The 56,132-nt window shown below is 71.1% G+C and carries 49 protein-coding genes and 3 pseudogenes (1 of these 52 cut by a window edge); 32 read left to right on the top strand and 20 right to left on the bottom strand.

What is annotated here, in order from left to right; all coding sequences use genetic code 11:
* On the top strand, positions 1 to 1,013 hold the 3' portion of the coding sequence (locus ACFP2T_RS26825; protein ID WP_377426112.1) for a Gfo/Idh/MocA family protein. It extends 109 nt beyond the left edge of the window; the window shows 1,013 of its 1,122 coding nt (coding positions 110-1,122); its start codon lies beyond the left edge, outside the window; its stop codon occupies positions 1,011 to 1,013.
* Positions 1,014 to 1,127: 114 nt separating this feature from the next.
* Here ACFP2T_RS26825 and ACFP2T_RS26820 read toward each other — a convergent pair.
* Positions 1,128 to 1,856: pseudogene (locus tag ACFP2T_RS26820) on the bottom strand (glycosyltransferase family 2 protein); the annotation flags it as partial.
* Positions 1,853 to 2,617, bottom strand: coding sequence for a DUF6071 family protein (locus tag ACFP2T_RS26815; protein WP_377426109.1), 765 nt, complete (start codon positions 2,615 to 2,617; stop codon positions 1,853 to 1,855). The gene ACFP2T_RS26815 and the pseudogene ACFP2T_RS26820, both read right to left, overlap by 4 nt.
* Before the next feature lie 240 nt (positions 2,618 to 2,857).
* Between ACFP2T_RS26815 and ACFP2T_RS26810 the strand changes: the two genes are divergently transcribed.
* Positions 2,858 to 3,964 carry a winged helix DNA-binding domain-containing protein gene (locus ACFP2T_RS26810; RefSeq protein WP_377426106.1) on the top strand — a complete coding sequence of 369 codons (1,107 nt, stop codon included), beginning with the start codon at positions 2,858 to 2,860 and terminating at the stop codon, positions 3,962 to 3,964.
* A gap of 44 nt (positions 3,965 to 4,008) precedes the next feature.
* On the opposite strand, the gene ACFP2T_RS26805 is transcribed toward ACFP2T_RS26810, so the two are convergent.
* Positions 4,009 to 5,217 carry an MFS transporter gene (locus ACFP2T_RS26805; RefSeq protein WP_377426104.1) on the bottom strand — a complete coding sequence of 403 codons (1,209 nt, stop codon included), beginning with the start codon at positions 5,215 to 5,217 and terminating at the stop codon, positions 4,009 to 4,011.
* Between the two features lie 102 nt (positions 5,218 to 5,319).
* Positions 5,320 to 6,117: a TetR/AcrR family transcriptional regulator gene (locus ACFP2T_RS26800; RefSeq protein ID WP_377426103.1), complete on the bottom strand. Its 798-nt coding sequence runs from the start codon at positions 6,115 to 6,117 to the stop codon at positions 5,320 to 5,322.
* 90 nt (positions 6,118 to 6,207) lie between these two features.
* Between ACFP2T_RS26800 and ACFP2T_RS26795 the strand changes: the two genes are divergently transcribed.
* From ACFP2T_RS26795 to ACFP2T_RS26785, 3 genes are all read left to right on the top strand, one after another.
* Positions 6,208 to 7,275 carry an ATP-binding cassette domain-containing protein gene (locus ACFP2T_RS26795; protein ID WP_377426101.1) on the top strand — a complete coding sequence of 356 codons (1,068 nt, stop codon included), beginning with the start codon at positions 6,208 to 6,210 and terminating at the stop codon, positions 7,273 to 7,275.
* Positions 7,276 to 7,316: 41 nt separating this feature from the next.
* Positions 7,317 to 8,099, top strand: a complete 783-nt coding sequence (locus ACFP2T_RS26790; protein WP_377426253.1) for an ABC transporter permease — start codon at positions 7,317 to 7,319, stop codon at positions 8,097 to 8,099.
* 119 nt (positions 8,100 to 8,218) lie between these two features.
* Complete coding sequence (locus ACFP2T_RS26785; RefSeq protein ID WP_377426100.1) at positions 8,219 to 9,061, top strand: alpha/beta hydrolase; 843 nt, start codon at positions 8,219 to 8,221, stop codon at positions 9,059 to 9,061.
* A gap of 75 nt (positions 9,062 to 9,136) precedes the next feature.
* On the opposite strand, the gene ACFP2T_RS26780 is transcribed toward ACFP2T_RS26785, so the two are convergent.
* A complete protein-coding gene (locus tag ACFP2T_RS26780; protein WP_377426098.1) occupies positions 9,137 to 9,415 on the bottom strand; it encodes a YciI family protein in 279 nt (92 codons plus the stop codon).
* A gap of 64 nt (positions 9,416 to 9,479) precedes the next feature.
* Between ACFP2T_RS26780 and ACFP2T_RS26775 the strand changes: the two genes are divergently transcribed.
* Positions 9,480 to 10,163: a Crp/Fnr family transcriptional regulator gene (locus ACFP2T_RS26775; protein ID WP_377426095.1), complete on the top strand. Its 684-nt coding sequence runs from the start codon at positions 9,480 to 9,482 to the stop codon at positions 10,161 to 10,163.
* Here the strand turns inward: ACFP2T_RS26775 and ACFP2T_RS26770 are convergent.
* From ACFP2T_RS26770 to ACFP2T_RS26755, 4 genes and pseudogenes are all read right to left on the bottom strand, one after another.
* Positions 10,156 to 11,079, bottom strand: a complete 924-nt coding sequence (locus ACFP2T_RS26770; RefSeq protein WP_377426093.1) for an NADP-dependent oxidoreductase — start codon at positions 11,077 to 11,079, stop codon at positions 10,156 to 10,158. The genes ACFP2T_RS26775 and ACFP2T_RS26770 overlap by 8 nt on opposite strands.
* 97 nt (positions 11,080 to 11,176) lie before the next feature.
* Positions 11,177 to 11,899 (bottom strand): methyltransferase domain-containing protein, encoded by a 723-nt coding sequence (locus tag ACFP2T_RS26765; RefSeq protein WP_377426090.1) that lies wholly within the window; start codon positions 11,897 to 11,899, stop codon positions 11,177 to 11,179.
* 161 nt (positions 11,900 to 12,060) lie between these two features.
* Positions 12,061 to 12,309, bottom strand: a pseudogene (locus ACFP2T_RS26760) (hypothetical protein); the annotation flags it as partial.
* Between the two features lie 63 nt (positions 12,310 to 12,372).
* On the bottom strand, positions 12,373 to 14,010 hold the full coding sequence (locus ACFP2T_RS26755) for an ABC-F family ATP-binding cassette domain-containing protein (protein ID WP_377426088.1): 1,638 nt from the start codon (positions 14,008 to 14,010) through the stop codon (positions 12,373 to 12,375).
* Positions 14,011 to 14,073: 63 nt separating this feature from the next.
* Here ACFP2T_RS26755 and ACFP2T_RS26750 point away from each other — a divergent pair, with 63 nt between their 5' ends.
* The 7 genes and pseudogenes from ACFP2T_RS26750 to ACFP2T_RS26720 all read left to right on the top strand — a co-directional run bounded on the left by ACFP2T_RS26750 (position 14,074) and on the right by ACFP2T_RS26720 (position 18,089).
* Positions 14,074 to 14,832, top strand: coding sequence for an ROK family protein (locus ACFP2T_RS26750; protein ID WP_196206892.1), 759 nt, complete (start codon positions 14,074 to 14,076; stop codon positions 14,830 to 14,832).
* Positions 14,833 to 15,005: 173 nt separating this feature from the next.
* Positions 15,006 to 15,374, top strand: coding sequence for a tetratricopeptide repeat protein (locus tag ACFP2T_RS26745; protein ID WP_196206891.1), 369 nt, complete (start codon positions 15,006 to 15,008; stop codon positions 15,372 to 15,374).
* Positions 15,375 to 15,438: 64 nt separating this feature from the next.
* Positions 15,439 to 15,693, top strand: a complete 255-nt coding sequence (locus tag ACFP2T_RS26740; protein ID WP_192765534.1) for a Smr/MutS family protein — start codon at positions 15,439 to 15,441, stop codon at positions 15,691 to 15,693.
* A gap of 107 nt (positions 15,694 to 15,800) precedes the next feature.
* Positions 15,801 to 16,782, top strand: a pseudogene (locus ACFP2T_RS26735) (helix-turn-helix domain-containing protein).
* A 156-nt stretch (positions 16,783 to 16,938) separates the two neighbouring features.
* Entirely contained in the window at positions 16,939 to 17,076 is a 138-nt protein-coding gene (locus ACFP2T_RS26730) for a hypothetical protein (RefSeq protein WP_377426085.1), read from the top strand.
* Positions 17,073 to 17,441 carry a hypothetical protein gene (locus ACFP2T_RS26725; RefSeq protein WP_377426082.1) on the top strand — a complete coding sequence of 123 codons (369 nt, stop codon included), beginning with the start codon at positions 17,073 to 17,075 and terminating at the stop codon, positions 17,439 to 17,441. The genes ACFP2T_RS26730 and ACFP2T_RS26725 overlap by 4 nt, the downstream gene beginning before the upstream one ends.
* A 297-nt stretch (positions 17,442 to 17,738) precedes the next feature.
* Positions 17,739 to 18,089 (top strand): hypothetical protein, encoded by a 351-nt coding sequence (locus ACFP2T_RS26720; RefSeq protein WP_377426081.1) that lies wholly within the window; start codon positions 17,739 to 17,741, stop codon positions 18,087 to 18,089.
* Positions 18,090 to 18,166: 77 nt separating this feature from the next.
* Here ACFP2T_RS26720 and ACFP2T_RS26715 read toward each other — a convergent pair whose 3' ends face one another.
* From ACFP2T_RS26715 to ACFP2T_RS26700, 4 genes are all read right to left on the bottom strand, one after another.
* Positions 18,167 to 18,820, bottom strand: a complete 654-nt coding sequence (locus ACFP2T_RS26715) for an HNH endonuclease family protein (RefSeq protein ID WP_377426079.1) — start codon at positions 18,818 to 18,820, stop codon at positions 18,167 to 18,169.
* A gap of 127 nt (positions 18,821 to 18,947) precedes the next feature.
* Positions 18,948 to 19,319 (bottom strand): VOC family protein, encoded by a 372-nt coding sequence (locus ACFP2T_RS26710; RefSeq protein ID WP_377426076.1) that lies wholly within the window; start codon positions 19,317 to 19,319, stop codon positions 18,948 to 18,950.
* Positions 19,320 to 19,458: 139 nt separating this feature from the next.
* Positions 19,459 to 20,196: a hypothetical protein gene (locus ACFP2T_RS26705; RefSeq protein WP_377426074.1), complete on the bottom strand. Its 738-nt coding sequence runs from the start codon at positions 20,194 to 20,196 to the stop codon at positions 19,459 to 19,461.
* A gap of 49 nt (positions 20,197 to 20,245) precedes the next feature.
* The gene (locus tag ACFP2T_RS26700; protein ID WP_377426071.1) at positions 20,246 to 20,629 is read right to left on the bottom strand and encodes a hypothetical protein; all 384 of its coding nucleotides are present in this window, start codon (positions 20,627 to 20,629) and stop codon (positions 20,246 to 20,248) included.
* 408 nt (positions 20,630 to 21,037) lie between these two features.
* On the opposite strand from ACFP2T_RS26700, the gene ACFP2T_RS26695 reads away from it, so the two are divergent.
* Positions 21,038 to 21,994, top strand: a complete 957-nt coding sequence (locus tag ACFP2T_RS26695; RefSeq protein WP_377426068.1) for an FAD-dependent oxidoreductase — start codon at positions 21,038 to 21,040, stop codon at positions 21,992 to 21,994.
* A gap of 285 nt (positions 21,995 to 22,279) precedes the next feature.
* The gene (locus ACFP2T_RS26690) at positions 22,280 to 23,077 is read left to right on the top strand and encodes an SCO2525 family SAM-dependent methyltransferase (RefSeq protein WP_377426066.1); all 798 of its coding nucleotides are present in this window, start codon (positions 22,280 to 22,282) and stop codon (positions 23,075 to 23,077) included.
* A 30-nt stretch (positions 23,078 to 23,107) separates the two neighbouring features.
* On the opposite strand, the gene ACFP2T_RS26685 is transcribed toward ACFP2T_RS26690, so the two are convergent.
* Complete coding sequence (locus tag ACFP2T_RS26685) at positions 23,108 to 24,268, bottom strand: DUF6879 family protein (protein WP_377426064.1); 1,161 nt, start codon at positions 24,266 to 24,268, stop codon at positions 23,108 to 23,110.
* A 495-nt stretch (positions 24,269 to 24,763) separates the two neighbouring features.
* Here ACFP2T_RS26685 and ACFP2T_RS26680 point away from each other — a divergent pair, with 495 nt between their 5' ends.
* Entirely contained in the window at positions 24,764 to 27,049 is a 2,286-nt protein-coding gene (locus tag ACFP2T_RS26680; RefSeq protein WP_377426062.1) for a glycoside hydrolase family 9 protein, read from the top strand.
* 65 nt (positions 27,050 to 27,114) lie between these two features.
* Here the strand turns inward: ACFP2T_RS26680 and ACFP2T_RS26675 are convergent, their stop codons facing one another.
* From ACFP2T_RS26675 to ACFP2T_RS26665, 3 genes are all read right to left on the bottom strand, one after another.
* Positions 27,115 to 29,364 carry a bifunctional polysaccharide deacetylase/glycosyltransferase family 2 protein gene (locus tag ACFP2T_RS26675; RefSeq protein ID WP_377426060.1) on the bottom strand — a complete coding sequence of 750 codons (2,250 nt, stop codon included), beginning with the start codon at positions 29,362 to 29,364 and terminating at the stop codon, positions 27,115 to 27,117.
* 3 nt (positions 29,365 to 29,367) lie between these two features.
* A complete protein-coding gene (locus ACFP2T_RS26670; RefSeq protein WP_377426057.1) occupies positions 29,368 to 29,988 on the bottom strand; it encodes a hypothetical protein in 621 nt (206 codons plus the stop codon).
* Positions 29,989 to 30,127: 139 nt separating this feature from the next.
* Complete coding sequence (locus tag ACFP2T_RS26665; protein ID WP_377426250.1) at positions 30,128 to 32,485, bottom strand: M28 family peptidase; 2,358 nt, start codon at positions 32,483 to 32,485, stop codon at positions 30,128 to 30,130.
* A gap of 192 nt (positions 32,486 to 32,677) precedes the next feature.
* Between ACFP2T_RS26665 and ACFP2T_RS26660 the strand changes: the two genes are divergently transcribed.
* The 13 genes from ACFP2T_RS26660 to ACFP2T_RS26600 all read left to right on the top strand — a co-directional run bounded on the left by ACFP2T_RS26660 (position 32,678) and on the right by ACFP2T_RS26600 (position 47,162).
* Positions 32,678 to 33,040 (top strand): hypothetical protein, encoded by a 363-nt coding sequence (locus ACFP2T_RS26660; protein ID WP_377426055.1) that lies wholly within the window; start codon positions 32,678 to 32,680, stop codon positions 33,038 to 33,040.
* 175 nt (positions 33,041 to 33,215) lie between these two features.
* Positions 33,216 to 34,469, top strand: coding sequence for a PP2C family protein-serine/threonine phosphatase (locus tag ACFP2T_RS26655; RefSeq protein ID WP_377426052.1), 1,254 nt, complete (start codon positions 33,216 to 33,218; stop codon positions 34,467 to 34,469).
* A complete protein-coding gene (locus ACFP2T_RS26650) occupies positions 34,466 to 36,163 on the top strand; it encodes a sensor histidine kinase (RefSeq protein ID WP_377426050.1) in 1,698 nt (565 codons plus the stop codon). Before ACFP2T_RS26655 ends, ACFP2T_RS26650 begins: the two co-directional genes overlap by 4 nt.
* Positions 36,164 to 36,191: 28 nt before the next feature.
* Complete coding sequence (locus ACFP2T_RS26645; RefSeq protein ID WP_377426047.1) at positions 36,192 to 36,644, top strand: response regulator; 453 nt, start codon at positions 36,192 to 36,194, stop codon at positions 36,642 to 36,644.
* A gap of 31 nt (positions 36,645 to 36,675) precedes the next feature.
* Positions 36,676 to 37,452: an inositol monophosphatase family protein gene (locus ACFP2T_RS26640; RefSeq protein ID WP_377426247.1), complete on the top strand. Its 777-nt coding sequence runs from the start codon at positions 36,676 to 36,678 to the stop codon at positions 37,450 to 37,452.
* A 235-nt stretch (positions 37,453 to 37,687) separates the two neighbouring features.
* Entirely contained in the window at positions 37,688 to 38,731 is a 1,044-nt protein-coding gene (locus tag ACFP2T_RS26635) for a coiled-coil domain-containing protein (RefSeq protein WP_377426045.1), read from the top strand.
* A gap of 36 nt (positions 38,732 to 38,767) precedes the next feature.
* The gene (locus tag ACFP2T_RS26630) at positions 38,768 to 40,333 is read left to right on the top strand and encodes a fused MFS/spermidine synthase (protein ID WP_377426043.1); all 1,566 of its coding nucleotides are present in this window, start codon (positions 38,768 to 38,770) and stop codon (positions 40,331 to 40,333) included.
* Between the two features lie 50 nt (positions 40,334 to 40,383).
* Positions 40,384 to 42,084: a protein kinase domain-containing protein gene (locus ACFP2T_RS26625; protein ID WP_377426040.1), complete on the top strand. Its 1,701-nt coding sequence runs from the start codon at positions 40,384 to 40,386 to the stop codon at positions 42,082 to 42,084.
* Positions 42,085 to 42,297: 213 nt separating this feature from the next.
* Positions 42,298 to 43,503, top strand: coding sequence for a substrate-binding domain-containing protein (locus tag ACFP2T_RS26620; RefSeq protein WP_377426038.1), 1,206 nt, complete (start codon positions 42,298 to 42,300; stop codon positions 43,501 to 43,503).
* 3 nt (positions 43,504 to 43,506) lie between these two features.
* Positions 43,507 to 44,250, top strand: a complete 744-nt coding sequence (locus tag ACFP2T_RS26615; protein ID WP_377426035.1) for an ABC transporter ATP-binding protein — start codon at positions 43,507 to 43,509, stop codon at positions 44,248 to 44,250.
* Positions 44,247 to 45,014, top strand: a complete 768-nt coding sequence (locus ACFP2T_RS26610) for an ABC transporter ATP-binding protein (protein ID WP_377426032.1) — start codon at positions 44,247 to 44,249, stop codon at positions 45,012 to 45,014. Before ACFP2T_RS26615 ends, ACFP2T_RS26610 begins: the two co-directional genes overlap by 4 nt.
* Complete coding sequence (locus tag ACFP2T_RS26605) at positions 45,011 to 45,901, top strand: branched-chain amino acid ABC transporter permease (protein WP_377426029.1); 891 nt, start codon at positions 45,011 to 45,013, stop codon at positions 45,899 to 45,901. Before ACFP2T_RS26610 ends, ACFP2T_RS26605 begins: the two co-directional genes overlap by 4 nt.
* A gap of 121 nt (positions 45,902 to 46,022) precedes the next feature.
* On the top strand, positions 46,023 to 47,162 hold the full coding sequence (locus ACFP2T_RS26600; RefSeq protein ID WP_377426027.1) for a branched-chain amino acid ABC transporter permease: 1,140 nt from the start codon (positions 46,023 to 46,025) through the stop codon (positions 47,160 to 47,162).
* A 109-nt stretch (positions 47,163 to 47,271) separates the two neighbouring features.
* Here ACFP2T_RS26600 and ACFP2T_RS26595 read toward each other — a convergent pair whose 3' ends face one another.
* Complete coding sequence (locus tag ACFP2T_RS26595) at positions 47,272 to 48,720, bottom strand: DHA2 family efflux MFS transporter permease subunit (protein ID WP_377426024.1); 1,449 nt, start codon at positions 48,718 to 48,720, stop codon at positions 47,272 to 47,274.
* Positions 48,721 to 48,814: 94 nt separating this feature from the next.
* Here ACFP2T_RS26595 and ACFP2T_RS26590 point away from each other — a divergent pair, with 94 nt between their 5' ends.
* Complete coding sequence (locus ACFP2T_RS26590) at positions 48,815 to 49,414, top strand: TetR/AcrR family transcriptional regulator (RefSeq protein ID WP_377426021.1); 600 nt, start codon at positions 48,815 to 48,817, stop codon at positions 49,412 to 49,414.
* Between the two features lie 88 nt (positions 49,415 to 49,502).
* The gene (locus ACFP2T_RS26585; protein WP_377426019.1) at positions 49,503 to 50,249 is read left to right on the top strand and encodes an SDR family NAD(P)-dependent oxidoreductase; all 747 of its coding nucleotides are present in this window, start codon (positions 49,503 to 49,505) and stop codon (positions 50,247 to 50,249) included.
* 134 nt (positions 50,250 to 50,383) lie between these two features.
* Here ACFP2T_RS26585 and ACFP2T_RS26580 read toward each other — a convergent pair whose 3' ends face one another.
* Entirely contained in the window at positions 50,384 to 51,184 is an 801-nt protein-coding gene (locus ACFP2T_RS26580; protein ID WP_377426016.1) for a hypothetical protein, read from the bottom strand.
* A gap of 177 nt (positions 51,185 to 51,361) precedes the next feature.
* On the opposite strand from ACFP2T_RS26580, the gene ACFP2T_RS26575 reads away from it, so the two are divergent.
* Positions 51,362 to 53,167, top strand: a complete 1,806-nt coding sequence (locus tag ACFP2T_RS26575; RefSeq protein ID WP_377426014.1) for a BTAD domain-containing putative transcriptional regulator — start codon at positions 51,362 to 51,364, stop codon at positions 53,165 to 53,167.
* A gap of 80 nt (positions 53,168 to 53,247) precedes the next feature.
* Here the strand turns inward: ACFP2T_RS26575 and ACFP2T_RS26570 are convergent, their stop codons facing one another.
* The gene (locus tag ACFP2T_RS26570) at positions 53,248 to 55,938 is read right to left on the bottom strand and encodes a type 1 periplasmic-binding domain-containing protein (RefSeq protein WP_377426011.1); all 2,691 of its coding nucleotides are present in this window, start codon (positions 55,936 to 55,938) and stop codon (positions 53,248 to 53,250) included.
* Positions 55,939 to 56,132 lie beyond the last annotated feature (194 nt).

Below are 56,132 nucleotides of genomic sequence, written 5' to 3'. Positions count from 1 at the left end.
TCGCGGTGGGATCGCGTACCGGGGCGGCAGCCGTCCGGTTCGCCGACCACTACGCGATTCTCCGCGCCCACGGCAGTTGGGCCGAACTCCTCGCCGACGACCGGGTCGACGTCGTGTACGTCGCCACACCGCACTCGACCCACCACGCCGCGGTGGTGTCCTGTCTGGACGCGGGGCGGCCCGTGCTGTGCGAGAAGCCGTTCACCCTCAACGCCGGCGAGGCCGCCGACCTGGTGGCCCGGGCCCGGAGCGCCGGCCTCTTCCTGATGGAGGCCATGTGGATGCGGTGTGTGCCGGCGATCCGACGACTCGTGGAACTCGTCCGGGACGGCGCGATCGGGGTACCCCGACTCGTCCAGGCGGATTTCGGTCTGGTGGCGCCGGTCGATCCCGGGCACCGGCTGCGGGACCCGGCGCTGGGCGGGGGTGCCCTGCTCGACCTCGGCGTCTATCCGGTGACCCTGGCCCATCTGCTGCTCGGGCCGCCGGAGTCGGTGACGGCCCTCGCCACGCTGAGCCCGTACGGCGTCGACGAGACCACCGCGATGATGCTGGGCTATCCGGACGGCGCGCTGGCCACCCTGTCCTGCTCGATCGTCGCCGACACCCCGTGGACCGCCGCGGTCTGCGGCAGCGCCGGACGGATCGAACTCGGCCGGGGTTTCTTCCGGCCGTCGGTGCTGACCCTGTATCCGGCCGACGCCGAGCCGCGACTCGTCGAGGTGCCCTTCGAGGGTGAGGGCTTCGTCCACGAGGCGGTCGAGGTGATGCGGTGCCTGCGGGCCGGGCTGACCGAGAGTCCGCTGGCCACGGCGGCGGACACGATCGCCGTGCTGCGGACCCTGGACGCCGTACGGGCCCGCACGGGTGTCCGGTACCAGGCCGACGAGCTATGGAAAGAGCACCCGGTTCCGGAGACTTCCGACGATGCGTCCACAGCGCATCGCGCACCGGGTCACCCAGACGGCTCGGGCCTTCCTGGACCGCACCAGGTCGGGCAGGTGGCGCAGTAGCCAGCGCCACTCCCGGGCGGCGGACCGGACCGAGCGGGGCAGCCCGGCGGTGGCGAAGTCGCGGTACAGCCGGGGATGGCTCGTGCCGTACGAGTAGTACTGCCGGGCCATCCCGCGCAGGTTGCGCCGCAGCCGGTAGTGGACCACGGCGTCGGGCAGCGCCCCGAGCGGGTGGCCGGCGAGCTGGGCCCGCCAGAAGAAGCTGACCTCGTCGGAGCCGTACCGGTAGTTGGGGTCGAACCCGCCGAGTTCCTCGTAGACGGCCCGGCGTACACCGCAGTTGGCGCCGAGGGCGTACGGCAGGAAGTCGAAGCCTCCCTGCAACGATCCGGGCGGCTTCTCCGGCCGGGTGGCCAGCGACACCTCGTCGTTGAGCAGGCGGCGCTCGACGTGTCCGCCCACCGCGGGGAACTCGGCGAGTCCGCGGACCATCTCCGCCACCCACTCCGGCCCGACGATGTCGTCCTGGTCGCAGAAGAGCAGCAGTTCGCCTCGGCTCACCCGGCAGCCCTCGTTGCGGGCGTAGCTCGTGCCGGCCTGCCCCGTCGCCGGATGCAGCCGGAGTTCCGGTAGCCGGTCGAGGAAGCTGTCGACCAGTGCCGCCGTGCCGTCGGTGGATCCGTTGTCCACCACGACCAGCTCCCAGCGGCCCTGGTAGGTCTGCCGGCAGAGCGCCTGGAGCTGGGCGGCGATCGTCGCCGCGCCGTTGCGGGTGGGGATGATCACCGACACCAGGCCGGGTCCGGTCGCCCCCGAGGTCCGGGGCGCCGCCACCGGGTGTCCCGCGACCGGTGTACAGCCCGCGACCGGTGTACGGCCCGCGACCGGTGTCTGCGTCGTCATCGGCGGATCCGCTCGGACAGCGGGAAGCACAGCCGCTCGTCCGCGGACAGCCAGCTCAGCATCGCGTCGGCGAAGTGCTGGTGCCCCTCCCGGAGCGGATGGTCCCAGTTGCCGAACGGAACCCTGCCGAACACCATCTCCCGGAAGGTGTCCCGCGGCCGGGGCGGCAACTGTCCGAAGACGAGGTCGGCGCGGAGTGCGCGCATCAGTGGCACCGCCTCGGCGGGGATCGGATCGGGCAGAATCTCCCAGGCGAAGGCGAACCGGCTCGGTACGCCGCGCCCGGCGAGATGGTGTTCCAGCAGCAGCCAGTCCACGAAGAAGTTCACGGTCTCGCCCGTGGCGTTGAACAGATGCCGGAGGTACGCCCTGGACGGCTTGTCGCCCTCGGCGGCCTTCCAGTCGGCCACCCGCTGCCAGTGGAGTTCTTCCGGCAGCGCAGGCCGTACGCCTAGGTCCGGTCGTACCGGCCCGTCCTCGATCCCGCTGTCGTAGTACTCGTTGCGGCTCAGCGCGGTCCACATTCCGAGGAAGAGGATCTGGTCGTACTCCACCTGGTGCGCGGCCCGGATCGCGTCCAGGTGCTGCACGGTCGTCCGGACGGCTCGACGGTTGGATCCGCCGTCACAGGCCAGGTTGGCCACGTCGATGCCGAGTTCCCCGGCCAGCACGGCCGGCCAGGACTCGCGCTCCGGCTCGGCCAGCTCCGCGCCCCGGGCGAAGCTGCACCCGTTGACCACGAGCAGCCGGGTCATGGTCATGCCGTCTCCTTGCTGCGCTTTCCCGGCGTCGTGAGCCGGCCGAGCACGACGAGCGAACCGGTCGCCCGATCCGCTGGAACCGCTCGTGGGAACGCTCCCACATTACGACGGAGGTAAATATATCCAGCGCCACCGGAACGGGCAATCGGCCTCGTCGACCCGACCGGATCCGTTCGACGTCGGGGGTCGGGGATACCGTCTGGATTCGGCGAACCCTTCGACGGGAGACTGACGACCACGATGACCAGGGCCGTGCTGCACCGCCGGGCGCTCAACCGGGCGACCCTGTACCGGCAACTCCTGTTGGGTCGCTCGGACCTCTCCGCGATCGAGGCTATCGAGCATCTGGTCGGGCTCCAGGCCCAGACACCCCAGACCTGGTACGTCGGCCTCTGGACCCGGCTGCACGACTGCCGTGGGGAGGCCGTCGGGGAGTTGCTGACCACCCGCCAGGCGGTGCGCATCGCGCTGATGCGCTCGACCATCCATCTGGTGAGCGCCGCCGACGCGCTGGCGTTGCGCCCGCTTGTGCAACCGGTCATCGAACGAGGCATGGCCAGCAACCACGGCAAGTTGCTCACCGGACTGGCGCGGGAGGAGGTCGTCGCGGCGGGTCGGGATCTCCTCGACGAACGGCCGCTCAGCTTCGACCAACTCGGCCGGTCGTTGGGACAGCGGTGGCCGGACCGGGACCCGGCGGCACTCGCTCAGGGTGTCCGGGCCTGGGTGCCGCTGGTGCAGGTGCCGCCGCGAGGGGTCTGGGGACGTACCGGGATCGCCGCGCACACCAGCCTGGACACCTGGCTCGGCACCGCGCCGCGCCGCGACTACCCGATCGAGGAAATGCTGTCGCGCTACCTGGCCGCGTTCGGTCCGGCCACGGTGCGCGACATGCAGGTCTGGTCGGGCCTGACCCGGCTCGCCGAGGTGGTGGAGCGGATGGGGTCCCGGCTGGTCAGCTACCGCGACGAGAACGGCGCCGAGCTGTTCGACCTGCCGGACGCCGCCAGGCCGGACCCGGACACCCCGGCGCCACCCCGTTTTCTGTACGACTTCGACAACCTGCTGCTCTCGTACGACGATCGCACCCGGGTCGTCACCGACGACTACCGGCGGCGCAACACCTCCCGCAACGGTATGCTGCCCCGCGCGATCCTGCTCGACGGCTACACCGCCGGGACCTGGACGACCACCGTGGCGCGGGGCGCGGCGACCCTGACCATCGAGCCGTTCGCCCGACTGTCCAGAGAGGACGCCGACGCGTTGGCGGTCGAGGGCGAGAGTCTGCTCCGCTTCCTCACCGGCGGAAAGGCCACGCTCGACGTACGGTTCGTCGAGCCGGACTGACAAGGGTCGGCGCTCGACCGACGGTCAGCGAGAGCAGATTCCCGTCAGCGGTTGACCTCAGGGGGTCGGTTTCGGGGCCGGAGCGCGCCGGCGGCCAACGCGACGAAGAGTGCGAGCAGTGCCGGGATCGCCAGGGCCCGGGGCAGTCCGATCAGCTCGGCGGCGCCGCCGATCACCACCGGCCCGACGAGAAACCCGAGGTAGCCGAGCCCGGCCACCCGGGCCAGGGCACGACCCGCCTGCCGGGGGTCGCGGTTCCCGGCGGCCGAGAAGACCTGGGGTGCGATGCAGGACAGGCCGGCACCGAGACAGCCGAAGCCGACCAGGCCGGCGACCGGGTGGTCGACCAGGAGCGCGCCACCTAGTCCGATGGCGGCCAGTACGCCGGAACCACGGACCAGGACGACCGGGCCCAGGGCGGCGGCGAGCCGGTCTCCGACGAGTCGGCCGGCGGTCATCATCACCGAGAAGGCCGCGAAGGCGGCGGCCGCGAAGCCCGGACCACTGCCCAGGTTGTCGTGGAGGTAGACAGTGCTCCAGTCGGCGGCGGCACCCTCGCCGACCAGACAGCAGAACGCGAGTACGCCGAGGAACAGCACGCCGGAGGGCTGCCGACCATCCCCGGACGGTTCGTCGCCGGCCGGACGGCTGGCCCCCTGTCCAGGGTCGGGCCGCTCGGCGGCGGGCAGTGCCCAGCGGCTCGCCCAGGCGGCCAGGCCGACCCCCGCAACGGCGATCGTCAGGAAGGTACTGGGCACGCTGGCGTCGGCTCGGGCGTAGAGGCCACCGACGGCCGCACCGACGAAGCCGCCGATGCTGTAGACCGCGTGGCATGACGACAGCATCGGCCGTCGGCGGAGCCGCTCCACCTCCACCGCGTTCGCGTTCATCGCGATATTGAGGGTCCCGTGCACCGCGCCGAAGGCGAACAGGGCCAGCGCCAGGGCGACCAGACTTCCCGCGTACGCGGGAAGGACCAGGCAGCCGCCCTCGGCGAAGGCCACCGGCAGCATCACCCGGACGGCGCCGTACCGGTCGACCAGGCGCCCGGTCACCTGCATCCCGGTGATGGCTCCGGCAGCCAGCCCGAGCAGAGCCAGGCTGAGCTGACCGTCGGTCAACCCGAGTCTTTCCTTGATCGCGGGGATCCGGGCGGTCCAGGTGCCGATGGCGACCCCGAACAGCAGGAACAGCAGGGTTACTGCGATCCGGCCGCGACGCAGCGTGGCGCGGTCGCCGAGGGAGAGGCTCACGGGGCGGCCAGTGCGGCGGCCGAGACGACGTCAGGTCGGCGCGGTACGCCAACTATCGAGGAAAGTCGATCAGACACCACCATCTGTTCATATGAACACCTGTCACGTCGGCCGGGCAAGCGGCTCGCCCGCCCGGGTCCGTACCAACGCCTCGATCCCGTCGAGCACTCGTTGCAGGCCGAACTCGAACGAGCGGGCCGGGTCGGAGGGAGCGCCGTACTCGGCACCGGACACACTGCCCACCCGGGCCGCCGTGGGGTAGCGGTCGGGATCGAACACCTGCTCCAGCAGCGGGGCGTACGTCTCCCACCACTGCTCGCCGGTCATCCCCGTGCGCTGCTCGGCCCGCGCGGCCTCGATGACGCTGCGTACCGCGCCGTACACGTAGTCGTGGAGCAGGCTGACCACGAGGTCCATCTCGATCTCGGTCAGGCCGAGCCCGGCGACGGCGGTGAGGTCGCGGTCGTACTTGGCCAGCAGATGCGGACCGAGCACCGGAAGACTCGTCGCGACCTGGAGTAACCAGGGGTGCCGGAGGTAGCGCGCCCAGTTCTCCCGGGCCAGCCGTTCCAGCCCGGTGCGCCAGCCGGTCCCGTCCTCGGTCTCGTCGCCGGCCGGCCGGGGGTCCTCGGCGTGCACCGTGTCCACCATGACGTCGATCAACTCGGCCTTGCCGGGCACGTACGTGTAGAGGGACATCGCCGTCACCCCGAGTTCGTCGGCGACCCGTCGCATCGACAGTCCGGACAGCCCGTCGGCATCGGCGACCTCGATCGCCGCCCGGACTATCCGTGCCACCGAAAGTTTCGGCTTCGGTCCCCGTCGAGGTGGGTCCTGGATGCCCCAGAGGAGTTCCATGCTCCGCTTCGGGTCACCACTGCCGCTGTACTCCGTCGTCACGTCGTCATTCTCTCCGGCTTGAACTCTTTACGCCGTACGCTATAGTATCGATCGTTACTCTATACGGCGTACATGATTTTGGGGGTGGTCATGAGCGACCCAGGCGTGGCGATCCGGGCCGAGGGGCTGCGCAAGCGGTACGGCGACAAGCTCGCCCTGGCCGGGCTCGACCTCACCGTTCCGGCCGGTACCGTCCACGGTCTCCTCGGACCCAACGGCGCGGGCAAGACCACGGCGGTACGGATCCTCGGCACCCTGCTGCGGTGCGACGCCGGGCGGGCCGAGGTGGCCGGGTTCGACGTGGCCCGCCAGGCCGACCAGGTGCGCCTCCGGATCGGGCTGGTGGGCCAGCACGCGGCGGTGGACGAGATCCTGTCCGGCCGGCAGAACCTTGCGATGTTCGGCCGGCTCTACCACCTGCCCGGGGCGGTGGCGGACCGCCGGGCGGACGAACTGCTGGCCCGGTTCGGGCTGGCCGACACGGGAGGCAAGCCGGTCGGGCAGTACTCGGGTGGCATGCGTCGCCGGCTCGACCTGGCAGCCGGCCTGATCCTGGCGCCACCGGTGCTCTTCCTGGACGAACCGACGACCGGGCTCGACCCGCGCAGCCGCAACGAGGTGTGGACCGCCGTCCGGGCACTGGTCAGCGCCGGTACGACGGTGCTGCTCACCACCCAGTACCTGGAGGAGGCGGATCAACTCGCCGACCAGATTTCCGTGATCGACGACGGCCGGATCGTCGCCGAGGGCACCCCGGACGGGCTCAAGACCCTGCTCGGCGGTGACCGGATCGACGTCGTCCTGCACCGGACCGAGGATCTTCCGGCCGCCGCCGCGCTGCTCGGCCGGGTGACCGGCGGTCCCGCCGAACTCGACCAGGACAACCGGCGGGTCAGCGCACCGGTACGGGACCGGATGGCTGCGCTGACCGAGGTGGTACGCGGGCTGGACGACCGGGGCATCACGGCCGAGGACATCGCGCTCCGCCGACCCACCCTGGACGAGGTCTTCCTGCACCTAACCGGCACCGATCCGAGCACCGGCACCGATCCGAGCGCCGATTCGAGTAGCAGCACCGATCCGAGTGCCGGCTCACGTACCGGCACCGGCGCGAGCGGACTCACTCCCGACCCGACCGAGCGAAAGGTGACGCTGTGACAGTCGCGATCCCGAGCCCGCCCCGTACGGCGTTGCACCGGTTGCGTTGGGCGGTCGTGGACGGCTGGACCATCACCCGGCGAGACCTGATCCACTGGGCCCGCCAACCGGTGCAGGTCGTGGTCGGACTGCTGTTTCCGATCATGGTGGTGCTGATGTTCGGCTACCTGTTCGGCGGCGGGATGTCGGTGCCGGGCGGCGGGAACTACCGGGAGTTCCTGATGCCCGGCATGTTCGCCATGACCATGCTCTTCGGTATCGAGGGCACCTACACGGCGGTCGCCACCGACGTCTCGCGCGGCGTCACCGACCGGTTCCGGTCGATGCCGATGGCCGGCTCGGCGGTGGTGGTGGGCCGGAGCACCGCCGACATGCTCAACGCGGTGCTCGGGCTGGTCGTCATGGTCGCCTGCGGACTGTTGGTCGGCTGGCGCTGGCACGGCACCGTCGGCGCGGCGCTGGCCGGATTCGGGTTGCTCCTGCTGCTCAGGTTCGCGCTGCTCTGGGTCGGCATCTACCTGGGACTGTTGCTACGTAACCCGGAGGCGGTGGTCGCGATGCAGATCCTGGTCTGGCCGGTGCTGTTCCTCTCCAACGCCCTCGTCTCGCCGGAGACCATGCCGGGCTGGCTCGGTGCCGTCGCCGAGGGGAACCCGCTGTCCGCGACGGTGTCCGCGACCCGGGAGCTGTTCGGCAACCCCGGCTGGGGAGGCGACTCGTGGCTGCGCCAGCACGCCGTGACGATGGCGCTGGGCTGGCCGGTGCTGCTGATCGGAATCTTCCTCCCGCTCTCCGTCCGGCGGTACCGCCGACTCGACCGGTAACGGATTGGGGCTGGCGGCCCGGGGTAACCGCCCACCGAGTGGCGCCGGGCCGCCAGACCGTGCACTCGGCCTGATACCGCTCGCGAACAGGACATCCAGCCCTTCTCCAGGAGGCCACGATGACCCTCATTCCTCCCGAACCGACCCCGCCCGACACCATCGTGCTGATCCACGGGTTGTGGTTGACATCGCGCAGTTGGGAGCACTGGGCCGACCGGTACCGGAACGCCGGTTTCCGGGTGCTGACCCCGGCCTGGTCCGGAATGGACGACGAGGTCGAAGAGTTGCGGCGGGACTCCAGCCCCGTCGCGGACCTGACCACGACCCAGATCGTCGATCGCTACGAGCGGATCATCCGGGACCTCGACCGCCCGCCGATCATCATGGGGCACTCGTTCGGCGGCGCGTTCACCCAGATGTTGCTCGATCGCGGCTTGGGCGCGGCCGGGGTCGGAATCGACTCGGCCGGGGTCAAGGGCGTCCTACGGCTGCCGTTGTCGACGCTGAAGGTCAGCCTGCCGGTGCTGCGGAACCCGGCGAACCGGCACCGGGCCGTATCCCTGAGCATGGACGAGTTCCACTACGCCTTCACCAACACCATGTCCCGGGAGGAATCCGAGCAGGTGTACCAGCGGTACCACGTACCTGCGCCGGGGGGCGTGCTCTTCGAGGGGGCGCTGGCGAACGTGAATCCGCAGGCGGCACTGCGGGTGGACTTCGGCAACGAGCGGCGGCCGCCGCTCCTGCTGATCGCCGGTGGTGCCGACCACGTGGTGCCGCCCTCGGTCAGCCGGGCGACCGCCGGCCGCTACCGGAAGTCGACCGCCGTCACCGGCTACAAGGAGTTCCCCGGTCGCCCGCACTACACCGTGGGGCAGGCCGGTTGGGAAGAGGTGGCCGACTACGCGCTCAACTGGGCCGTCGAGGCGTCCAAGGCCCGAACGCCGCAGCCCAGCCGGTAGCCGGCCCACGCCCGCCCACCGGTCACCCGTCAGCCGACCGGCCCGCCAGCCGACCGGTGTCCGACGGGTGACCGGTCAGCCGGCCTGCTGACGGACACCGCCGACGACCGGCTGCCAGTGCCGCAGCCCGGCCACGGTCACTCCCGGGGTGCGGTAGTAGGGGTCGGCGTCGACGATCTCGCGCACCACCGGCTCGTCCGCGTCGAACAGCAGCAACGCACCCGAGTCGTCGGACCAGGGCCCGGCCGCCAGGAGACGACCTTCGGCGTGCAGCCGGGCCAGCAGCTCGCGGTGTGCCGGCCGCGCCGCCAGCCGGGCCGGGTCGTCGGTGAAGCTCAGTTCCAGAACGATCATCTTTCGACCGTACGGCCATCAGCCCGGCCGCCGCTGTATCGGCTGATACAGCGACAATTGTGGGATGACGGCGGCGAGGGACCTGGCGCGGCTGGCGGCGGTGCCGGTATTCGCCGGGCTCGGCCCGGCACGGCTCCGGCGGCTGCTCGACCGTTCGGTGGTGCGTACCGCCCCGGCCGGCGCGGTGCTGGCGGTACGGGGCCAGCCCGCGGCGTACGTGATCGTGGTGGAGGCGGGGACCCTGACCGGGGTGCACGAGACGGCCGACGGGCGACGGCTACGGCTCGGCGAGTTCGGCGCCCCGTGCGCGGTCGACAAGAGTGCCGTGCTCGACAGCGGTGGTTACACCGCCACCTGGGTCGCCGCCACCCGGGTGCGGTACCGGTTGGTTCCGGCCGGGGAACTGCTGCGCCTGATCGACGACGTGCCGGCGGTCCGTCGGCACGTTCTAAGTCACCTGGCCGGTCGGCTGCGCGAGCGGCAGCGGGACCTGGTCCGTACCTCCTTTTCCGACGCCGGTACCCGGGTGGCGGCCTGGTTGGTGACGGCGGCCGGCCGTACCGGCCGGCGGGTGCCGCTGCCCGGTGCCCAGCAGGGGCTGGCGGAGTCGATCGGGATGACCCGGGTGTCGGTCAACCGGGCGTTGCGCGCCCTGACCGACGAAGGGCTGGTCAAGGTCGAGCCGGGCATGGTGGTGATCCTGGCGCCCGAACTGCTCGCCGCACGCGCCGCCGACGGCCTCAGCTGATCTCCACGGCGAGCTTGCCGACGGTGCCGCTGCTGTTGAAGTCGGCGAACGCCTGCGGGACCTCGTCCAGCAGATAGGTACGAGCGATCGAGGGACGCAGCCGATCGGAGGCCGCCTCGGTGGCGAGGTGGTCGAGCACTATCCGGTCCGGCATCGCCTCGATCGAACTGGTGCTCAGGTCCCGGTTGCCGAGTTGTCCGGAGTCCACGCCGAGGGTGGACGACATCCGGCCGCCCGCGACGATCAGATCGGCGAGCATCGCCGGGTCGCCGGCCAGGTGCACGACACTGTCCACCCCGTTCGGCGCCAACTCACGCACCTGCGTGGCGAGGTCGGCCCGATGGTCCACGGTGTGTGCGGCACCCATCTCGTGCATCAGGTCGGCCTGCGGCCCCGCCTCGGCCGTGGCGATCACCGTGGCACCCCGACCGGCGGCGATCTGGACGGCGTAGTGGCCGACCCCGCCGGTCGCCCCGGAGATCAGTACCGTCTCGCCGTGCATCGGCGCCACCGCGTCCACGCTGGCCAGCGCCGCCACTCCGGCGAGCCCCAGCACCCCGGCGGCCCGATAGTCCAGCCCGGCGGGCAGCGGCGCGAGCCCGATCTCCTCCGGTACGACCACGTACTCGCTGAACGAGCCGTCGCCGAGCCCGGGCTTGGACACCACGCCGAAAACCTTCTCGCCGGGCATGAATCCGGAGACGCCCGGGCCGACCTCGGTGACGATTCCGGCGAAGTCCCGGCCCAGGATCACCGGGAACTGGTGCTCCATGCCACCCTTCAGGAAACCGGCGGCGAGTTTCGCGTCGAAGCCGTTCATGGACGAGGCCTGCACCTCGATCTTCACCTCCCCGCCTCCCGGCGAGGGCTCCGGCATCTCCCGGACCTCCGGCATGGCCCCAAACGACTCAGACATCACCGCGCGCATCATCGGCCTCCCCGAGCGCTCCCCTGATCCGACACAGGTCCATTCCCGCCGAGGTCGCCCGCATGCCTACCCCGACCGACCAGACTCAGTCGAAGAACCGGGCCAGGTGACCCGGGTCCGGGCCCGGCTCGTCCGCGCTCAGCGGGGTGAGGTCGGCGAAGATCGAGGCGCCGTCGCAACCGGCGTGCAACGGGTACCACCGGGGGGCGCCGGGATGGCGTTGGCAGATGTGCTTGAACGTCTGTACGTCCAGCAGCCGTACGTGGGTCGGGTCGGCCACCGCGTTCACGTGCCCCCACCAGGGGCTCATCACGTGCAGTACCCCGCCCGGCCGAAGGACCCGGTGGCACTCGTCGACGAGGGTCAGGAAGTCGATGAGGTGCTCGAGGATGTGCACCGTGAAGATCACGTCGATCGAGTCGTCGGCCAGCGGCAACGGTCCGGACAGATCCGCCTGGGCGTCGACTCCGGGTGCCACCCGCAGGTCCAGGCCCAGGTTGCCGGGGTACTGCTTGGCCGCACCGCAGCCCAGGTCCATCACCACCGGCTCCCGGCCGGCGACCCGTACCCGGGACCATACGGCCAGTACGCCGTCGAGCCGGCCGATGAGCCGTCGGATCATGGCCAGTTCGTCCCGGTCGCCCACCTCTCCGGTCAGATGTGCGACCCCTCGATCGAACCGGACGTCCACCGCGGTTCCGCGCACCCGGTCGTCGTGTTTGACCAGGTCGGCGTATGCCATGGCGAGGAACTCGTCGATCGCCCGCAACCGGTCTCCGGAAGGCGCCCTGTGCAGTTGCGCGACCATGACCCACCTCCCGGCCGGGCCTACCCGGATCTGGCCGGTGTAGTCCCCCGGTCGGGCCGGTGCGGTCCCCGGTCGGGCCGGGGCGATCCCCGGACGGGTCAGCCGGACGAGGCGCGCCGGCCGACCCGGTTACGGATCCGGGGGCGGGGCGTGGTCGACGGGAGCACCCGTTTCATGTGGTAGCGGTGCAGCTCGGCGCTGCCCTGCATGTTGCCGTCCTCGGTGACCGAGACCAGTTCCCAGCCCTGCACGCCGGCCCGGTTCAGGTGGGCGAGTGCGGTGTCCCCGTACGGGGAGACGTCGAGCACGGCACCGTCCGGGCCGTACCAGGTGTAAGCGAGTTCCCAGCCGGTGTCGTCCAGCCGGGGCTGGCGCCGTCGCACCAACAGGGCGTACTCCCACTTGAGCATGCGGTAGTTCTTGCCCAGCCGGAGTGTCGGAGAAACGGGCGTCGATCGATCGTCCCGGCCTGGTCAGGACTCGGTGACCCGGCCGCCGTCGACCCGGACGTGCCGGTTGGTCTGGACCGTGGCGAGCATCCGCCGATCGTGGGTAACCAGCAGGAGCGTTCCGGGGTACGACGACAGCGCCGACTCCAGTTGCTCGATCGCGGGCAGGTCGAGGTGGTTGGTCGGCTCGTCCAGCACGAGGAGGTTCACGCCCCGGGCCTGGAGCAGGGCCAGCGCCGCCCGGGTGCGTTCGCCCGGCGACAGGGTGTCGGCGGGGCGGAGCACGTGTCCCGCGCGCAGCCCGAACTTCGCCAACAGGGTTCGTACGTCGGCCGGCGGCAGGTCCGGTACGGCGGCACCGAAGGCGTCGAGCAGCGGCTGGTCCCCGACGAAGAGTTCCCGGGCCTGGTCGACCTCGCCGACCACCACCCCGGGGCCGAGCGACGCGTGGCCGGCGTCCAGCGGAAGCCGGCCCAGCAGCGCCGCCAACAGGGTCGACTTGCCCGAGCCGTTGGCGCCGGTGATCACCATCCGGTCGGCCCAGTCGACCTGGAGGTCGACCGGTCCGAGGGTGAACTCGCCCCGGCGCACCACCGCACCACGCAGTGCCGCCACCACCGCACCCGCGCGGGGAGCGGCGGCGATCTCCATCTGGAGCTGCCACTCCTTGCGCGGCTCCTCGACCACGTCGAGCCGTTCGATCAGCCGTTCGGTCTGCCGTGCCTTCGCCGCCTGCTTCTCGGTCGCCTCGGCCCGGAACTTCCGGCCGATCTTGTCGTTGTCGGTCGCCTTCCGGCGGGCGTTCTTGACGCCCTTCTCCATCCAGGCCCGCTGGGTCCGCGCCCGGGCCTCCAGCCCGGCCCTGGTGTCGGCGTACTCCTCGTAGTCGGCACGGGCGTGCCGGCGCGCCACCTCGCGCTCCTCCAGGTAGGCGGCGTAGCCGCCGCCGTAGTGCCGGATCTGCTGCTGGGCCAGGTCAAGTTCGACCACCCGGGTCACCGTCCGGGTCAGGAACTCCCGGTCGTGGCTGACCAGGACGGTGCCGGCGCGTAAGCCGGTGACGAACTCCTCCAGCCGGTCCAGCCCGGCCAGGTCGAGGTCGTTGGTCGGCTCGTCCAGCAGGAAGATGTCGTACCGGCTGAGCAGCAGGGACGCGAGGCCGGCTCGGGCCGCCTGCCCGCCGGAGAGCGCCGTCATCGGCTGGTTCAGGTCGACGGTCAGGCCCAGTTCGGCGGCGACCTGCTCGGCCCGCTCCGCCAGGTCGGCGCCGCCCAGGCCGAGCCAGCGCTCCAGCGCGTCCGCGTACCGGTCGTCGGCGCCCGCCGTTCCGCCCGCCAGCGCCGCGGTCGCCGCGTCGAGTTCGGCCTGCGCGGCGGTCACCCCGGTCCGCCGGCCGAGGAACGCGGCGACGGTCTCGCCCGGCCGGCGTTCGGGCTCCTGCGGCAGGTGGCCGACGGTCGCCGACGGCGGATTGAGCGCGATGCTGCCGTGTTCGACCGGCGCAAGTCCGGCGAGGGTACGCAGCAGCGTCGACTTGCCGGCCCCGTTGACCCCGACCACGCCCACGACGTCACCGGGGGCGACGACGAGTTCGAGATCGGCGAACAGGACCCGGTCACCGTGACCGGCGGCGAGGTCCTTGGCGATGAGTGTGGCGCTCATGAGGGTTCAGATGCTATCCGGCTGGGCGGGCGCGACCCGCCGGTGGGAAGGCAAAATGTTGCTGTGATGACCACGTTGGCGATCGACTGCGGCGGCGGTGGCATCAAGGCGTCCGTACTCGACGACGCCGGCACCATGCGGACCCGGCCGTTGCGGGTGCCGACCCCGTACCCGCTGCCGCCGGCACTCTTCATCAAGACGCTGCTCGGTCTCGGGGGTCAGTTGCCGGCCGCCGACCGGGTGACCGTCGGAATGCCCGGCATGCTCCGGCACGGCGTGGTGGTGGCCACGCCGCACTACGTCACCCGGTCCGGGCCGCGGACGAAACCGGATCCGGCGCTGGTCGCCGAGTGGTCCGGGTTCGACGCGCAGAGCGCGCTCGGCGAGGCGTTCGCCCTGCCGACCCTGGTCCTGAACGACGCCGAGGTGCACGGCGCCGGGGTGGTCGCCGGAACCGGCCTGGAACTGGTGCTGACCCTGGGGACCGGGCTGGGGTGCGCGCTCTTCGACGGCGGGCTGCTCGCCCCGCACCTGGAACTGTCCCAGGCGCCGGTGCGATGGGGGATGAGCTACGACACCTACATCGGCGAACACGAGCGCCGCCGACTCGGCGACGCGTTCTGGTCCCGTCGGGTCCGGGGTGTCGTCGACGGGCTGCGCCCGGTCTTCCTGTGGGACCGGCTCTACCTCGGCGGCGGCAACTCGCGACTGGTCCGGCCGGAGCAACTGGCCCGGATGGGCGACGACGTGGTGGTGGTGCCGAACAGCGCCGGCATCCTCGGCGGCGTACGCGCCTGGGCGCTCCGTCCCGACCGCCGATGACCCCGGTTCCGCCGGCCCGGCCGCGCTCCGTACGCCCGAGCCCGGACAGTCACCCGCAATGTCCTCGAATGGTCCATTCAGCCGGGGGTAACGCACCCGGTGGAACAGTCGCGGGACTGGCGGTGTTGTGCCAGCGTCGAGGCAAGTAGTCGCGATACGAGGAGGTGGGTCTAGTGGATCTTCTGGCCGAGTACCGCCGGGCGACCATGTACTTCGAGACCGGCGACCCGAGCGGGGCTGCCCGGTTGCTGGAGCCCATCGTCGAGGCCGAGCCCGACAACGCCTCGGTACGACAACTGCTGGCCCGTGCCTACTTCCAGTCGGCGCAGCTCGCCCGCGCGGAGGAGCAGTTGCGCGCGCTGGTGGACCGGGATCCGAGCGACCACTACGCGCACCACGTACTGGGCCGGACCCTGGAACGGGTCGGTCGGCCCACGGAGGCCCTCCGGCACCTGCGGATCGCCGCCGCCATGTACGCGGCGAACGACGACTACCGGACGGCGGTGCAGCGGGTGGAGACCCGGGTCGGCGGACGACGGTGATCCTCGCCGGACCGGCCCGCCTACGATGGGTGGCCATGGACCCTGCGCAGCCGGTGGCGGCCCGATGAAGCTCAAGCTCGACCTGCACGACATCTTCAACCGGGGACAGGACATCGACCGGGCCCTGCGGGGGATCATGGACGAGGCCATCGCGAAGAAGGCGTCCATGATCGAGATCATCCCTGGCAAGGGCTCGGGCCAGCTCAAGAAGCGGGTGCTGCGCTTCCTGGACCAGAAGGACGTCAAGCAGCTCTACCACCGGGTGGAGAAGGACTCCAAGAACTTCGGCCGACTTTTCGTACATTTCCGCTGGAAATAGGCCCGGCAGGTCACCGACCTGCCGGGCTGTTCCGCTGTCCCGCCTGTACTGTCCGAACTGGCAGCCCGCCGGAGTAGCGGTCGGCGGGGCGCCGCCCAGATCGCTACCTGGGATGGCTCACCGTGCCCGATGTCGATCCGTACTTTGCCCGAACCCTCCGCCAGCTCCGGCTGGACCGTGGACTGTCGCTGCGTGGACTTGCCCGCCTCGCCCACCGGGGCAAGAGCCACCTGCACGAGCTGGAAACCGGCCAGAAGCAGCCCGGGGTCGAAGTCGCCCAACACCTTGACCGGGTCTTGGGCGCGAACGGCCGGCTCGCCGGACTGGTTACGGAAGCGGCATCAGCCCGAGACGAGGCCGACGCCCTGGAACTGGTCCGCCTGGTCGACACCAGCGACGTCGGCACCCGCATGCTCGACCGTATCGAGCGTGCCGTCGATGACCTTGCGAGCGGGTACGCGACCATCCCGCCAGAGGACCTACTGCCGCAGGTCCGTCGATGGCTGGCTCAGGTCGGCAGACTGTTGGACGGCCGGCGCACGCTCGACCAGCACCGACGGCTGCTCGTAGCCGGCGGGTGGCTGGCCCTGCTACGGGCCACGGTGCACATCGACCTGCGGCACCGGGCGGCGGCGGAGAGGCACCTGGCGGCAGCTTCGCAGCTGGACGACCACGCCGGACAACGAGAGATCAAGGCGTGGTGCCTGGAGACCCGCGCGTGGGACCTGCCGACCCGAGCACCACTACCGGTACGACCCGGGTAAGGCGTTGTCGTACACGGCGACGACTCTTGCTTGGGTCGGCGACCCGGCGGCGGAGGAGTACGCACGTGAAGTGATCGCCGATCTCGACGGGTCCGGCCGCCCGAGGCGTAGCGCCTCGGCCCGACTGGACCTTGGCTTGGCACTGCTCGCCGCGAGCAGACCCGATGAAGCGTCCGCTGTCGCCGAGGCCGCGATCACGTCCGGCCGGGTAGTGGCGTCGAACTGGTGGCGCGCGACCGAGGTTGTCGTCGGTGTCGAGCGCACCGGCATCGGCGAGGCGCGGAACCTTCGCGACGCCTACGAAACGTTCCGACCCTGTCGCTGAGTTGTGTCCGCAGCAGCGGACAGCGCTGGGTGCCAGCGGACAACGTCAGTCTGGCCGCCACCCTGTGTTGCGGACAAGCTACCGACAAGGGACGTTCCGGTTCGTGGCGCTCCGTGATCAGGGATCCGGGGCGCCACGTATCGGAAAGGAGACGACGTGCTGCTGAAGCAGGTACGGCGCTGGCTCCGGGACATGGCCGAGGAGTTTCGCCGGGCCTCGACACATCGGCGCCGCATGGATGACTACTGCTGGGACGGCACCCGCTGGCGGCCCGGCTATGGGCCACACCAGTGAGTATGGTGCCGGAGAGCGCACCTGGCCTGGCGATCACGTGGGCGTGGCAGATCATCGCGGACCATGCCGAGGGACGCCGGCCGTGCGGGTTGCCGGACTGCACCCGGATGCAGGTCGCGGCGACCTGCTTTGAGGTCACGAAGGACGACTATGTCCCGCCGTCGGTGCGGATCCTGATGAAGTCGGCGACTCCGACGCCGGAGCAGCTACGGGAGATCACCGGGATGGGCCTGCCGCCTACCACACCCGGCCTTGATCAGGGCGTTATCCACAGCCATCCGAGTTGTCCACAGGCCGCCGCCGGCTGGTTGCGGCAGCCAGCCTCGCCCGGGCAGGCTCCCGGTGTCGGCGTCGGTCGCTCCTGACGGCCCCGGGGCCCGGGGCCCCGAGCAGGTGGGGTCCTGTTGGCCAGCAGGCGATCGACTCTCCGGAGACCGCAGAAAGCCCGAGGTGAGAAACGGGTCCCACCACAGCCGACCGACTGATCGGCTTGCCATCCATACCGTCCTCGATGCCCGCAATGCCCATCTGTCCGGTTGCCCCATGCGTTTTGTGACGACGGTCTAACTCTCTGAGTGCCAGTGTCCCACTGTGTGGCAAAGAGGTGATCAAGTGGGCTCGGCAGAAGGACTGTGGCGCGACGAAGGAGGGGGTAGGAGCAGATGATGCAGGTACACATCACCCACGAGTTCGCCGTACGCATGCCTGAAGGGTCGCGCCTTCCGACGGAAGACCTACACCAGGAGGGCGAGCGGCTGATGGAAGCCCTGCTCGACCTGGAGAACTGCAACGAGGATGTCGGAGATGTCGCGACGTCCAGTGATGCAGCGCGAGGTGCGGTAGTGGCCGAGTTGGTGGTTACAGCAGTCGATGAGGCTGCCGCGGTCGAGAAGGCGACGACGGTCATTCGTAGCGCAATTCACACCATCGGCGGTTCAACGGCCGGGTGGGATCGGCCGTCTGAGCAGGGCGCTGACTACCACCCCAAGGCTGTGCAGCTCGAACGCGTCTGACTCAGTCGGCAACGCTGTAGGCCCAGGCCCGCCTCTGGGGAGGTCGGGGCCCACAGCGTTGTGGAGTGCAGAGGGCGTCAGGAAGTGCAGGTGTTCAGCATGGCCTGCAGGGCGCTCTTCTCCGAGGACTGCAACCGCAGGCTCCAGATGTACTTGGTGCGGATCCACATCTTGGCGTACGTGCAGCGGTAGGCGGTACGGCTCGGCTGCCAGGTGGACGGGTCCTGGTCACCCTTGGCCTGGTTCACGTTGTCGGTCACCGCGATCAACTGCGGACCGCTGAGATCGTTGGCGAAGGAGCGCCGCCGGCTGGTCGTCCACGAGTTGGCGCCGGAGCGCCAGGCCTCGGCCAGCGGGACGATGTGGTCGATGTCGACGTCGGCCGGGTTGGTCCAGGTCGCCCCGTCGTACGGGCTGTACCAGCTACCCGAGGTCGGGTAGCACGAACCGTCCACTGTCACGCTGCTGCCGTCGCGCCGGAGCACCGTCTCCCGGGTGTTGCAGGTACCGCTGATCGTGATCCAGTGCGGGAACAGGTCCCGGTCGTAGCCACTGCCGGATTCGGCGGCGACGGTCAGCGCGTTCAGGTTCGCCTGCGCGGTCGCCCTGGACGGGATGCCGGGCGGGGCAGCGCTGGCCGGAGCCGTGCCGAGGAGCGACGCGGCCACCGCCGCGATGGTGGTGGCCGCCGTCAGGGCCAGCCGGACGGAGTGACGTCGGGTGCCGAGCATGAGTGCCTCCCGAGGCGTTGCGGGTACGGGAGCCATCAACGTCGCGGAGGGGCATGACCGGCCCGCAATCGTTGCGTGGCCGGGCATCGACATACACCGAAAGGCTCAGTGGTACTCCAGGATGGGATCAGGTTGGTGGCTGGATCGTCCGGGTCAGGTTGAGGGCGTTGCCGTCGGGATCGAGGGTGTGCGCCACCCGCTGGCCCCAGGGCATGTCGTTCGGCGGGCCGAGCACCTTGCCCCCGGCCGCCTCGACGCGGTCGAGCAGGGCGTCGACGTCGTCGACCTCCGCGCTGAGCAGGATGCGTGGCGTCGTACCCACTTCGGTGCTGGCCTCGGCGACCAGGCCGAGTTCCGCGTCACCCAGCCGCAGGCCGACGTAGAAGGTGGGTCCCTCGTCCGGCACCCGGCTGACCTCCGTGGCGCCCAGTACGCGCCGGTAGAAGTCCTGTAGCCGGGGCAGGTCGGGGGTCGAGACGATCGGGAAAATGCTGCTCACGTGTTCCTCCTCGGGACCCGGCCAGGTCACTGGCGCTGCCGCGTCGTCGCGGACGTCGCTGGTCCAGGTCTACCGGTACTACGACCCCGAGCAGTCGAATTCATCGCTATCGGCCGGAGAATCTCGGAGGCCGGGAAATCTACGGCTCGTTCAGCCCGTCCGGCGGCGGACCACCGTGTCGCCAGTCGCCGAAGGTGTGGCGGAACTGCTCGCGGAGGTGGTCCGGAAGCAGCCCGGCGAACAGGTCGCGGGGCAGCGGTGCCGGCTCGTCCGGAATCAGGTCGATGATCAGCGGCCGGACCCGCTCCGCCTGGTAGGCGGCCAACTTGTGGTGCCCGTCGAGCAGATAACGCAGCTCCCGGCCGGCTGGGCCGATCGCGACGGCGGCGGGCCGGATCCCCTTGGCGATCCGACGCCGGTACGCCGCCACGGTCGCCTGGTCCGGCGGCGGCCACGGGCCGGTGGTGACGATCGCGGCGCCCTCTGCCGGCCAGTACCAGGAGGCGACGCCGTGTTCGCCGGGGTCGACGACGACGGTCTCGGCCCAGGCCGGTGCGGTCGCGGTGACGACGTACCGGCCGCGGGCCAGTAACCGGGTGAACGGCTCCAGCGGTTCCACCCGCAGCCCGCGGACGGCGCCGCTGCGCCGATCGACCCGAAGTCCCGGGTCGGCGAGCCAGTCCCGGAGCGCGTCGAGTTCATCCGGTCGGACGGTCTCCCAGGTCGACCGGGCGGCCAGCTGCGCGACGCTGCCACGGCAGTCGTACGCGTGCAGGCGAGCCGGCGAGCCGCTCAGGTAGAGCACGCTGGCGAAGTCGTTACCGAGCAGCTCGACCACGCCGGCGCCGGCACGTACGTCGATCGGCCGGCCGTCCACCCGGCAAGGCTAGCGGCACCGTCCACCGCCTACCTGGGCGGCGTCGCTGCTAGACCGGCTGGCTGCTGCGGGTCTGGGGCTGCGGAGCCCGGCTGCTGCTGGTGCCGTTGGTGGAGACCGCCGGGGCGGCACCGACGCCCACCACGGTCAGCGCGGCCAGGAGCAGCGCGATCCACTCGTTCGAGTCGAGTCCGCCGAGGATGACCGTGGCGAGCACCTGCAGGACACTCAGGGCGACGGCGACGGCGGTCTTGGCCCACCGGTACTGCGGGGTCAGGGGTACCAGGTAGACACTTATCGCGGTGGCGGCGGCGATGGTGATCTGTACGGCCTCGTCCGGCTCGATGCGCTGGTCGCCGGAGAGTGCGCCGTAGGCGACGGTGAGCGCCGCCCCGGCGACGGCCGCGAGGGCCTTGCCGTATTTCCGGATCATGCGGGCCTCCTCGGAACTCCAGAATCGTGCGGTCGCGGAGCGTCAAACGTCGGCACGGGAATGATGGCCAACCGGGTCGGCCTCGTCAGTCGTGAATCTTCCGCCGCAGCGTTCGGTACCCGACAGCGGGCCCCGGCCCGGAAAGGCCGAGCACGCACCGTCGGGAATCCGACACTGCGCTCGGCTCCCGGGTCACCGGGCCCCCGGAGAGGCGCCGGGCCGTGGGGCGTCGACGGGTTCCAGGATGACGGAACACAGAACAGCACCCTGATGATGCTGGCCAGGCCGCCATGAGATTCGGGGATGCTCGGGTTCGTGGCGAATTTCCACGCTCTCACGTGAAATAGCGGGATACTTCAAAATTATACAGAACCTATGATCGAGGTCGATCTCCGTTAATATTGCCGAATGGGAAGCGTTGGGGAGTGGGACGCGCTGGTTGTCGGGGCCGGAGTGTCCGGTCTGACCACCGCGGTCCGCCTCGCCGAGGCCGGTTTGCGGGTCCGGATCCGGGCCGCGCGGCCTCCATTGGAGACCACATCCGCTGCGGCCGGCGCGAGCTGGGGCCCTTATATGGTCAGCGATCCACGGGTTCTTCCGTGGAGTGAGCAGACCCGGCTCGCCCTGGAGAAGCTCGCCGGTGACACCGCGTCCGGGGTGCGCCTGGTGCGTGGGATGGAGGCCGCGCCGGAGCCGATGGAGCCGCCGTCTTGGGTGTTGGGCGTAACCGATTACGAGCCCTGCCGGCCGGAGGAACTGCCGCGTGGTTACGCCAGCGGTTGGCGATACACCATCCCGCTGGTCAACATGCCGCAGTACCTCGATTACCTGGTCCTCAGGTTACGTACGCTCAATGTGTCTATCGAAATCGGCGCCATCTCCTCTTTCAAGGAGTTGAGCGGGGCGGCGAGCATTCTGGTCAACTGCACCGGTCTGGGATCCAGGTATCTGGTGCCGGACGACGAGGTGTTTCCGACTCGCGGACAGCTCGTGGTCGTCGACAATCCTGGAATTGACAACTTCTTCCAGGATCACGCCGAGCACGAGGACCTTACCTATTTTCTACCGCACGGAAGTCGGGTGGTGCTTGGTGGCGATGCGACGCCCGGGTCGGAAGACCTGACGCCCGATCCCGCCGCCGCAGCCGCCATAGTGGAGCGGTGTGCGGCGGTGGAGCCACTGCTGCGGAATGCCAGGGTGCGACAGATTCTGGTGGGATTGCGTCCCACTCGATCCCAGGTCCGGGTCGAAAGTGACTCGATCGACGGGGTCCAGGTCATCCACAACTACGGGCACGGCGGGTCGGGGCTGACCCTGTCCTGGGGCTGCGCGGACGAGGTGTTGACACTGAGTGGTCTGCAGTGAGGTTCTGCGGTAGCTCTGTGTGATCACCGGGCCTCGGTGGGTCGTCCCCTCCGCTCCCGCTCTGTGCTGTCGAAAGTGGCCCGAATGCCCCTCCGGGGCTCGGACTTTCGGGGGATGCAGTCGCCATCCCTCTGGTGAATTGTAGTGACATAGGCGATCCGCGCCTCGGCCAGTCCACATAGGCGCAGGCCCGGCCCGGACGAGGTTGGACGACTCCGCGTTACCAGGCGCCGATCACGCTCGGTGCGGTCGGTGACGAGGTCACAACTGCGAGGGACGGGTCAGATGAGTGCGGTAAGGTCGCGCCGCGAGCGGCCCGACGAGGCGGGGAACCCGCCTTCGGCCCGGTCCTCGATCTCGAACGAGCAGGTCGACTGGGACCACTTCGATTCGGAAGCCTACTTCGCGCACAACTATCGTGCGGTCCGGGACGACGATCGCCAGATAATGGAGATTATTCGCGATTTCTTCGCCGAACAGCCGTTGGATCCGCAGGCCCGCGCGGTCGATGTCGGAACGGGTACCAACCTCTATCCGGCCTTCGCGATGCTCCCGTTCTGCGCGCACCTGGACCTGTGGGAGCGCAGCGCCTCCAACGTCGCCTGGATCCGCCGACAGATCGCCCGTTTCGATGACAACTGGCTTGATTTCTGGGACGTCTATCGGCCGACGACGGCGTACGGGCTGGTTCCCGATCCCCGCGCAGCGCTCGCCGAGCGGGCCGAGGTCCACCGGGCGAGCATCTTCGAACTGCCCAGCCGGAAGTGGGACCTGGGCACGATGTTCTTCGTCGCCTGTTCGATGTCCGCCGACATCGCCGAGTTCCAACAGGGCGTGCAGGCGTTCGTCACCGCGCTCAAGCCGGGGGCGCCGTTCGCCGCCGCCTTCATGGCGCAGTCGCAGGGCTACCAGGTGGGCAAGCACTGGTTTCCCGCGGTCGCCATCGACGTCGACGAGGTCATCCGGGCGATGGCCCCGGTCGCCGTCGACCCGCAGATCACCCGGATCGCGCTCGGCGACCCGCTCCGCGACGGCTACAGCGGCATGCTGGTGGTCACCGGCAGATCCGCTCCGCCGGTCTGACCGGGGTTGACCACCCCCGCCCGCTCCCCGCTACGCGGCTTCTCCGGCGGGCCCCGGATTCGGTCCGCGGTGGCGCTGGTCGACCGACTTTGCCAACCGGACCTGGTCGACCGATCTGGCGGGCCGGAAGACGAGTTCGCCGCGTTCGTCGACGGTGACCGCCTGGACGCCCTCGGCGGACCAGAGGTCGGCGAACTCGCTGATCCGTCGGTTGACCCGTTCCGGATCGGTGACCAGGGTGATGTTGACGATGATCGGGTTGAGCTGGCTGTCGAGACTGGACGCCGTCGTCGTCTGGTAGCTGAGTTTGCGGTCGAAGAGGATGAAGTCGTGTAGTCGAGTGTGCAGGGTGGGCGCGACCGTGGCGTCGAGCGTGCGTACCTCGACCCCGATGCTCAGGTGCATCCGCAGGATCTGATGCAGGTCCTCGATGTTCAGCCCCTTGCGGTCGAGGATGAAGAGGCGCTGCACCCGTACCCCTCGGGTCCGGATGGCGTGCCGCTGGAAGTCGAGGTAACGCTGACCGAAGTCGGTCGACCAGAGCCCGCCGTCGATGAAGCCTCGGCCGCCGGCATCCACCGTGCTCAGGCTGGTCGCCTGGATCTCGCTGCGGGCGACCTTCGTCAGTCCGAGCAGCCAGTCCTGGTCCTCACCCTCGTACGTCAGGTCGTTGCTGTCGCCCATCTGCTTCAGGTACTCCACCAGCCGGGTCATCTCCGCCAGCGCGAAGTCCTGGATGAGCTGCGGCGCCTCGGAGGTGATCTTGGTGCGGTTCCGGACCAGCTTCGCGATCTGCATCATCTCCTCGGCGTCGAGCTGGGACGCCTCGCGGAGTCCGAAGATCTCCTCGGCCAGATGGATTTTCGAGAAGCCCTCCCGCATCTGGCGTTCGGTGGCCTCGGCGCGCTGCCGGACCTGGTCGCCGAGATGCTTCCTGGTGTCGTCGAAACTCTGTAGCAGGGCGTCGAGTTTGCGCTCCACCTCGAAGAGGTAGTGGGCGATGAATACCACGCCCGCGACGAACAGCGAGGCGCCGATGCTCCACGCCATCTCGGGCTTTTCGTCTTTCGGCAAGAGCGTGGATATTCCGAATGCCACCCAGAAGCTGACGACGCCGATGAGTATCTTCGTCAGCAGTCGTCGCTGGCCGTTGGGCTGGGGTCGTCCATCGCGCGGGTCTGGCTGCGCCATAGTTCCTCCGCTCGGCAGGGTCGGGTCGATCTGGGGGAATCTCCCGGCTGGGCCGCGCTGCCCAGGGGGCCGTCGTCGTGTTGTCACCGGCGGCGTGGGGCGGGCGAGCGGAACGGTGATGGTGGCGATCGGTTGCGACTGGTCCGGAGCGGTGAGATGGCGCGGTTGTTGCCCGTCATCAGGATGGGTTCCCCATTTGGCTGAGTGGGCAGTTGTTATGTCCTCCATTATGCTGCTCCGGGTCCATCGACCGCTGCCAGATGTCAGACTCGCTCCACTATGGACGCGTAGAGCCGACTGCCGGCCTTTAGTGGGATTTATGGCAATCGCTGCCGCGCGGCCTCGTCCGGGGCTGTTGACAGGTCGGAAACTCGATGTCAATCTCCCCGTATCCAGTGGGTTGGGAGCGCTTCCATGGATCCCGGTCCACGCCGTACGACACCCCACCCGGCGGTGCCGTTCACCGGTCACCGCACGCCCACCGGAAGGACCTCCGTGCCCAGACCCCACTGGCGACGAACCGTCCCGCTCGCCGCCGTGACCGCCGCGGCGCTGGCCGCCACCGTGCTCACCGCACCGACAGCGTCCGCGTACGCCCCACTGGCGTCCGCCGACGCACCGGAGCAGATCGTCAACGGCACCTTCGACGCCGGCCACGCCCCCTGGTGGGGCACCTCGAACCTCACCCTGGACTCCAGCACCGGACAGCTCTGCACCGACATTCCCGGCGGGACCGTCAACCCGTGGGACGTCATCATCGGCCAGGACAACATCACCCTGGTCGCCGGTGAGACGTACGAGTTCGCGTTCTTCGGCCAGGCGACCCCGGGCCGGGTCGGCAAGGCGCTGATCCAACTGCCGGTAGACCCGTACACGCAGTATCTGTCGGCGAGTCCGGAGCTGAGCGTCTCCGGCAACAACTACCGCTACACCTTCACCTCCCCGGTCGACCTGCCGAACGCCCAGGTCGCCTTCCAACTCGGCGGCAGCGCCGAGCCGTGGAGGATCTGTCTGGACAACATCTCGCTGACAGGCGGCGCCGAGCCGGACGTGTACGTCCCGGACACCGGCCCCCGGGTCCGGGTCAACCAGGTCGGCTACCTGCCGAAGGGGCCGAAGAACGCCACCGTCGTCACCGAGGCGACCGCCGCGCTGCCGTGGCAGCTGCGCGACCGGACCGGCCGGGTCGTCAAGTACGGCCGCAGCACCCCGCGCGGGGTGGACCCCTCCTCCGGGCAGAACGTGCACACCATCGAGTTCGGGCACTACACCCGGGCCGGCACCGGCTACACCCTCACCGCCGACGGTCAGACCAGCCGACCGTTCGACATCGGCGCCGGCTTCTACGAGCAGCTCCGAACCGACGCGCTCAAGTTCTACTACACCCAGCGCAGCGGCACCGAGATCTCCGACGCGCTCCGCCCCGGGTATGGCCGTCCGGCCGGGCACGTCGGAGTGGCGCCGAACACCGGTGACACCGCCGTACCGTGCCAGCCGGGCGTCTGCGACTACACCCTGGACGTCTCCGGCGGCTGGTACGACGCCGGGGACCACGGCAAGTACGTGGTCAACGGCGGCATCTCGGTGCACCAGCTCATGAGCGAGTACGAGCGCTCGGTACGGGCCGACACCGGCCAGCCGTGGCGGCTCGGCGACCGGACACTGAACCTGCCGGAGAGCGGCAACAGGGTGCCGGACATCCTCGACGAGGCGCGCTGGGAGCAGGAGTTCCTGCTCAGCATGCAGGTGCCGGCCGGGAAGCCACTGGCCGGGATGGCCCACCACAAGATCCACGACGACTCGTGGACCGGCCTGCCGCTCCTGCCGCATCTCGACGACAAGCGCCGCGAACTGCACCCGCCGTCGACCGCGGCCACCCTCAACCTGGTCGCGACGGCCGCGCAGGCGGCGCGGGTCTTCAAGGCGTACGACCGGAAGTTCGCCGACCGTAACCTGGCCGCCGCCAGGACGGCCTGGGCCGCCGCGAAGGCCAACCCCCAGCGGTACGCCGACCCGGCGGACGCCAACGGTGGCGGCGCCTACAACGACGCCGACGTCAGCGACGAGTTCTACTGGGCCGCCGCCGAGCTGTACCTGACCACCGGCGCCCGGGAGTACCGGGACTTCGTGCTGGCCTCGCCGCACCACACCGGTGACGTCTGGCGGGAGCGCGGGATGGACTGGGGCAACACCGCCGCGCTCGGCCGGCTGCAACTGGCGACGGTGCCGAACGGGTTGCCGGACCGGTCCCGGGTTCGGGCCTCGGTGGCCCAGGGCGCCGACCGCTACCTAGCCACCCTGACGGCCCACCCGTACGGCATCCCGTACAACCCGTCGGACAACCTCTACGACTGGGGCTCCAACAACCTGGTCATCAACAACGCCATCGTGCTGGCCACCGCGTTCGACCTCACCGGCAAGGACCGGTACCGCGACGGGGTGCTGGAGACGATGGACTACATCTTCGGCCGCAACGCGCTGAACCAGTCGTACGTGACGGGCTACGGCGAGGTGGCCTCGCGCAACCAGCACAGCCGCTGGTACGCCCGCCAGCTCAACCCCGACCTGCCCAACCCGCCCCGGGGCACCCTCTCCGGCGGCCCGAACTCGGCCATCCAGGACCCGGTCGCCCAGCAGAAGTTGCGGGGCTGTGCGCCCCAGTTCTGCTACATCGACGACATCGAGTCCTGGTCCACCAACGAGCTGACCATCAACTGGAACTCCCCCCTCGCCTGGATCGCCGCCTTCATCGCCGACCAGGACAACGGCGACGCCCACTGACGCCGTACCGAACCGGTTAGGAAGGGGCCCTTCTTATACAGAAAGCGATAAGAAGGGGCCCTTCCTTACCCGCCCGTACGCATCCGCTGGCTGGACTGGTAGCCGTGGGGGTTGGCCGGCCAGTGGCGGAGCCCGGTGGTGGAGTTGTCGACCAGCGCCGCCGCCCCGCCGGTCCGTACCATCCGCTGCCAACGGAGTCGACTGCCGAGCAGCGCGGTGACCACCGACTGGACCACGACCAGGTACATCACCTGGCGGTAGACGACCTGTTGCAGCGGCAGGCTCCACAGCGGACCCGCTCGCTCCCCGTCGAGCCGCAGCGCGTACGCCGCGGTCGCCGTCTGCAGGGCGAGCAGTCCGAGCCAGGCCAGGACGAGTTGGCTCCACGGCAGGAAGAACAGCCCGTAGATCGCGAAGGCGTCGACCGCGGGCGCGGTCAGCGGCAACAGGACCTGGAAGACGGCCAGGTAGGGCCAGGCGCGCCGACCCAACCGGCCGCCCGGGCCGGGCTCCACCAGCGCCCGGCGGTGCTTCCACATCGCCTGCATGGTTCCGTAGCACCAGCGGTAACGCTGGCGCCACAACTGCCGCAGTGACGCGGGCGCCTCCGTCCACGCGACGGCCCGACCCTCGTACGGGACGTGCCAGCCGGCGCGCAGTACGGCCATCGTCAGGTCGGTGTCCTCGGCGAGCGTGTCCGCCGGAACTCCGCCCGCGTCCAGTAGGGCCTGTCGACGGAACGCGCCGATCGCACCGGGAATGGTCGGCATGCAACGGAGCACGTCGTACGTCCGACGGTCGAGGTTGAAGCCGATCACGTACTCCAGATGCTGCCACCGGCCGAGCAGCCCTCGCCGGTTGGCCACCTTCGTGTTGCCGGAGATCGCCCCGATGGACGGGTCGGCGAAACCCTGGACGAGCCGGTAGACGGTGTCCGGCTGGAAGACGGTGTCCCCGTCCACCAGGACCAGGAGTTCGGTCCGGGCGTGCTGGATGCCGGTGTTGAGGGCGGCCGGCTTGCCGGCGTTGGCCTGACGGACCACCCGGACACCGGGCAGGCGCATCCGCGCCACGATGTCGGCGGTGCCGTCGGTGGAGCCGTCGTCGACCACGATGACGTGCAGTGCGGGGTACTCGCTGGCCACCAGGGAGAGTACGGTCGCGGCGATGTTCGCGGCCTCGTTGTAGGCCGGCACGATCACCGACACCGGCGCGAGGATCTGCCGTCGGGGGCGGGCCGGGGAGCCGACGCGCAGGCGCCGGCGGTGGATCTCGGCGCAGACGACCTGGACGGCGAGCCGGAGCAGGCCGAGGAGCAGGGCAACGCCGAGTAGCCAGGTCATCGCGACGGCGAGCCAGGCGGCGCCGGTCTGGGCGTACCGGAGCGCGTGGCCGCCCAGCCGGTCCGACCGGGAGGCGGCCAACTCCGAGCGCGGCGTGCCGAGTCCCTCGGAGACGGTGGCGAACCGGTAGCCCTGGCCGGTCATCTCGGGCAGCAGGCGATCGAGGGCGGCGACGGTCTGGGACCGGTCCCCGCCTCCGTCGTGCATCAGGACCACGGCCCCGCTGCCGCGCACCAGGTTCGCCGCGCGGTCGGAGGCGGTGGCGGGCGCCCCGGGGCCGGTCGGGGTCAGCGGGGTCCCGGCGGCCGCGGCCACGATGGCGTCGACGCCGGGGCGACGCCAGTCGACGGTGTCCCGGTCGGCGAGCACGGCGACGTGGCCCGCCCGGGCCGCCGCCCGCAGGGCGGTCGCGTCGTCGACGGTCAGGCTGGTCGGGCCGGACGAGAACGGTGGCCGGAAGAGCGTGGCGTAGCGGCCGGTCGCTCCGGCGATGGCGGTGCGGGTGAGATCGAGTTCGAGGTCGCGCCGCCAGGCCGGCAGCGTGGCGACGTCGGCGTGGGTGAAGGTGTGCGAGCCGAGTTCGTGCCCCTCGGCGAGGATCCGCCGGACCAGTTCCGGATGCTCGTTGACCCGCGCGCCGACGACGAAGAACGTGGCGTGTGCGTGGTGCCGACGCAACACGTCGAGAACCGCGGGTGTCCATCGCGGGTCAGGTCCGTCGTCGAAGGTCAGCGCGATCGTGCCGGCCGGCATCGACCGGCTGACCGGTACCGCACCGTCGAGGCGCAGGACGGGTCCGCTCCGGGTCAGGTCGTCCGCAGCCGGGGCCGGGTCCGACCCGGTCCGTCCGGAGCCGCCGCCCTCGACCGCGACGTAGCCGTGGAACGACAGGGCGGCGATCATCACGACGAGGCCGAGGAGTAGCAGGAACCAGTGGGCGCGAGGATCCTTCCGCGCGACGTGTAGGGCCATCGCTCACCCCGGAGCGCCGGACGACCGGCGGGGTTTGCCCGGCTTGTCCGGGTCGGTGGTTGACTGGACCGCTTTCGGGTTCCGGTGCAGGTCGCCCTGTCCGGGGCGATCCGTGGTCGTCGGGCCCGGAGTCGGTGGTGGTGCCGGCCGGGACGTCGCGACCGGTGGCCTCGCCGAGCCATCCACCGGGGAACCCGTACGGCCGGAGCCGTCGGGTGGTGTGGCGCTCGGCGAGTCGTCCACGCTCAGCCTGCCGACTCCCGCCTCCTCCGGGGCCTGCTCACCCCGAATGTCCGGCCAGCCCGGCACCGTGACGGGCCCACCGGCCAGCAGTCCGAGAGTCAGCAGGCCGAGGCTGACCAGCAGGCCGGCCCCGACGGCGAAACCGGCCAGGACGGTGAGGCGTCTCCGTCGGCCGGTCCGGTCGACGAAGACCGGCCGGACCCGTACGGGTCGGCGCCCGGACGCCGTCAGAAGCGGAGCGCCCTGCGGCAGCACGGTGGCCGCCGCCGGCGCGGGGGTGGCGCCGAGCGCGTTCGGGTCGGATGGCGGGTGGACGGTGACACCGGCGAGCGGGCGCCCGGCGGTGCCATCGTCCACACGACTGGAGTGCTGTTCTCTCATCTCATGCACTACAGCGCCGAAACCACCTCCGGTGTCACATCCGCCGCGACCCGAGCCGGCGGTCCGGCGGGGCGGGACGCCGCCGGCCGGGGGCGGCGGGGCTGTGCGGGCTGGTCAGAGTGGGGGCTGTGCGGGCTGGTCAGAGTGGGTATGTGCGGGCGACCGCGACCAGTTCCGAGTCGTGGGAGCCGACGATGCCGACGCCGGGTGGGCGGGGCCGGAATCCGGGTAGCTCGGAGAGGCCGTCGCTGGCGTCCATCGTGCGTAGCCGGACCGGGCCGCCGCCGGTCGGGCGGAGGTGCAACTCGATCTCGATTCCCTCCGGGGGTGGGGCGTGGAAGACGACGCCGAACGGGGTCGGGCCGTCGACCCGGACCGGGCGGCCGGCTACCCGGGCCTCGACGACGGTGGCCGTCGCGGGGTCCACGTGCAGGGAGACGAGGCGTACCGGGCGTTGGGGGACGAGCCGGACGCGGAGGGTACGCACCCCGGACTCGGTGCTGTCGGCGAGCGGGTCGAGCCGGGGCGGGGGCAGCGGAGCGGCCTGCGCCGGCCCGGCCCGCCGCTCCTCGTCGCCGAGCGCCGGGAACTGGTCGCCGATTCTCGTCGGGCCGTCGACGTACTGGTCGGTCCAGGGCTGGGGGTCGGTCTCGTCGCTGAGCCAACGGGCCGTACCGGTGTCGGTGTCGAGCGCGTACATCAGCTGGGTCGGCACCGGATGTTCGGCGTCGAACCGGTCGACCGCGAGACCCACCCCGGCGAACAGCACGGTGCCGAGGGTCGCCGCGAGCGCCGGCACGGCGCCGGCCCGGCGGGCCCGGAGCGCGGCCATGCCACGCTGGCCACCGGCCGCCGGATGCAGCAGGTCGACGACCGGCAGCGCGGCCAGCCCGAGCAGCACCGTGAAGAGCGCCGCGACACCGCCCATCGCCATGCCGAGCGCCGGGAAGAGCAGCACCACGGTGGGCAGCAGCAGGAGTACGCCGACCGCCGCGGCGGCGGTCACCGCGACGACCGCCCACGGGCCCTCCCTGGGTACGGCGAGTGCGACCAGTCCGCCCAGTACGCCAGCCAGCGCCGGCAGCGTCGCCAGGTACGCCCCACCGGGCGCCACGAAGGCGAGCACCACGCCGAGTACGGCAAGAACGGCGAACCCGCCCACGGCCAGTGCCGCCGGACCGGTGCGTCGGCGGGTGAGCGCGTACCAGGTGAACAGGACGGCGACGGCGAGTGCCACCACCGCCAGCCGGTACCAGAGTGGACGGTACGGGTCGAGCAGCGTCGCGTACCCCGGTCGGATCGCGGTGACCGCCGTCCAGAGCAGTTGTGCCCCGACCGGCGCGACCACGACGGGCACCAGGGCCGACCCGAACCCGGCGGCGAGGCTGGGCCAGGTGGCGCGTCCGCGCCGCCGGGCCGACCAGGCCAGTACGCCGACACCGGCCAGCGCCAGCAGCGCGAGTGGCACGGTGAGCCAGCCGGGATACCGGGCCAGCCCGCCGGGCAGCGGGAAGTAGGTGGCGTCCCCGCCGGCCGTCAGTTCCGTCAGGTCGACCGCGCCGAACTCCCGGGCCAGGGCGAGCGCGTTCTCGCCATGGTGTTGCAGGCTGCCCCGGTCCAGCCGGGCCGGGGTGTCCAGTGGGGTGTGGTAGATCGCCGCGCCGTCGATGTAGGCGGCGTTCAGCCCGGTGAAGCCGTTGTCGAGGAAGGCGGTGAAGTCGGTGTCGTTGGGCAGCAGCCGGTAGACCTCGACCGCGAACGAGGTGCCGACCGGGTACGGGGCGGCCCGGCCGAAGACCTCCACCAGACCGGCGTTGCGCAGTGAGGTCTCGAACATGATCACCGGTCCGGTGCTGCCCCGCGCCTCCAGGTTGAGCACCACGCCGCCGTCGGCGGCCAGCGGATGGCTGGACGCGAACGCCGACGCACCGCACAGGCAGGCCTCCTCGGCGTCGGTGAAGACGAAGACGACGTCGTTGCGGGGTCGGGGGCCGGTGCGGAGCGCGCGGGCCACCTCCAGCAACGCCGACGTGCCGGCCGCGTCGTCGTTGCCGCCCGGCCCGACCTGGACCGAGTCGTAGTGCGCGACCAGGAAGACCCGGCCGGTGGGATCGGTTCCGGGTATCCGGGCGACCACGTTGCGTACCCGGGCCAGGGTCGCGCCGCCCGCGGCGCCGCTGAGCTGGCCCGCCTCCGTGGCAACGGTGTCCTGCACCTCCGGGGCGAGACCGAGGCCGCGCAGGGTCGACTCGACATGGATCCGGGCCCGTTCGGCGGCCGGGCTGCCGGCCGCGTGGGTCTCCGCCGCGACCGTCCGGACGTGCTCGTACGCCCGGTCCGCGCTGAACTCGCCGGCCGGCGCGCCGGTGGTGCCCGGGGCCGGCGTGCGCAGTCCGAGCAGGGCGGCGGCGCCGACCCCCAGCAGTACGGCCAGCGCCGCGACGGCGGCCAGCCGGCGGCGACGGGGGCGGGTCAGGGCCCGGTCGGCCGCCGGCAGCGCGGGTGGTCCGCTCGCCGGCCGGCGAGCCCGGGTGTCGGGGGACGGGTCGGGCAAACCCGACGAGAGCGGGACGTCAGAGGTGGACACGGGCGCCTCCAGGAGTGGGCAGCGGGTGTCATCATCGCGTTTCGCGGATCGTCCGGCTGGCCGGGTCACCCCGCCGGTCGTCCGTCGCATAGCGTGATGCGCATGTCTCTTCTCCGGGCTCCGGACCCTGCCGCCGTACTGCGCGACTTCGTGGCACGGGTATCCCCGTACGACCCCGAGCCAGCCGCCGAGCCGGTCGGATCCGTCGATGTCCGCTCCGCCGACGGGGTCGAGACGATCCTGGTCACCCCGTACCTTGCCCGGGCACTGGCGGAGGCATTGGCCGGCTATCGTGACCGGGCGGACCGGGGCACCTGCGCGAGTTGCGGGAGCCGGCGGCTGGACGAGAACCTGCACTGCGCCGACTGCGGCCGACTGCACGGGGTGCTCGGTGAGGTGATCGCCCGCCAGGCCGAGCGGGTACGGCTACGGGGGGCGGCCGGATCGGCGGAAGCCACGCCGTGAGAGCGGGACTTCCCCGGTGCGGATTCCGGCGCTACCTGTGTTGTGTGGCAGCGTTGGGTGGTACAGGATCGGCGCGTCGACGGCACGGCCCGGCGTTCGTGCCGCCGACGGGGGCCGGATACGACCGAGTGGAGCGGGGAGGCGTGGTGACCGAGCGGAGCGGCGAGGTCGGCCGGTGGCCCGGCCGGAGCGGGGCACTGCGGTGACCGGCTCGTCCGTCGTACCGGCGCCGATGTATCCGCATGGTGGGCTGGGGCGGCACGCCAAACTGCCGCCCCGGGAACGGCTGCGGGTGCTGCTGATCGAGGACGACGACGCCGACGCCTTCCTGGTCGGTGAACTCCTCGCCGAGACCGATGCGGGAATCGACCTGCTGATCGCGAACAGCCTGAACACGGCGCGACCGCAGATTCCCGAGGTCGACTGCGTGCTGCTCGACCTGGGCCTGCCGGACGCCCAGGGGCTGGACGGCCTGCGCCAGGTGCTGAACATGTCCACCGGGGCCGCGGTCTGCGTGCTCACCGGCCGCTCCGACGAACACCTCGGGATCGGCGCGGTTGCCGATGGCGCCCAGGACTACCTGGTCAAGGGGCAGGTCGACGGGGTGCTGCTGGCCCGCTCGCTGCGGTACGCGGTGGAGCGGAAGCGGGCCGACGAGAACACCCGGCGGCTGCGCGAGGTGGAGCTGCGCCAGGCGGAGTCCGCCCGGCTGGAGCGTGGTCTGCTGCCGCAGCCGTTGACGGACACCGACCTGGTCAAGGTGCACACCTTCTACCGCCCCGGGCGGCACGAGGCGTTGATCGGCGGCGACTTCTACGACGTGGTGCAGACCACGCCGGACCGGATCGACCTGATCGTCGGCGACGTGTGCGGGCACGGGGTCGAGGAGGCCGCGCTCGGCGTCGAACTGCGGGTCGCCTGGCGGGCGCTGGTGCTCGCCAGGGTCCCCGACGAGCAGGTGCTGCCGGCCCTGGAGCAGGTGCTGATGAGCGAGCGGTCGGCGCGGGAGATCTTCGCCACGGTCGCCACGGTCCGGCTCGACCTGGCCGGCAACCGGGCCACGGTCCGGCTCGCCGGACATCCCCCACCGCTGCTGCTCGCCGCCGGGCGGGTGGTGCCGGTACCCGCGCCGCACGGGTTGCTGCTCGGGGTGCGTCCCCGTCCGCCGGTCGCGTACGACCTGCGATTCGACACCGAGGACTGGTCACTGCTGATGTATACGGACGGACTGATCGAGGGCCGGGTCGGTGCCGGTGACGAACGGCTGGACGTCCCCGGGTTGAGCGAGCTGGTGGCCGACCCGCGTGCCCGGCGGGTGGCGCTGCCGGCGCTGCCGGGCTGGCTGGTCGAGCAGGCCGAGGAGCGCAACGGTGGTCCGCTCTCCGACGACGTGGCGATGCTGCTGGTCAGCCGGGGGGAGGGCCGATGAGGCAACTTCGATGGTCGCTGCGTCGTCGGGTCGCGACGCTGTGTGTCGTGGTTGGCGTGGTGCTGGGGCTGCTGGCCGCCGGTGCGGCGGTGGTCGCCACCGAAAACCGCCAGCATCTGGACACCCTGCTCACCAAGACCGGCCCGCTGCGCACCGATGGGCAGGCGCTGCTCAGCTCGCTGGTCGACCAGCAGACCGGAGTCCGGGGGTACGCGGTGACCGGCGCCGAGGCGGACCTGGCGCCGTACCGGACCGGGGTGGAGCGGGAGGCGGCGCTGATCGCGTCGATGGAGGCGCTGCTCGACGACCAGCCGGAGATCCGCCAGCAGTTGCACACGGTGCGGGACCAGGCCCGGCAGTGGCGGGAAGTGGTGGCCCAGCCGGCCATCCAGGCGACCATGTCGACCGGGACGGAGGCCGCGCAGGCCCACCTCACGGCGCAGGGCAGCGGACGGTTCACCACGTTGCGCGGCGAGGTGGAGACGTTGCAGGGGCTGATTCTCGACCTGCGCAACGCCGTCGCCGACAACGCGCGGCGGACCGGAAACACCCTGGTACTGCTCCTCATCCTGGCCGCGATCGTCGTGGTGCTCGCCGGCATGGCGCTGTTGACCTCGCTGAACCGGCTGGTCATCGGCCCGGTGACCACGCTGGCCGCCCAGGTGCGGGAGGTCGCGCGCGGCGACTACCAGCGCGACATCGAGCGGGTCGGCCCGCCGGAGCTGGCCCGGCTCGCCGGTGACGTCGACGCGATGCGCCGCCGGATCGCCGAGGACCTGTCCGAGGTGCGGCAGGCGCGGGAGCGGATCGAGTGGGTCAACAGCCAGTTGGAGAAACAGGCCGAGGAACTGGTCCGGTCGAACCGGGACCTGGAGCAGTTCGCCTACGTCGCCTCGCACGACCTCCAGGAGCCGCTGCGCAAGGTGGCCAGCTTCTGCCAACTGCTGCAACGCCGGTACGCGGGGAAGCTCGACGAGCGCGCCGACCAGTACATCGCGTTCGCCGTGGACGGCGCCCAGCGGATGCAGCGACTGATTAACGACCTGCTCGCCTTCTCCCGGATCGGACGGCTCACCACCGGCTTCACCGAGGTGGACCTGAACCGGGTGATGACGGACGTTGCGGGACAGACCGAGGCCACCCGCCGGTACGTCGGCGGCGAGCTGACCTGGTCGGACCTTCCCGTGATCCGGGGCGAGGAGACCCTGCTGACCAACCTGCTGGCCAACCTGGTGGGCAACTCGCTCAAGTTCCGCCGACCGGACGTGCCGCCGAAGGTGCACGTCTCCGCCCGGCGGGTTGGTGACGAGTGGGAGATCAGTTGCCAGGACAACGGCATCGGGATCGAACCCGAGTTCGCCGACAAGATCTTCGTGATCTTCCAGCGCCTGCACGCCAAGGACGCCTATCCGGGTACGGGTATCGGGCTGGCCATCGTGAAGAAGATCGTCGAGTACCACGGCGGCCGGGTCTGGGTCGATCCGGAGGTCCCGGAGGGCACACTGATCCAGTTCACCCTGCCCGTGCCGCCGGAGTTGCGGGAGCTGGAGCAGCCGTCCGGAGCCGCGACACCGGGGGAGCAGGACGGCGCCTCCGAGGGTTCCGCGCCGGCCGACGATCCGGTCGCCGAGCGGAGCGGTGGCTCCTCGGGTGAGTCGGCCCGGCCGGCCAGCGAGATGAAGGAAACTGTGTGACGAGTGAGTGGAACCACGAGGAGGGCCGATGACGGCACCAGCGGACGGCAGGAGCCCGATCGAGGTGCTGCTGGTAGAGGACGACCCGGGCGACGTGCTCATGACGCAGGAGGCGTTCGAGGAGCACAAGCTGCGTAACCGGCTGACCGTGGTCTCCGACGGTGCCGAGGCGCTGGCCTATCTGCGCCAGGAGGGCGAGTACGCCGACGCGGTGTCGCCGGACCTGATCCTGCTCGACCTCAACCTGCCCCGCCGGGACGGTCGGGAGGTGCTGGCCGAGATCAAGCGGGACGAGCAGCTCTGCCGGATCCCGGTGGTCGTCCTGACCACCTCGCAGGCCGACGAGGACATTCTGCGGAGCTACCAGTTGCACGCGAACGCGTACGTGACGAAGCCGGTGGACTTCGAGCGCTTCATCTCCGTGGTGCGGCAGATCGACGAGTTCTTCGTCAGCGTCGTGAAACTTCCGCCGCGTGGTTGACCCGTCGCTCGTCGACGGGGTCGGGGCGTTGATGCGCCGCACCGCCGCGGACGCCATCCTGCCGATGTTCCAGCGGCTCCACGACTCCGACGTGACGGAGAAGGCCCCCGGCGAGGTGGTGACGGTGGCCGACCGGCACGCCGAGGAACTGCTCGACGCCGGGCTGCGCCGACTTCTTCCCGACTCCGAGGTGGTCGGTGAGGAGGGGGTTGCCGCCGACCCCACGGTGCTCGAACGTCTCGGTGGGCCGGCGGAGGTGTGGCTGGTCGACCCGCTGGACGGTACGGCGAACTTCGCGGCCGGACGGCAGCCGTTCGCGGTGATGGTGGCGCTGCGTCGGGCCGGGATCACCGAGCTGAGCTGGATCCTCGACCCGATCGCGGACACCCTGATGGTGGCCCGGGCCGGCGCCGGGGCGTACCGGGACGGGGTGGCGGTGCGGTCGGTGGCCGAGGCGCCTGCGGTGGAGACGCTGCGCGGCGTGGTGCCGACCCGGTTCCTGCCGCCCGAACTCCGCGAGACGATCCTCGCGGGCGCCCCGCGCGTCGGCGCCATACTGCCGGGCCAACACTGCGCGGGTCGGGAATATCCGGACATTGTAGCCGGCCGGCAGCACTTCGCGATCTTCTGGCGGACGCTGCCCTGGGACCACGCCCCGGGGGCGCTGCTGGTCGAGGAGGCCGGCGGGGTGGTCCGGCGGCTCGACGGCAGTGCCTACGACCCGGCCGACGACCGGGCCGGGCTGCTGGTCGCGGCCAACGAACAGATCTGGGACGCGGTGCATCGCGCCCTCCTGACGCCCGCCTGATCGGCTGGTGGTCGGCTGGTGATCGGCTGGCTGAGCAAGGGTTGTCGGCAAAATTACCCATCTTGTGGTAATAGATGCACCCCGACGCGGGCCGACAGCGCGGCCGGCTTCCGGTAGGCTGACCGGCGGTCTCCGCCAGGTGGCGTCCCACCGGGTGCCGGCGGTGGCCGCCGCCGAATGGTCACTGTGGATCCTCCGGGGTCGGCGGCCGACGAAAGGAACGACTTTCGTGCGCATGACGGCCATCGTTCGGCTGCGTGGCCCGCGTCGGTTCACGGCACTGCTCGTCGCTGCCGCGGTCCTCGCCGTGACGCCACCGGTCCTGGTCGGAACCGTCGCCGGTCCGGCGTCGGCCGCGCCCAGTTCGCCGGGTGACGAGGGCGGGACGAAGAAGCTCCGGGACGCCCTCGAATCGGCCTCGAAGGGCCACATCGAGGCCACCGCGAAGCTCAACAGTTCCAAGAAGCGGCAGAGCGAGCTCGGCACGCAACTCAAGCAGGTCGAGGCGCGAATCACGACGCTCACCGCGGAGGTCGGTGTGATCGCCGCCGAGACGTACCGCAGGGGACGGCTCACCCCGATCTCGGCGCTGTTGAACAGCGCCTCGCCGCAGTCCTTCCTGGAGCGGGCCGCCGGACTCGAAATGATGGCGCAGCGCGACGACCAGCAACTCCGGGAACTCGCCGAGTCGCTCGACCAGGCGACCCGGGCCAAGAAGGCGATCGACGCCGAGGTGAAGGAACAGCAGCGCCAGGTCGAGGTCATCGCCCGGAAGAAGAAGGACGCCGAGCGTGCGCTCGCGGCCGTCGGGGGCAACCCGACCGGCTCGCTGATCAGCGCCAACTCGCCGCTGGCCAAGCCGGCCCCGCGCAACTCCGACGGGTCGTGGCCCAAGGAGTCCTGCACCATCAACGACCCGACCACCAACGGTTGCATCACGCCACGCACCCTGCACGCGCTGAACCAGGCCAAGGCGGCCAATTACAAGCGGCACACCTCGTGCCACCGCGACGGTGGCGGCGGTGAACATCCGAAGGGGCGTGCCTGCGACTTCTCGGCCGCGGCCGGCGGCTTCGCGAACCGCGACGCGACCGGCGGCGACCGCGCCTACGGCGACGCCGTCACCGCGTTCTACGTCAAGAACGCGAACCGGCTGGGCGTGCTCTACGTGATCTGGTACCGGAAGATCTGGATGCCGGGTACCGGTTGGCGGTCGTACAACGGCGGTGGCGATCCGGCGTCCGATCACACGAACCACGTTCATCTGTCGATGTTGTAGCCCGACGCCGTCCGTCGGATGCGTACCATCGCTGCGATGGAAACTTCACCACCTGAGGTAGCCGACGTCGGCACACCTCCGGACGAGCCGGCCGAGGTTCAGCGGCACGCACTGCCACCTGGCCTGGCCGCCGCGCTGGTCTTCCTGGCCAGCGGGGCCGTGCTCGTCCTGGAGACCGCGTCGCTGCGGCTCGTCGGCCCGTACGTCGGGGTGACCCTCCAGGTCACCAGCTCGGTGATCGGAGTGGCACTCGCGGCGATCGCGTACGGGGCCTGGGTCGGTGGATGGCTCGCCGACCGCCGCGACCCGCGCCCGCTGCTCGCCCCCGCGCTCGTGCTCGCCGGCATCTGCACCGCGCTGACCCTGCCGATCGTCCGGTACGCCGGCGAGGTGCTGCGTGGCGGCGCCGCGGTCGGCATCCTGCTGCTGACCGCGATGGCGATCTTCCTGCCGGCGGCACTGCTCGCCGCGGTGACGCCGCTGGTGGTGAAGCTGCAACTCGGTGACCTGCGCCGGACCGGACAGGTGGTGGGCAGGCTGTCCAGCATCGGCACCCTCGGCGCGATCACCGCGACCCTGGGTACCGGATTCGTGCTCGTCGCCGCCATGCCGAGCACCGCCATCATCATCGGACTCGCGGTACTGCTCGGGGTGACCGGTCTGGCGCTCGGCGTCTACCTGCACCGGCAGGCCGGCAGCACGCTGCCCCGGCCGTCCCGGGCCACCGCCGCGCTCGCGGTACTGGGCCTGGCCGGCGCCTCCCTCTCGGCCGTCGCACCCAATCCGTGCGACATCGAGACCGCCTACCACTGCGCCTCGGTCGAGCCGGACCCGGACAACTCCACCGGACGGCTCCTGGTGCTCAACTCGGCCTGGCACTCCTACGTCGACCTGGCCGACCCGACCCACCTCGAATTCGAGTACACGAAGTGGTTCGGCGCGGTCGCGGACGTGATGAGCCCGGCCGGCGAGCCGCTGGACGCCGTACACCTCGGGGGTGGTGGCTTCACCATGCCCCGCTACCTGACCGCGACCCGGCCCGGGACGCGGAACGAGGTCTACGAGATCGACGGCGGCCTGGTCGAGCTGGGCCGGCGCGAGCTGGACGTACGGCCGGGTCCCGAACTTCGGGCGAGGGTCGGCGACGCCCGGATGCTGATCGGCGAGCGGCCCGACCGCAGCGCGGACCTGGTGGTGGGGGACGCCTTCGGCCATCTGGTGGTGCCCTGGCACCTGTCCACCCGGGAGATGGCCGCCGAGGTCCGCCGGGTGATCCGCCCCGGCGGGATGTACGCCCAGAACGTGATCGACTATCCGCCGCTGCGCTTCATCCGCGCCGAGGTCGCCACCGTGGCGGCCGAGTTCCCCCACGTTGCCCTGATCGCGCCGCCGGACGCGCTGGCCGGCTCCCAGGGGGCGAACTTCGTCATCGTCGCCTCCGACGCGGCGCTGCCGCTGGAGGCGCTGCGCCAGCAGCTCGTCACCTCGGCGGACAGCCCCGTCACCCTGCTCTCCGGCCCCGGACTCGACGAGTTCGTCGACGACGCGATGGTGCTCACCGACGAGTACGCCCCGGTCGACCAACTCCTCGCCACCTCCTGAGTTCCCGTCCGGGAGGTGTAGCCGGCCCGGCGTTGGGCAAGGAAATCCGCATGACCGGGTGGGGCAGGTGGGGCGGGCCGGCGAACGTGCACGGGACCGAGTTGGTCGGTGAACGGTACCGGCTGGTCGAGGAGCTTGGCGAGGGTGGCATGTCGGTGGTCTGGCGTGGCCACGACGAGGTGCTCGGCCGGTCGGTGGCGGTCAAGATGCTCACCCCGCGGCTGGTGAACGACCGGACCTTCCGGCACCAACTCCGGGTCGAGGCGCGGGCCGCCGCCCGACTCTCCCACCCGCACATCACCGGGGTGTACGACTACGGCGAGTCGGTCCGGTTCGGCCGGACCGTCCCGTACGTGGTGATGGAGCTGGTCGACGGGGAGTCCCTGGCGGACCGGCTCGACCGGGAGGGCACACTGCCCTGGCGGGACGCCGTGCTGGTCGCCGCGCAGGTCGCTGCGGCGCTGGCCACCGCGCACGGCCGGGGCGTGGTGCACCGGGACATCACCCCGGCCAACGTCATGCTGACTCCGATGGGTGCCAAGGTCGTCGACTTCGGGATCTCGGCGCTGGTCGGTGAGCGGGACGGTGATGCCGACGGCGAGTTGTACGGCACGCCCGCCTACCTGGCCCCGGAACGACTGAGCCAGGGAGAGGTCTGCCCCGCCACCGACGTGTACGCGCTCGGCCTGCTGCTGTACCGGATGCTGACCGGGCGACTGCCCTGGCGGACGGCGACCCGTACCCAGATGCTGCGGGCCCACCTGCACCGCGAGCCGGCACCGATGCCGCCGGTGCCCGGACTACCGTCCGAGGTGGTCACGCTGGTTGCCCGGACGCTGGCGAAGGTGCCGACGGAGCGGCCGAGCAGCGCCGAACTGGCCCGTACCCTGTCCGGGATCGCCGGAGTGGCGGTGCCGCTGGTCGATCCGGGGTCGAGGCAGGCGGGACAGTCGGGACCGGCGGCGCCGATGCTCGAGGCGGGTACCGCCATCCTGTCCGAAGCGACGGCGAGCGGCGCGCCTCCGCTGGCGGGGCCGCCCCGCCGCCCGCTCTCGGCATGGGCCGGCAACCCCCTGCGGGTCGCCGCCGTCGGGATCGGGCTGCTCGCGGCGACCGGAGCGGTCTGGGCGGCTACCGGCGACACCCCTGGACCGACCGGCGTCACCGCGGGGGCGACGGACCTGGCGGCTGGCGGCTCGGCCCCCTGCGGGGTGGACTATGCACTGCGGAAGGACTCCGGTCGTGCCTTCGAGGCCGAGGTCGCGGTGACCAACCTCGGCGACCGGCCGATCCGCGACTGGACCCTGAGCTTCGCCTTTCCCGGCGATCAGGTGTTACGGGCCCACCCGACGCCCGGTTCCCGGCAGGAGGGCCGGAACGTGGTGCTCCGCCCCGCCGATGCCGGCCCGGAGGCGATCCTGCCGGCCGGCGGTGTCGCCCGGTTCGACCTGGTCGGTACGCACGGCGGCGTCAATCCGCTGCCGGTCGCGTTCCGGCTCGGGGACACCGCCTGCTCCGCCCAGGTTTCCGGCGTGGCGGGGGAGACCGGTGGCGTGGCCGCGAGCGCCGTGGCCGGGACTCAGGCGCCAACCCCCTCGCGGCCGGCCAGCCGTCCCGACGGGGGCGACGGGGACGACGGGGACGACGGAGGCGCCGGGAACGACAGGGACGCCGGGCCCCGGAAGAAGGGCCCGGGTCCGGACGGCGCAGGACCGGCCGGGCCGAAAGGCAAGGCCCCGAAGCACGGCTAGGGCGCCGAAGACCGGCCGCACGACAATTCGCGGGTACGACGACGGGTCGTGAACCGGTCCGGGGGGCCGGACGAGCGAGCGCACCGACTGCTGTCTGCGCCGACCATCCGTTTGCGGTTACTTGTGGGTTTCAGCCACATAGCCCGTGCGTGACGTCACTCCTACCGTGGGCCGACGATGCTTCTCCCCACCCCCCACACACGTGGAGCGACGATGACGGTCCGGACGACGCGGCGGCTGTTTGTCACCGCCACTACGCTGCTGGCCGCGGCGCTCGCCGCGACGGCCTGCGGCAGCCCTCAGGAGACGGCGAGCGGAGGCGGCGACAGTGCCGCCCCGGTCAAGGTCGGTCTGGTCTACTCCCAGTCGGGGGCGCTGGCCAGCTACGGCAAGCAGTACATCGAAGGCTTCAGGGCCGGTCTGGCGTACGCGACCAACGGCAGCAACAAGATCGGCGACCGTACGGTCGAGGTTACCGAGGTCGACGACGCGGGCGACCCGGCGAAGGCGGTCTCGGCGGCGAAGGACCTGATCGGCAAGGGCTACAAGATCCTGGCCGGCTCGACCGCCTCCGGCGTCGCCCTCCAGGTCGCGCCGATCGCCGCGCAGAACAAGGTCCTCTTCGTCTCCGGGCCGGCCGCGACCGACGGCGCGACCGGAGTCAACAAGTACACCTTCCGGTCCGGGCGGCAGTCGTTCCAGGACGTGCTGACGGCGAAGTCGTTCATCGGGGACGCGGCCGGCAAGAAGGTCGTGGTGTTCGCCCAGGACAGCGCCTTCGGCAAGAGCAACGAGGCCGCCGTCAAGGCGGTCATCGGGGGTGCCGGCGCCACGGTGAGCAGCGTGCTCGCCCCGGCGAGCGCCACCGACTTCACCCCGTTCGCCAGCCAACTGACGGCGGCCAAGCCGGACCTGCTCTTCGTGGCCTGGGCCGGCACCACCGCCCCGGCGATGTGGCAGACGCTGGACCAGCAGGGTGTGCTCAGCTCCACCACCGTGGTCACCGGACTGGACATCCGGGCCTCCTGGCCGACCTTCGGGGCGGCCGGCACCAAGATCTCGTTCCTGTCGCACTTCTTCGACGGCGCCGCCGACAACCCGGCCGCGCAGGCGGCCAAGACGGCCGTTCCGGGTGGGGTGCTGGACCTGTTCCACCCGGACGGGTTCACCGCCGCGCAGATGATCGTCCGGGCGGTGCAGGAGGGCGGCGACGACGTCGACAAGATGGTCACCGGCCTGGAGGGCTGGAGCTTCGACGGGGTGAAGGGCAAGATGACGGTCCGCGCCGAGGACCACGCCCTGCTCCAGCCGATGTTCCAGGCGAAGCTCAGCGGCACCGGTGAGGCGATGAAGGCGGAGCCGCAGAAGGTGCTGACCTCGGACGAGACGGCGCCGCCGGCCGTACCGATGAAGGGCTGAGTTGTGCTCGCCACCCGCGATCTGACCTGGCGGATCGGCGAGGTCGCCATCGTGGACGGCGTCGACCTCGACCTGGCACCGGGGGAGTTCCTCGGGGTGATCGGGCCGAACGGCGCCGGCAAGACCTCGCTGTTCAACCTGGTGTCCGGCCTGCGTCGGCCCACCGCCGGCCAGGTGCTGCTGAACGGCACGGACATCAGCGCCCTGCCCCCGTACCGGCGGGCCCGCCTCGGGCTGGGCCGGACGTTCCAGGCATCCTCGGTCTTCGGCTCGCTCAGCGTGCGGGAGAACGTCCGGCTGGCCGTACAGGCGCATCGCGGTGGCTCGATGAGGTTGTGGCGGCGGGCGGCGGCCGACCGGGAGGTGGTCGCCGCCGCCGACGCGGCGCTGGACCGGGTCGGCCTGAGCGGCCGGTCGGCGGCACTGGCCGGCACGCTCGCGCACGGTGAGAAACGGAAGCTGGAGATTGCGCTGCTGCTCGCCGGCGAGCCGACCGTGATGCTGCTCGACGAGCCGATGGCCGGGGTGAGCGCCGAGGACGTACCGGAACTGGTCGCGGTCATCCGGTCGTTGACCGGCGACAGTGGTCGGTCGGTCCTCATGGTGGAGCACCACATGGACGTGATCCTCGGGCTCGCCGACCGGATCGCGGTGATGCATCACGGTGCGCTGCTGGCCTGCGATGTTCCGGCGACGGTGATGGCCAACCCGGTGGTGCAGGAGGCGTACCTAGGTGAATCGCTATGAGTAGTCCTCCGGCGGGCGGCGCGCCGGTCCTCGCGGTGTCGGACCTGTCGGTACGGATCGCCGGCCTGCACATCCTCCAGGGAGTTTCCTTCACCGTGGCGCCGAGCGGGGTGACCGTGCTGCTCGGGCGCAACGGGGTCGGCAAGACCACCACGCTGCGGGCGATCCTCGGCCTCACCCCACGCGGCGGCGAGGTACGCGGCACGGTGCGGATGGAGAACCGGACGCTGGGCGGCGAGCCGACCCACCGGCTGGTCCGGGGCGGGTTGGGCTACGTGCCGGAGGACCGCTGCGTCTTCGCCGGGCTGACCGTGACCGAGAACCTGCGGCTGGCCGAGCGACGCTCCGGCGCCCCGGCGTACGACCGGGTCTTCGAGCTCTTTCCGGAGCTGAAGCGACGTGGCCGGCAGCGGGCCGGCTCGCTCTCCGGCGGGCAGCAGCAGATGCTGGCGATCGGTCGGGTGCTGCTCAACGACAACCGGCTGCTGCTCGTCGACGAGCCGACCAAGGGGCTCGCTCCGAAGGTCGTCACCGAGGTGGCCGAGGTGCTGGAACGGGTCGCGGTCGCCGTACCGGTGCTGCTCGTCGAACAGAACCTGGCGGTGGTACGCCGGCTGGCCCGGGACGCGGTGGTACTGGCCGCCGGGCGGGTCGCCTGGGCCGGTGACGCGAACGAACTGCTGCGGGAGCCGGAGTTGACCAGATCCCTGCTCGGCGTCGGCACGGTCTCCGCCCCGGACGATGCGGAGGTGGTCGGGCAGTGAGCACGATCGTGCTGTTGACGCTGACCGGGTTGGGGCTGGCCGCGCTCTACTTCCTGGTCGCCTCCGGACTGTCCCTGGTGTTCGGGCTGGCCGACGTCCTCAACTTCGCGCACGGGCTGTTCCTGTCCGTGGGCGCGTACGCCACCTGGTGGGCGGCCGGGAACCTGCCCGGTGCCGGCCCGTCCGGATTCGGCTTCGTCCTCGCGGTCGCGTTCGGCGTGCTCGCCGGGGCGGTGGTGGGGATGGCCGTCGAACTGATCATGATCCGTCCGCTCTACTCGCGGACCATCGAGCAGGTGCTGGTGACGGTCGGGCTGTCCCTGGCCGGAGTGGCGTTGCTCCAGGCCACCTGGGGTGCGGACGCCCGCCCGTTCCCCCGGCCGGACTGGACCCAGCAGGTGACCTCGGTGCTCGGCGCCAAGGTGCCGAACTCCGGCCTGCTGCTCATCCTGGCCGCCGCGGTGGTCCTGGCCGCGCTGCTCGGCTTCCTCCGCTACACCAGGTACGGGCTGGTGATCCGGGCCGGGGTGGAGAACCGGGAGATGGTCACCGCGCTCGGCATCGACGTACGGAAGGCGTTCACCCTGGTCTTCGCGATCGGCGGGGCCGCCGCCGCGCTGGCCGGAGCGCTCGGCGGGGTCTACTTCGGTTCGGTCTCGCCCAGCCAGGGCGGGTCGCTGCTGATCTTCGCCTTCATCGTGGTGGTGATCGGCGGAATGGGCTCGGTCGTCGGCTCCGCGTACGCCGCCGTCGCGGTCGGCCTGCTCCAGCAGTTCGTCAACTACTACGGCACCTCCGGCGCGGGGGACATCTGCGTGGTCGCGCTCCTCGCGATCGTGCTGCTGCTCCGCCCGCAGGGCATCGCCGGAAGGGCGGCAACGACATGACCGGGCGCAGCGAGGTCATCGGCCAGCCCGGTTTGCCGGGTCGTGGCGCCAACGGTTTGCCGGGTCGTGGCGCCAACGGTTTGCCGGGTCGTGGTGCCGGCGAGCGCAGCGAGGAGACGACATGACCGAAGTGAGGACGGCGGCGGCCACCCCGCCCGCCGCGCCGCCGACCGCCGACCCCGGGCCGGCACCCCGCCGGGGTTGGCGGTCGGCCCTGCGGACCTGTTCACCGCTGCTGGTACTGCTGCTGTTCGCGGTGCTGCCGTACTCGACGATCTCCGTCCCGGGGATCTTCGACGGGCCGGTCAACGCGCCCGGAACGCTCCAACTGCTCGCCATCTGCCTCGTCTTCGGCGGCCTGGCGGCGGGCTACGACCTGCTGTTCGGCCGGACCGGGATGCTCTCCTTCGGCCACGCGCTCTACTTCGCCGCCGGGGTCTACGGCACCGACATCCTGGTGACCAAGGCAGGTCTGCCGCTGTGGCAGGCGGCGTTGCTGACGCTCACCGGTGGCGCCACCCTGGCCGCACTGCTGGGTGCGATAGCGCTGCGTACCGCCGGCATCGCCTTCGCCATGGTGACCCTGGCGTTTGCCCAGGTCGGCGCGATCCTGGTGGCCCGGGACTTCGGCGGGCTGACCGGCGGCGAGGAGGGCCTGCCGCTGGACGTCTCGGGGCTGCCGGCGATGCTGGTCGGGGTCGCGAACACCGTCAACCTGTACTGGTTGGCGCTCGCCTACCTGGCCGTGGTCGTCTTCGTGGTGCACCGGGTGACCGGTTCACCGACCGGGCGGGTCTTCGCCGGGCTGCGCGACGACGAGCGGCGGATCGGCGTACTCGGGCTGGACCCGTACCGGTTCAAGCTGGTCGCCTTCACCCTGGCCGGTACGTTGGCCACCGGCGGTGGGGTGATCTACTGCCTGCTGGTCGGGGGCGCCTCGCCGCACGTCACCTCCTCCGAACTGACCCTGTCGCTCCTGGTCATGGTGGTGCTGGGCGGCCCGGGTACCCGTTGGGGCCCGGTGCTGGGCGGCATGCTGTACATGTACCTCGATCACCGGCTCACGGCGTTCGGCACCTCGTCGGCGGTGGACTCGCTGCCGGGCGTGCTGAGCGGGCCGCTGTCCCAGCCGCTCTTCGTGCTCGGCACGGTCTTCATCCTGGCGGTCTACTTCTTCCCCGGTGGCCTGGCCGGGCTCGCCACCCGACTCGGCCCCCTCCGCGCGGTCTTCCCCACCCGCCGCCCCGACCCCACGCCGTGACACCGCCATGATCCCGTAACGTCCGGCCTACCCTGACCGGCCGGACGTTACGGGATCATGAGGTCGGCATCGTCTGGGCGTCAGAGCGTCGACCATCGTCGCTCTCCACTCAGCGTCGGGTCACGTTGTCGATCGGCGAGGTGGTGCGGGGCAGCCAGAGGGCGAGTACGGCGCCGAGGGCGACCACGGCCGCGCCCACCGCGACCGCCGGCATCAGGCCGTCCACGAACGACGCGCCGGTGGCGTACCCGCCGTTGGCGGCGAAGACCGAGGCGAGTACGGCGACTCCGACGGCCACGCCGAGTTCCCGGATCGAGTTGTTGGTGCCGGAGGCGACACCACGGGCGGGTGCCGGAACGCTGGCCATGGTCGCGGTGCTGATCGGGGCGAAGGTCAGCCCCATCCCGATGCCGGCCAGCGCCAGCGGTACGGCCAGCACGCCGTAGGCGACGTCGGCCGTACTGACCAGGGCGAGCCAGCCGAGGGCGACGGCCAGCGTCCCCTGACCGGCGACGATCAGGTTGCGGACGCCGAGCCTGCCCACCAGGAGTCCGGCCAGTGGGGCGACCACCATCGGCGCCATGGTCCACGGCATCGTGCGTACTCCGGCCTCCAGCGGGCTCAGGCCCTGTGCCACCTGGAAGAACTGGGCGAGCAGGAACACCGAGCCGAAGACGCCGAGGGAGAAGGTGAACGCCACCGCGTTGACGAGGCTGAAGGTGCGGGAACGGAAGAGCCGCAGCGGCAGCATCGGGGCCGGGGCGTGCCGCTCCCACCAGAGGAAGCCGCAGACCAGCGCGGTGCCGGCGGCCAGCGCCGCCACCACCCCGGTCGAGGTCCAGCCGTGCTCCTCGCCGTGCACGACACCCCAGACCAGGGCCAGCACGCCGGCCGTGGAGAGTGCCAGACCGATCGGGTCCAGCCGGGACGACGGGCCACGTGACTCGCGCAGGGTGATCGCGGCCAGCCCGATCGCGAGCAGTCCGATCGGTACGTTCAACCAGAAGATCCAGGTCCAGTCCAGCCCCTCGACCACCGCTCCCCCGACCAGGGGGCCGACCGCGACGCCGAGGCCGCTGATTCCGCCCCAGATTCCGATGGCGGCGTTGCGCAACCGCTCGGGGACGGCGGCGGCGAGCAGGGTGAGCGACAGCGGCATCACGGCCGCCCCGGCGGCTCCCTGGACCGCCCGGGCCGCGGTGAGCATCCACGGTTCGGTGGCCAGTGCGCAGGCGGCGGAGGCCAGCGTGAACAGCGCGATGCCGGCGAGGAAGAGCCGGCGACGGCCGATCCGGTCGCCGAGTGCGGCGGCGGTGAGCAGCAACGCGGCAAAGGGCAGCGTGTACGCGTTGACGAACCATTGCAGGTCGGTCAGGGAGGCGTCGAGTTCCGTCCTGACCACCGGAAGCGCCGTCGTGACCACGAGATTGTCCAGGGTGACCATGAACATCGGTACGCCGACGGCGGCGAGCACGGCGGCCAGCGGCCGACCGTCGGGCCGGTCGGGTGGGCCGGGAGAGGGCGGGGCGGCGCTATCGGCGACAGCGGCACTGGGCATGGGGAACTCCTTGTTGTTATCGGATGATAACTAGGCTCCCTTGAAAGTAGCTATCGACTGATAACATGTCAACGTCCCCACCGAAGGAGCACCGATGACCAGGACCCGGCTGACCGCCAGCGAGCGCGGTGAACAACTGGTGGCCGCGGCGGTCACGGCGTTCGCCACCGCCGGCTACGCCGGAACCAGCACCGACGACGTGGCCCGGCTGGCCGGCGTCTCGCAGCCGTACGTGATCCGGTTGTTCGGCTCCAAGCAACGCCTGTTCATCGCCACGGTCGAGCACGCCGCCGGCCGGATCGAGCAGGTGTTCCGGCGTGCGGCCGACCTTCAGGCGGACCTGGCGAGCCTGGGCACCGCCTTCGACGAGTTACTGGCCGAGCGGGACCTGCTCGCCGTGCTGCTGCACGGGTACGCGGCCAGCTCCGACCCGGCGATCGGCTCCGCCGTACGCGCCTGCTACGGCCGGATCTACCAGTTGATCCGGGACCTGACCGGCGCGACCGTCGAGGAGACCCGCGAGTTTCTGGCCACCGGGATGCTGCTCACCGTGCTGGCGTCGATCCGCGTCATCGGGCCGGATGCGGTGACCCCGGAACCGTGGATGTCGGAGATCGCCGAGACGATCTACAAACCGGAACCCGAGCCCGAGGGCGGCGAGGCCGCCGACGCTGAGCAGCGACCCGGCGGGTAGCGGTGGGTGGCGGTCGGGCCCGACGGGCCGACCGGCACAATCCCTACCGGCCTGGAAAGTGCGAGAACAGTTCGGCGGGGAGATGGACATGACGCGACGACTGGCGGTAGTCAGCGGGGGCGCCACCGGGATCGGTGCGGCGATCGCCGAGGGACTGGCCGAGGACGGGTACGACATCCTCGTCGTCGGCCGGCGGGCCGAGCTGCTCCGCGAGGCGGCCGGTCGGATCGGGGCCGGCTGCGGTCGACCGGAGGCGATCGAGGCGGTGCCGGCGGATCTGACCGATCCGGCGCAGGTCGTACGGGTCGCCGAGGCGGTGGGCGACCGCGCCGTCGACGTCGTGGTGAACAACGCCGGGGGATACCTCGGCGGCGATTCGTCCACCCTGGACGGTGTTGCCGCGCAGTGGCGGGCGAACCTCGACAGCAACGTGCTCACCGCCGTACTCCTGACCGAGGCGCTCCGGCCGGCATTGCGGCGCCCGGGTGGGCGGGTGATCCTGCTGAGTTCGATCGCCGCGCAGCGGGGTGGCGGTGGCCCGTACTCGGCGGCGAAGGCGGCGCTGCACGGCTGGGCGTACCACCTGGCGCAGGAACTCGGGCCGGACCAGGTCACGGTCAACGTGGTGAGCCCCGGCTACGTCGTCGACACCGAGTTCTTCGGTGCCCGGATGACGCCGGAGGGACATCAGCGACGGGTCGACGCGACCCTGGTGGGCCGGGCCGGCGAGCCCGCCGAGATCGCGGCGGCGATCAGATACCTGGCCAGCCCGGCGGCCGGGTACGTGACCGGACAGGTGCTCGGGGTGAACGGCGGGTCCGTGTTCGGCCGCTGAGCCGAGGGACCGCTGAGCCGAAGGAGCGCTGGGCCGAGGGCCGCCGAGCCGCTGGGTTCGACGGCCGCAGACGGCGTCGGGCCGGGTGAGGGCGCCCCCGTGTGGCCCCACCCGGCCCGACCGGCCCGCGAAGATCAGCCGTTGAGCAACTCGTACGCCAGGGCCGGCGCCTTCTGCGCCTGCGCGGCCGCCGGTGCGGTGACCTTCGGTGCCTTGCCGTAGTCCCGGTACTTCACGACGTAGCTGAATGCCTTGGCGGACCCGGCCGCCGGCACGTTGAGGGTGAGCGACGCCAGGTTCTTGTCGTCGCCGACGACGGCGGTGAACGGCACCTGCTTCGCCGCGTCCCCGAGCGCGGTCATCTGCTCCGCCTCGAGCACCTTCGCCGCCTCTCCTGAGGTGAGGTCGATGGTGCCGGAGTACTTCCCCGCCCCGTCGTCGTTGACCGTGGTGGCCGCCTCGATCAGCGGACCCGCGTTGCCCTGGTCGGCGCCCTCGTACTTCGGCATGCCGTCGGCGTCGGTGAACTTCGAAGGGTCGAGCTTCAACCACTTCTTCGGCAGCTTCGGCAGCCCGGTGAGGCCCTCGGTCTCGGTGAACGAGATCTTCGTCCAGGCATCGTCGCCGACGACCCGGAACGCGATGTGCGTGCTGAAGCCGTGCTCCGGATCTTTGATCGACGTCTTCATGTCCAGCGCTTTCGCGGCCGGATCCACCGAGCCGGAGATGTCGGCCGTCACGTCCTTGCCGGTGAACCGGAACGGCCCCTCCGAACCGTCCGGTACCGAGTCCAGCAGCGTCTGCTTGGCCGTGACCTCGGCCAGTCCCTCCTTGACCGTGCCGCAGCCGCCCAGCAAGACGGTCGCGCCGAGCAGCGCGGCCATCGGGCCGGTCATCCGCCGGGCCCACCGCGTCGTGCCGGTATCTCTTCTCATTGCTGTCCCTTCCAGGGGTGTTCACTGTTGCCGGGGGCAATGCTGCACAGCGCCACTGCCGCTTCGCTGACAGTCCTCTGCGGGCCCGGCAATAGCTCGCTGCCGTTATGCTGCCGTCGGACTGCCGTGCGCTGGTCCGAATGGATTTCCGGGGGTGAGGGGCGCATGGGGGGAACGGTGCGTTTCGAGATCCTCGGACCGCAGCGGGCCTGGCAGGACAGCCAGGAGTTGGATCTGGGTCCCGGCAAACAGCGGGCGGTACTGGCGGTCCTGTTGCTGCACGCGGGACGTCCGGTGCCGACGACGCGGATCGTCGACGCCGTCTGGGCCGAGGACCCACCCGCGAACGGACCCAACGTGGTGCAGAAGTACGTGGCCGGACTGCGCAGGGTTCTGGAGCCGGAGCGGTCTCCCCGCACGCCCGGTCAGGTACTGAGCCTGACGGACGCCGGCTACCTGCTGCGGGTCGGTACCGACGATCTCGACCTCCTGCGCTTCGAACAGCGGACCCGACGGGCCCAGGTCGCCCGGGCGGAGGGAAGGTCGTCCGAGGCGGTGGGTGAACTACGGACCGCGCTCGATCTCTGGCGGGGCGATCCGTTCGAGGGGCTGGTCGGATCGTTCTTCGACTCGGCCCGGCACCGGCTCGTCGACATGCGGACCGCCGCCCTGGAGACCTGGGCCGAGTTGGAACTGCAACTCGGACGCCATCAGGAGGTGGTCGGGGAACTGGGCCGGCTGGTGGCACAGTTCCCGGTCCGGGAGCGGCTGCGCTATCTGTTCATCCTGGCGCTCTATCGCGCCGGTCGGCAGGCGGAGGCACTCACCTCGTTTCGGGAGATCCGGTCGTTGCTCCGGGACGACCACGGCCTAGAGCCCGGTGAGCAGCTCCAGGAACTGCACCGCCGCATTCTGCGGTCCGATCCGATGCTGACACTCGCGGAGCAGCTCGCGCCGGAACCGGCGGTCGTCGTGCCGGTTCCGGAGGTCACCGTGCCGGTTCCGGCGGTCACCGTGCCGGTTCCGGAGGTGGTTGTGCCGGGCCCGGGTGCCGTCGCGGCGGAGGCGGGGGGCGTCGCCGCGCCAGCGCCGGCCGTACCGATGGCGGTGCCGGCCGAGGCGCCCGCAGCGCCGACATCCGGCTGGCCCGGGACACCGGTGGACGACAGGGCAGGCACCGTTCCGCCCTTCGGCGGCGGGCCGCCGTTCCCGCTTCCGCCCCTCAGCACGGCCCACCGGCAGCGCCGCGCCTGGCCACTCTGGGTGAGCCACCTCGGCACCGTGCTCGCGGTGTTGACCGTCGTTCTCAGCGTCGGCACCTTCACCTGGCTGGTCATGTTCAGCTACGCGGTACGGCGCCGCAGTTGGCTGCTCGCGGCGACCGGGGCCGGCTATCTGGCGGTGGCGGTCGTCTTCTGCGTCGCGCTGGGCAGCATGGACCCGGATCCCGAGGTGTTGCCGACCGACGCCGAGACGGCCGCGATCTTCGCCGGGCTCCTGCTGGCCTGGTTGGGCGGTGCGGTGCACGTGGTCCTGATCAACCGGGCTGTACGGGGGGTGCTGAACGGGCGCGCGGTCGGGCCCGCCCCGCGGGTCGACGCCGAGCGGCGGGTACGGCGGGAGCAGGCCAGGTACCTGCTCTACCACTACCCGACCGCGCGGACGGAACTCCGGATCGGCCGACCGGATCTGCCGAACGGCTTCGACGACGGTGGACTGGTCGACATCAACTCGGTCGGCGAGCAGGTGATCGTCGGGTTGCCCGGACTCTCCGCGGAGCAGGGCCGACAGATCGTGCTGGATCGCTGGCTGCGCGGCCCGTACTCCTCGCTGGAGGAACTGGTCGCCCGGTGCCTGCTGCCGATGGACGTGGCGGACCTCCTCCGGGACATCCTGCTCTTCCTGCCGCCGTCCGGCCCCGCGCCGTCATTCGGGCAGCCGGCCCCGCCGGCCTTCCCGGCCGGGCCGACCGGCCCCGGCTGACGAATACCTCGGCTGACGAACACCTCGGCTGACGAACACCTCGGCTGACGAATACCTCGGCTGACGAATGCCTCGGCAGGTCACGCCGGCCGGCAGCGCCGGTCGGCCTCGTCGGCGGCCGTACCGCAGTGGAACACCTCGACCGGCTCGGTGTCGACGTCGGTCACCTGGGCCACCCGGACCAGCGAGATTCGCTTGGCCACCGGTTCGCCGGAGTCGGGTGCGAACCGGATCAGGCCGCTGACCCCGGGATAGCCGTTCTCCGCGTTCTGCCGCAGTACCTCGGTGTGTACGCCGACCGGGTTGACCGACCGAGGATTCCACGCCTCCCGTGGACTGGCGTGCCGCAGCCGGGCGGCGAGGCTCTCGACCGCGCGGATCACCATCGTGGCGGCGTCGTAGGCGAGGCTCACCCGCTCGCCGACCGGAACGCTGCCGTCGCCGTCCCGGCACCGGGCCGGGTTGAGCAGGTCGTCGGCCTGGATCCAGGAGAGGAAGCTGCCGCGTACGTCGTCGCGTTGGTCTCGCGCGGTGCGCAGGGCGGCGCAGGTGGCCAGGGCGGCCTTCGACACGTACGTCACCGGGAGGTTGCCGGGTGCGCTCGCCCGAAGCCCCGGATTGGCCATGTACCGGTTGACCGAGTCGTCGCCGATCAGGTGGGCGGGGGGATTGGGTCCGCACTCCTTGAGCCCGCGGAGGAACCCGTCGAACTCGGACCATCGGCCGGCGAAGACCAACATGCCGGGGTAACCGCACTCCTGGGTCAGCCGCTGACCGATCCGCCACTCCTCGACCCGGGTGAGCCGGGTGCCGAAGCGCTGCCGCAGTCCGCTGACCAGCGTGCCGACGTACAGGTCCTCGTCCAGGGAACTGTCCTCCCCGGTGGTGTAGTAGACGTGTGCATCGTCGACCCGCAGCACCTGGCGGGCGTACTCGTCGATCAACGCGACCTGGTCCTGGTTCGGGGCGGAGATTTGCAGGTAGAGCTTGGAGTTCTGGTGCATGCCGTCCGCGGAGAGCGTCGGTGCGAGCGTGGGCAGCCCGATCCGGTTGAGTTCCCGCAGCGCGTGGGCGGTACTGGTCCGGCTGTCGACCAGGCCGACCACGCCGAGCACGGTCGGGTCGTCCCGGACCAGTTCTTCGAGCAACGCCACCGCCCGGCCGGCGTGCCGCATCTGATGGCCACCGTTGGCGACGACGACCCGGAGCAGCGCGGCGCCGTCGGCCCCGGCCGACTCCCGCAGCAGCGCGTACTGCGCGGTCGCCATGCCCTCCAGTTCCTCCCGTTCGGAGACGTACGACTCCTCGTCGGCTCGGGTCCGGTTACCGGTCAGGGTGCCGAGGTAGACGAGGGTGACCAGGGGCCGGCGCTGGGCGCTGCGCTGCCAGACCTGCTCGGCGGCGGCGTTCTGCTGGAAGATCCGCCGCTGGACGTCCCGGAGCAGGTCCTGACCCGGGTCGCGGTTGAAGACGTGCCCGGCCGTGTCGCTGTAGCCGACGCACTCGCCACCGATCAGCTCGACCGAGACCGCGCCGTCGAACGGCCGGGGATGACAGCTCAGGTCCCACCGGGCGTTCACCCACAACCCGGCCGCGACGACCAGCAGCAGGCACAGGGCGGTGGGCAGGAAGCGGCGGGTCCACCAGGGCGGGTTCGGCGGGGTGAAGTTGAGCAGCCCGCCCCTCGGCTCCGAACCGGCGCTCGGGTCGCCCAGCAGCAGCGCGATCAGCCACGCGGCGGGTCGACGCAGTCGCCGCGTCTCCGGCAGCACGTCGACCCACTCGTCGTACGCCTCCTCGGCGTCGACCAGCGAATACGGCTCGGGCAGTTCCGGCGGCGGTCCGGTGCCGGACGCGACCACCAGCAGCGGATCGTTGCGACCCGTCTCGTTGCGGACGTCGTTGACCAGGCGGACCAGGGTGTGGCCCGGCCCGGCCGGCGTCACGTCGTCCAGCAGCAGCACCGGGTACGCCGTCCGGCGCCAACTCGCGGGCCGCCAGACCCGGCGCCGGTACGCCTGCCGGAGGTCCTCCAGGAACGCGTGGACCAGCAGCTTGTTCACCTGGTCCGGCTGCTCGCCGTCCCGCCAGCCGGCGGTGAGCCGCTCGGCGAAGCCGAGGAAGGTCACCGACTGCCGGGGCGCGAGGTACTGCTGGCGCATGAACCACCGGTAGTGGGGTCCGAGCAGCGGTACCCGACCGGAGATCGCCACCCGGAAGACGACACTGGGAATCGCCCGACGAACCAGCCAGAACACGAACTGGTACGCGGTGGAGACCAGGTCGGGGTCGCCGTTTCCGCCACCGGCCGGGTCGCCGGACGGCCGTGGCCCGCGCCGGTCCCGAAGTTGTCGGGCCAGGGCCGGCCGTCGGTCCTCGCCCGCCTCGGCCGGGTCCGCGACGCTCTGGTGCAGCAGCCAGTCGGCGAGCGGGTAGTGCCGGAACCGCAGGCGTTCGCCACCGAACGCCTCCACCGAGAGTTGCCGGTGCATGTCCCGCAGCAGCGTGCCGATCTCCACGCCGGGCTGGGTCGCCAGGTCGAGTGCCGCGTGCGGGATCCGGCGTCGCTGGCCCCGTCCCAACACCCGGCGTAGCAGGGTGATCAGATTCGGGGCACCGTCCGCCCGGACCAGCCAGATCAGCGGTAGCCGGCGGTCTCCCCGCCGGGGTCGACGCAGCAGTCGGGCCAGCAGCCCGAGGAATTCCGACCCGCCGGACGGCAGCCGCTCCCGACCCGAGGTCGGCTGGTTCTGCGCCGCCAGTCCCCTCATGCGCACCTCCGCCGGTCGCTGTGCGTCGCACAAGATGACCACAGTGTCGTGGGCATGGACAAGGGAGAGGGCGCGGCGCGGACGCAGCAGGAGACCCGGCGGGGGACGGCACCGGGGCACGGCGGACGCGGTACCGGCCGGAGTCGGCACCGGTACCGGCCGGAGTCGGCACCGCCGATGCTCGTCGCCTGCTC

The sequence above is a fragment of the Plantactinospora solaniradicis genome (assembly GCF_042658085.1).
Classification (GTDB): Bacteria; Actinomycetota; Actinomycetes; order Mycobacteriales; family Micromonosporaceae; genus Plantactinospora; species Plantactinospora solaniradicis.
This window is presented reverse-complemented; position numbering and strand designations above follow the sequence as displayed.

Coding starts and splice junctions, on each gene's coding strand:
- ACFP2T_RS26815 (WP_377426109.1), bottom strand. CDS start 2,617: ATGACCATGACCCGGCTGCTCGTGGTCAACGGGTGCAGCTTCGCCCGG.
- ACFP2T_RS26810 (WP_377426106.1), top strand. CDS start 2,858: ATGACCAGGGCCGTGCTGCACCGCCGGGCGCTCAACCGGGCGACCCTG.
- ACFP2T_RS26795 (WP_377426101.1), top strand. CDS start 6,208: ATGAGCGACCCAGGCGTGGCGATCCGGGCCGAGGGGCTGCGCAAGCGG.
- ACFP2T_RS26785 (WP_377426100.1), top strand. CDS start 8,219: ATGACCCTCATTCCTCCCGAACCGACCCCGCCCGACACCATCGTGCTG.
- ACFP2T_RS26780 (WP_377426098.1), bottom strand. CDS start 9,415: ATGATCGTTCTGGAACTGAGCTTCACCGACGACCCGGCCCGGCTGGCG.
- ACFP2T_RS26775 (WP_377426095.1), top strand. CDS start 9,480: ATGACGGCGGCGAGGGACCTGGCGCGGCTGGCGGCGGTGCCGGTATTC.
- ACFP2T_RS26770 (WP_377426093.1), bottom strand. CDS start 11,079: ATGTCTGAGTCGTTTGGGGCCATGCCGGAGGTCCGGGAGATGCCGGAG.
- ACFP2T_RS26765 (WP_377426090.1), bottom strand. CDS start 11,899: ATGGTCGCGCAACTGCACAGGGCGCCTTCCGGAGACCGGTTGCGGGCG.
- ACFP2T_RS26755 (WP_377426088.1), bottom strand. CDS start 14,010: ATGAGCGCCACACTCATCGCCAAGGACCTCGCCGCCGGTCACGGTGAC.
- ACFP2T_RS26740 (WP_192765534.1), top strand. CDS start 15,439: ATGAAGCTCAAGCTCGACCTGCACGACATCTTCAACCGGGGACAGGAC.
- ACFP2T_RS26720 (WP_377426081.1), top strand. CDS start 17,739: ATGATGCAGGTACACATCACCCACGAGTTCGCCGTACGCATGCCTGAA.
- ACFP2T_RS26715 (WP_377426079.1), bottom strand. CDS start 18,820: ATGCTCGGCACCCGACGTCACTCCGTCCGGCTGGCCCTGACGGCGGCC.
- ACFP2T_RS26700 (WP_377426071.1), bottom strand. CDS start 20,629: ATGATCCGGAAATACGGCAAGGCCCTCGCGGCCGTCGCCGGGGCGGCG.
- ACFP2T_RS26695 (WP_377426068.1), top strand. CDS start 21,038: ATGGGAAGCGTTGGGGAGTGGGACGCGCTGGTTGTCGGGGCCGGAGTG.
- ACFP2T_RS26690 (WP_377426066.1), top strand. CDS start 22,280: ATGAGTGCGGTAAGGTCGCGCCGCGAGCGGCCCGACGAGGCGGGGAAC.
- ACFP2T_RS26685 (WP_377426064.1), bottom strand. CDS start 24,268: ATGGCGCAGCCAGACCCGCGCGATGGACGACCCCAGCCCAACGGCCAG.
- ACFP2T_RS26675 (WP_377426060.1), bottom strand. CDS start 29,364: ATGGCCCTACACGTCGCGCGGAAGGATCCTCGCGCCCACTGGTTCCTG.
- ACFP2T_RS26670 (WP_377426057.1), bottom strand. CDS start 29,988: ATGAGAGAACAGCACTCCAGTCGTGTGGACGATGGCACCGCCGGGCGC.
- ACFP2T_RS26660 (WP_377426055.1), top strand. CDS start 32,678: ATGTCTCTTCTCCGGGCTCCGGACCCTGCCGCCGTACTGCGCGACTTC.
- ACFP2T_RS26650 (WP_377426050.1), top strand. CDS start 34,466: ATGAGGCAACTTCGATGGTCGCTGCGTCGTCGGGTCGCGACGCTGTGT.
- ACFP2T_RS26645 (WP_377426047.1), top strand. CDS start 36,192: ATGACGGCACCAGCGGACGGCAGGAGCCCGATCGAGGTGCTGCTGGTA.
- ACFP2T_RS26640 (WP_377426247.1), top strand. CDS start 36,676: ATGCGCCGCACCGCCGCGGACGCCATCCTGCCGATGTTCCAGCGGCTC.
- ACFP2T_RS26635 (WP_377426045.1), top strand. CDS start 37,688: ATGACGGCCATCGTTCGGCTGCGTGGCCCGCGTCGGTTCACGGCACTG.
- ACFP2T_RS26630 (WP_377426043.1), top strand. CDS start 38,768: ATGGAAACTTCACCACCTGAGGTAGCCGACGTCGGCACACCTCCGGAC.
- ACFP2T_RS26625 (WP_377426040.1), top strand. CDS start 40,384: ATGACCGGGTGGGGCAGGTGGGGCGGGCCGGCGAACGTGCACGGGACC.
- ACFP2T_RS26620 (WP_377426038.1), top strand. CDS start 42,298: ATGACGGTCCGGACGACGCGGCGGCTGTTTGTCACCGCCACTACGCTG.
- ACFP2T_RS26610 (WP_377426032.1), top strand. CDS start 44,247: ATGAGTAGTCCTCCGGCGGGCGGCGCGCCGGTCCTCGCGGTGTCGGAC.
- ACFP2T_RS26600 (WP_377426027.1), top strand. CDS start 46,023: ATGACCGAAGTGAGGACGGCGGCGGCCACCCCGCCCGCCGCGCCGCCG.
- ACFP2T_RS26595 (WP_377426024.1), bottom strand. CDS start 48,720: ATGCCCAGTGCCGCTGTCGCCGATAGCGCCGCCCCGCCCTCTCCCGGC.
- ACFP2T_RS26590 (WP_377426021.1), top strand. CDS start 48,815: ATGACCAGGACCCGGCTGACCGCCAGCGAGCGCGGTGAACAACTGGTG.
- ACFP2T_RS26585 (WP_377426019.1), top strand. CDS start 49,503: ATGACGCGACGACTGGCGGTAGTCAGCGGGGGCGCCACCGGGATCGGT.
- ACFP2T_RS26580 (WP_377426016.1), bottom strand. CDS start 51,184: ATGAGAAGAGATACCGGCACGACGCGGTGGGCCCGGCGGATGACCGGC.
- ACFP2T_RS26570 (WP_377426011.1), bottom strand. CDS start 55,938: ATGAGGGGACTGGCGGCGCAGAACCAGCCGACCTCGGGTCGGGAGCGG.